Origin of the sequence: Nonomuraea sp. NPDC051191 (genome assembly GCF_044455665.1) — a bacterium.
In the GTDB taxonomy this organism is placed as follows: Bacteria; Actinomycetota; Actinomycetes; order Streptosporangiales; family Streptosporangiaceae; genus Nonomuraea.
This window is the reverse complement of record NZ_JBITEZ010000002.1, coordinates 617,208-670,533: the sequence shown is the minus strand read 5'-3', so window position 1 is coordinate 670,533 and position 53,326 is coordinate 617,208. Positions and strand designations below refer to the sequence as shown.

The window sequence follows — 53,326 nt, the reverse complement described above, 5'->3', positions numbered from 1 at the left end:
CAGCGCGAGGTCGGAGGCGAGCAGGATGACCACGCCGGCCAGCGCCGAGAGCGGCACCAGGGCGCGGTGCCGGCTCAGCTCGGGCAGCCGCCGGGCCAGGAGGCGGACGATGACCGGCGCGCACAGGCCGACGAAGCCGACGGGCCCGGCGACGGTGACCGCGGCGGCCGAGAGCAGGACGGCGAGCACGATGACGGTCAGCCGCAGCCGCCGGACGTTGACGCCCAGCACCGTCGCGGTGTCGTCGCCCAGGCCGAGGATGTCGAGGCGGGAGCCGAGGGCGACGGCCGCCCCGATCGCCGGCACGACGACCAGGGCCATCTGGGTGACGCCGCCGAGGTCGCTCTGGACGAGCGAGCCGCTGCCCCAGGCGAACAGGCCGGTGTTCTCCTCCTGGAAGAGGATCATGAGCAGGGTGGTCACCGACTGCAGGGCCAGCGCGGTCGCGGAGCCGGCGAGGATCAGCCGGGTGGTGCCGGTTCTGCCGCCCGCCGACAGGGCGAGCACCAGGGCGGCGGCGGCCAGGCCGCCGAGGAAGGACAGGCCGCCGGACAGGAAGGCCGGCAGGCTCAGGCCGAAGGTGGCGGCCAGCACGACCGCCAGGTAGGCGCCGTTGCTGACGGCGAGGGTGTCGGGCGAGGCCAGCGGGTTGCGGGCGACCGACTGCAGCAGCGCGCCCGCCGCGCCGAGCGCGACGCCGACGCTGACCGCCGCCAGCAGACGCGGCAGCCGGGAGGCGACCAGCACGTTCATCGCCTGGTCGTCGAGGGCGAACAGGTCGGTGTCGGAGGTGCCCTGCGTCAGGTGCAGCGCGGCGAGGGCGGCGATGACGGCCAGGGTCACGAGGAAGGCCCCCGCGACGCCGAGCCTGCGCAGCGGCGTCGTGGGGGCCTCGACTGCGGTGATCACCCGGTGTAGGCCTTCACCAGGGCGTCGGCGTACTGCCGGCACGACAGGGGGCCGCCGAAGGTCCAGATGCCGTCGGGGAGTTTGGTGACGCGGTTCTGCTTGACGAAGCTCAGCGACTTCCACAGGGCGTTGCCGGCCAGGTCGGCGAAGACGTCGGCGCCGTCGGAGGCGTTGTAGAAGAAGCGCAGGTTCTCGTCCTTGACGGCGGTCATGCCCTCGATGTCGGTGCTGCCGAGGCCCCACTGCTCGTCGACCTCGCCGGTCCAGGCGTTGGCGAGGCCGAGCCGCTCGGCCACGTCGGAGACCAGCGAGCCCTTGCCGAACGGGCGGATGGAGATCTTGCTGCCGTCCTTCCAGCCGTCGGCCATCATGAACTTCTGCCCGGCCGAGCCGGAGGCGGCGATCTTGGCCTTGCCCTCGGCCATCGCGGCGTCGAAGTCGGCCATCACCTTGGTCGCCTGCTCCGTCCGGCCGACGGCGGTGGCGAGCAGGGTGAGGTCGTCGCGCATGCGGGTGAGGTTCGCGGCGGCGTCGCTGCCCTTGGCGACGATGACCGGGGCGATCTTCTCCAACTGGCCGATGAGCCCGGAGTCGTCGGACTCCATGACGACGAGGTCCGGCCGGAGGGCGGCGATGGAGTCGACGCTGGGCTCCTGGCGGGTGCCGACGTCCTTGACGGAGGCGTCGAGCGGGGCCGCGGTGACCCAGGTGCCGTACCCCTTGACGTCGGCCGCGCCGACCGGCTGGACCCCGAGCGCGACCAGCATCTCGACCTCGCCCCATTCCAGGCCGACGACGCGGGTCGCGGGCCGGTCGAGGGTGACCTGCTTGCCGCGGGCGTCGGTCACGGTGACCGGAGCGGCGGCACCGGCCGACGGCTCCTGAGCCGCGGGGGTCGCGGGAGCCACGGGAGCCTCGGTGGTGCCGCAGGCGGTCAGCAGCAGCATGGCGGCCATGACCGCCGGGAGGGAACGCATGGGATCTTTCAGCCTTTCATCGCCAGATGGCGGCCCAGCGGCCTGGTGCGGACCAGTCCGGTGAGGGAGTCGATCGTGGCCTCGACGCGGATGCCGTAGGCCTCGGTGAGCAGGTCCTCGGTGAGCACCTCGTGCGGCGCGCCGTCGGCGCGGACCCGGCCGCCCTGGAGGAGCACGACCCGGTCCGCGATCTCGGCGGCCTGGTTGAGGTCGTGCAGGACGACGCCGACGGCCACGCCGTGCCGGTCGGCGAGGTCGCGCACGAGTTCGAGCAGTTCGACCTGGTAGCGCAGGTCGAGGAAGGTGGTGGGCTCGTCGAGCAGGAGCACGCCGGCGTCCTGGGCGAGGCAGGTGGCCAGCCACACGCGCTGCATCTCGCCGCCGGACAGTTCGTCGACGGGGCGTCCCGCCATGGCGCTGACGCCGGTCAGCTCCATGGCGTGCTCGATCGCCGCCGGTCCGCCGGGGTCGCCCGCGCGCCAGCGGCCGCGGTGGGGGTGGCGGCCGTAGCCGACGACGTCCTTGACGCGTACGCCGGTCGGGGTGGGACGGCTCTGCGCCAGCAGCGTCACCCGGCGGGCGAAGTCGCGGGCGGACAGGGCCAGGGCGTCGGCGCCGCCGGCCAGCCGTACCTCGCCGGAGTCGGGGCGGTGCAGCCGGGCCAGGGCGCGCAGCAGGGTGGACTTGCCGCTGCCGTTCGGGCCGACCAGGGCGGTGACGGCGCCGGTGGCCAGGCTGATGCAGGCGTCGTCGACGACGGGGCGGCCCGCGTAGCCGAGGCACAGGCCGGTGCCGGTGAGCGCGTGGTCGGAGCGGCCCGGGAGCAAGAGGTCGGTCACGGCGGGCTCACGCGTCCTCGGAGCGGCCCTGGCGCCAGTAGCCCATGAAGGCCACGGCCTTGCGGTCCATGCCGCGTTCGGAGACGAGGTGGCGGCGCAGGCGCTTGATCACGGCCGCCTCGCCGGCCAGCCAGGCGTAGCAGGGGCCGTCGCCGTCCTCAGGGATCTCCCAGAGGATCTCGGTGTCGACGTCGACCTCCTCGGGCTCGACGCCTGCCGCGCCCGCGGGCAGGAGCCTGGCGGCGGCCTCCACGACGGCGGGTTCCAGGCGGGCGCCCCAGGGGGCGTCGCCGCGGGCGAGCCAGGTGACCTTCACGCCCGACCCGGTGACGACCGGCAGGACGTCCTCCTCGTGCGGCACCTCCAGCAGGGCCTCGCCGGTGACGTGGGCGGGCAGGCGTTCCAGGATGCCGACGATCGCCGGGACGGCGGTCTCGTCCCCGGCGAGCAGCACGTTGCCGAAACCGGCGGGCGGCCGGAACTCCAGGCCGCCGTGGAAGCCGTCGTGGAGGCCGTTCGGGCCGAAAAGAGCCGCCTGGGAGCCGGGTTCGGCGGCGGCGATCCAGCGGGCGGCCGGTCCGGCGGGTCCGGCGCAGTCGTCGTGCAGGACGACGTCGATGTCGACCTCGGCGGCCTCGGGGCGGACCGCGCGGACGGTGTAGGTGCGCAGCGGGTTGCGCTCGTCGCCCTGGGCGTACCACTGCCTGAACCAGTCGGCGCCGCGTGGGAAGCGTGTCACGCCCGCGCCGGGGATCGGCAGGACCAGCTTGATGCGCTGGTCGTACCCGTTGTCGGCGAACTCGTGCAGATCATCCCCTGTGAAGGTCACGCGGAGAAACGACGGGCTCAGCCGCCGCAGGCCTCGAACCTGGACATCGAAGGCACGAAAAGGGTCAACCACCACAGGCTCCTTACTTAGGTTAGGCTAACCTACATTGAACTCCCCGATCGGGGAACCAGGAGCTCCGGCGGCGGCGTGATCCGGCGGGCCGTCAGGACAGATCGGTCCAAGGAGCGGGTGGAGCCGAGGCGAAGAAGCGGAGCAGGCCGAGGAGCCGGCTGGCCGGAGGGGCGGTCCAGTGGCGTTCGCCCGGACGCGGGACGGGATCCTTCAGGCGTCCCAGCGCCCAGGTGAGGTGGCACCACAACACGCGGGCTTCCCAGGTCGTCGAGCTTTCCTGGCCGGTTTCCCGTCGATAGCCGTCGAGCATGGCCGGGACGTCGGTGAGGGGCATCTTGGCGAAGTCGGCAGCGGGGTCGGCCCATTCGGCGTCGCCCCAATCCACGATCCCGTTGAGCTGGGCCGTCTCCGGGGCGACGAGCAGGTTCTGGGGCGCGATATCGCCGTGGATCAGGACCGTCGGCGCGCTCGTGGGGAGATGTGTTGAAAGCCGGTCGAGCCATCCGCTGAGCCAGCGGGCGGTCTCGGCGTCGATCCAGCCGTCCTTGGCGAGGCCGTCGGTGAGCGCCCAGGGGTCCGCGGCGCCGTCGTCCGCGGGGACGCCGGCAAGGGCCGGTGCGGTGTCCGGCGTGAGCCGATGCAGTCTGCCCAGCTCGCGCCCGACCTGCCGGTGGAGACGTTCGGTGTCCGCGTCGGACAGTTCAAGGCGCGCGAGATCCATTCCCCGCGTCCGGGTGAGCACCATGTACGGGACGTCCACCACCGAGCAGGTGTCGTCGAAGGCGACGATCTCCGGAGTCCGCACACCGGCGCGCAGGGCGTACGGGATGACCGCGGCCTCCTTGACCAGGTCCGGAAGGAACTGCTCGGCCCGTGGGACGCGCAGGACCAGGTCGTCCCCGAGAAGGAAGACCTGGTTGGCCACCCCCTGCGGGAGGGGCCGTACGTGCTCGGCGGTGGTCCCGAGCAGGCCGGCGATGGCGGCCAGGGTCGCGTCACTGGTCTCGTATCCCATGATCGATCATGCTGACACGGACGGTCAGGAGCTGTGAGTCCTGCCCGCCCCAGGGAGAGGTGGATCATCGTGCACGGGATGGCCGAAACGACCACGGCGGAGCGGTACCGGACGTTCGGGGAGATGGAGGCACGGGGTCACTCCCCCAGCTACGAGCGGCTGTGCGCCGGCGTCGCCGCCGACCCCGAACTCCTGGCCCTGGCCGATACGCTGCCCGCGGCCAAGCGGCAACCCAACCTCCTGTTCGGCGCGGTCCGCTTCCTCGGCGGCCCGGTGCATGATTTCGGGGCGTTCCGCGCCTGGGTGCTCGACCATTGGACGGAGGTCAGCACCGAGATGCCGGCCCGCAGCACCCAGACCAACGAGCCGGGCCGGTGTGCGACGCTGCTGCCGCTGCTGGCACGCCTGCCGCAGCCGCTGGCGTTGATCGAGGTCGGCGCCTCGGCCGGGCTGTGCCTGTACCCGGACCGGTACGCCTACCGCTTCGACGACCGGCCCGTCCTGGGTCCGGCCGGCCCGGTCGTCCTGACCTGCCGGACCAGCGGAGCGGTGCCGGTCCCGCAGCAGGTGCCGTCGGTGGTGTGGCGGGCCGGGATCGACCTGAACCCCCCTCGACGTCGCCGATGCCGACCAGTTGCGCTGGCTGGAGGCGCTGGTCTGGCCGGAGCAGCAAGATCGGCTGGTACGGCTGCGCGCCGCGGCGCGGATCGCGCGCGCCGAACCGCCCCACCTCGTCCGGGGTGATCTGAACGCCGGCATCGCCGACCTGGCCGGGCAGGCCCCGCCGGACGCCACGCTGGTCGTGTTCCACAGCGCGGTGCTGGCCTACCTGCCGCAGGACGAACGCGATCGGTTCGTCCGGACGATGCGCGGCCTGCCCGCCCGGTGGATCTCCAACGAGGCGCCCGGCGTACTGCCCGGCGTGGCCGCTCGGCTCCCCCGGAGCCCGTCGTCCGACCGTGGCGCGTTCGTCCTGGCCCTGGACGAGGAGCCGGTCGCCTTCACCGGACCGCACGGCCAGTTCCTGGACTGGTTGCCGGAATGACACCCTTGCGGCGGCGGAGGCGTCACGCCTCGGCCTTCTCCGGGGCGGAGGGAGCCGGCCGAGGCGCCGCGGACGCGCGGCGGCGGGCGGTCGTCAGATGGTGGAGCAGCGCCAGGGTCGTGACACCGGCGGCCGGCAGCCCCAGCGCGGCGGGCACGACGGCGAACCACTCCTGGACCAGCCCACCCAGTCCGCCACCGAGAGCGATCCCGAGGTAGATGGCCGAGGAGTTGAGGCCGAGCAGAACCGGCGCCGCGGCCGGGCTGAGCGCGATGAGCCGGTGCTGTTGCGGAACGACGACAACGCCCAGGGCCGCGCCCCAGACCGCGGCCCACACCAGGGTGGACGCCAGCGTGGCGGTCGCCACCGAAGTGAGCGCGAGGGCGACGGCGGCGACGACGAGGGGACCGGTCAGCACGTGCGCGGGGTCGTGCCGGTCGACCAGCCGTCCGGCGACGATGTTCCCGGCCAGGACGCCGACCCCCCAGGCCAGCAGCACGACGGCGAGCAGCGGTCCGGAGCCGCCGGTCGCCTCCTGAAGCGCCGGGCCGATGTAGGTGTAGAGGGTGTAGGCGCCGAGGAAGACCAGCGTGGTGACGGCCAGCAGCGCGAGGACCCGGCCCTGCCCGAGCGGGCGCAGCCGGTCGCCCAGCGAGGCCGCGGGGAGCGTCACCTTGGGCAGGCCGGCGGCGATCCCGAGGGCCGCGACGAGGCCGATCCCGGCGACCGCCCACAGGGTGAGGTGCCAGTCGGTACGGCCGATCAGCGTGCCGAGCGGAAGACCCAGCGCCGTCGCCGACGTGAGGCCGCCCAGCACGAAGGCCAGGGCCCTGCCTCGGCGTTCCGGGGCCGCGATGGCCCCGGCGGTGCTGGAGGCGGCGGAGTTGATCATGCCGGCCCCGACCGCGGTGACGACACGGGCGATCATCACCACGTCGTAACCGGTGCCCAGGGCGGTGGCGGCGTTGCCGGCCACGAAGACGCCCAACGCGATCAGCAGCGCGGTCCGCCTGTCCAGCCCACTGGTGAGCGCGCCCATGACGGGCGCGGACAGGGCCATCACCAGGGCGAACACCGTCACCAACTGCCCCGCGGCGGGGGTCGAGACCCGCAGGTCGGCGGCTATGGCCGGAAGCAGGCCCGCGATGACGTAGCTGTCGGTGCCGACGGCGAAGGTCGCCAGGGCCAGGGGAAGCAGTCGTTTCAACACCGGGTGGTGCCGCCTTTCCAGAGGAACCTCGGAAGCAACGAGGGGAACCTTAGGCAATATATGGATGCTTGTCCATGTATCCATATGTTGGTAGCGTGGCGGCCATGCGTGAGGTGTCACAACCGGCGACCGAGGCCATCCGACTGGTGGAGGTGCTGCGCGCCCTGGCCGATCCGGTACGGCTCGACCTCGTCATGCGGCTCGACCGGATGGGCGAGGACTTCTGCAACGCGATCGGCGCCGAGATCGACGTGCACCAGACGACGCTGTCGCACCACTACCGGGTGCTGCGCGAGGCCGGCGTCACCTGGACGAAGGTGCAGGGCCGGTCCCGGCTGGTCCGGCTGCGCCGGGAGGACCTCGACGCGCTGTTCCCCGGCCTGCTCGACTCCGTACTGGGCGCACAGCGCCGAACCCGCGACACCACGTCCTGAACCGCTTGAGGTGAGCAAGGAACCCCTTGCGCCTTTGTGCGATCACGGATAGTTATTTGCCAACTACTCAAAGTAACGATGGCAAGTGACCCCCACATCGCGTCCCCGACGCCGCCTCGCCTCCCGCGTCAAGATCATGGCGACGGCGACCATCACCGGAGCCCTCCTGCTCCCCCTGTTCGCCGCGACCTCCCCGGCGCAGGCCGCCGCCGCGCCGCGCCGAGTCGTCCACCAGGCCGCCGGTCCCTGCGTCCGGCACGGCCAGGCCAACTACCCCGTCGAGTACTACTGGAAGAACGCGCTCGGCTGGCGGCTCGGCAGCGGGACCATCTCGGTCACCACCTCGCCCAGTCTGTGGGGCGGCCAGATCGCACCGGGCAGCACCTTCACCCTCACCCTGCGGCACCAGACCGCGCAGTGGCCGGCCCTGGTCCGCACCTACACCACCATGTGGGACGTGTCGTCCCTGCTGGCCAGCGCCACCGTCGTGGGATCGGTCAGCAACGGCACCCTCAGCGGCAACACCCTGAGCGTCCAATCGCCGGGCACCAAGACCGACCCGGGTCCGACCGTGATCACCTTCCGCGTCAACCCCGGCACCGTCGGACGCAGCATGACCATCCGGCCGAGCGGCATCAGCAGCGTCATCGCCTTCCCCGGCCAGCTCGGCAACAACACCGCGGCCCCGCCCATCCAGATCGTCAGCGGGAACTCCATCTCGCCCACCAACGCCGCCGACGACACCGCCTCCACCACCGACAACACGCCCGTCACCGTGCCCGTCCTGGCCAACGACACCGGGACGGCCCCGGCGATCAGCGCCGTCACCCAGCCCGCCTACGGCAAGGTGACCATCTCGGGGGACAAGGTGATCTACACCCCGGACAAGGACCGCGCCGGCACCGACACCTTCACGTACACCATCGAGACCGCCTGCGGCACCAGCACCGCCACGGTCACCGTCACCGTCGACTGCACCCGCGAGCCCATCAACCTGGTCAACGGCAGCTTCGAGACGCCCGCCGTCGCCCGCTACGACTGGGACATCCCCGACGCCTCCACCAACCCCGCCGTCGGCTGGCACACCACCGCCTCCGACCGGAAGCTGGAGTTCTGGAACAGCGCCAGCGGCGTCCCGGCCGCCGACGGCCGGCAGTTCGCCGAACTGAACGCCAACGAGGCCTCCACCCTCTACCAGGACGTCCCCACCGTCCCCGGCACCGTGATGACCTGGTCGCTCTACCACCGCGGCCGCCTGGGCACCGACGTCATGCAGGTGCTCATCGGCGCCCCGACCGCCACCACCCCCCAGAACCCGGACGGGGCCGCCTCCCCCGACATCTCCGACGACAACAACGCCTGGGGCCACCACACCGGCACCTACGTCGTCCCCGCCGGGCAGACCGTCACCCGATTCGCCTTCGAGTCGGTCTCGGCGGCAGGCGGAAGGCCGACATTCGGCAACTTCCTGGACGGCGTCGTCTTCCAGACCCCGTCCTGCCTCCCCATGAACGGCGACGCCGCCTCAAGGAACGCCACCAAGGCACACCGGCGGTAGGGCTCAGGCCCACCCCTCTGTCCCGAGCCGCGACAGAGGGGTGGGCCCGCGTGGGCGCCACCCCCTGCCGGTGGTGGCCGGATGAGGCCACGTGAGGGCGATGTTTACGGCGTAGGGGGCGTCGGTAACGGAAATGCGGTGTCCGGGGCGTTCGCTTTCGGTCCAACCTGACCGTTTGTGATCGTTGCCAGCTGCTCCGTGTTCTCCCAGCGTCCCCGAGGTGGGCCCGCCGGGCCCGGTGCAGTTCGTACGGAAGAAGCCGACAGGATTCACGGCGATCATTCCGGGGCGCGGCTGCTGGACGCCTACCCGAACAGGCTGGCCGGGATACCTGAGCCGTTCGTCACCCAGACCGACGCGGCGTTCGAGGTCCGGGGCGCGGCGGGCGTCCAGCGCACGATCTTCGTCGACGAGGACCAGTGCCTGGACTGGGAGTGGGGCGTCGGGGCCAGGTACAAGGGGCCGATCATCGATGTGCCGGACTTCGGCCGGCACATCCCGGAAGGGTTCCGCAGCGACCTCGATGCCGTCATGGGCCTGCCGGACGGCGGCACCATGCTGTTCAAGGGAAGCCAGTGCGCGATCGTCCAGTGGGGGGCCCAGGGCGGCTGCACCTACAAGGGCACCCTGGCCGACATGCCCAGGTGGAGCTGGGGGAACGCGCCCTCGGACATGCGCGGCGACTTCGACCACGCCGTGCTGATCAACTCACCGGACCAGCTGCAGGACGAGACCTTGTTCATCAAGGGCGACAAGGCGATGATCTTCCACTGGTCCCTCGGTCCCAGGATCGTCGGCACCTGGGCCCAGGTGCCGTCCGGGCTCGACTCCCTGCCTGACGTGTACAAGAAGCCCGTGCGGCCCGGGGAACTGACCGTCCAGCCCACGAAGCCACCGCAGAAGACACCGCCGCCCCCCGCCAAGAGCTCCCTCGCCACCGCCACGCCCACCGTGGCCAAGGGGGCGCCCCTGACGGTGCGCTACTCCACCCCGGCGAACACTGTCAGCGGCAAGAACCGGGTCGGCGTCTACCCCGACAACAACGGCGCGACCATCGCGAAGGAGGAGTCCTTCGTCTGGACGTACACGCCCGACGCCAGCGACAGCGCCGCCCTGGACACCGGCAAGGTGCCCGGACCGGGCTCCTACGCGGCCTGGTACTTCCACGACGACGGCTACACCATCCCGCGTCCGCGAGGCCGACGGCGCCACATCGAGACGGGGCACGCCGGTGCCGACGATCTCGGGGCGACCCGCACGGTAGAGGGGAACATCCCGCGCGGGGATGTCCCTTGGCTCGACCTCGAAGGCATGGACTGGGAAAGGTCAGCCCCGCGGACGCGGGGATGTTCCCTACGCCTACGCCGTGACGGACGTGACCGCAGCGTCGGCCCCGCGGACGCGGGGATATTCCGCGCCTGCCCAAGGCGAAGATCGGCGGCGACTCGTTGGCCCCGCGAATGAGCCTCAAGCAGTGGCGGCCAGTCACCGAGGCAGGGTTCAAGCGCAAGAAGTTCGCCATCTACGTCTGGCGGACCGTCCGGGAAGGAGGAGACACCAAGACCCGCAAGTCACGCCGCACGCTGGAGCTGCCGAAGCTGGCGGCCCAAGCGCTCAGACAGCACCACACCCGCCAAGCCGCCCAGAAGCTCAAGGCCGGCGAGGCATGGGAGGACCACGATCTGGTGTTCTGCACGAACGTCGGCACCCCGCTCGACGTGTCGAACGTGCGGCGCACCTTCCGCAGGATCACCAGGCAGGCCGGGCTCGGAACGACATGGAGCCCACGAGAGTTGCGTCACTCGTTCGTCTCGATCATGAGCGTTCAGGGCGTACCGATCGAGACGATCGCGGATCTCGTCGGACACGCGGGCACCAGCGTCACCGAGGCGGTCCACCGCCACCAGCTCCGACCGCTGATCACCATCTTCGGTGAGAAGCCGACGGGTTGAGCATCCGAGTGGGATGGCTCCCCGATTGGCTCCCGTCGCCCCCCAGACATGAGAGAAGGGGCTTCGGATGATCTCCGAAACCCCTCCACCTGCACCTTACGAGTGGGCGATACTGGGATCGAACCAGTGACCTCTTCGGTGTGAACGAAGCGCTCTCCCGCTGAGCTAATCGCCCGCCCTGTCGGCGCCTTGCGGTGCTGACGGGGAAAACCATACCGCACTCTGGGGGTGCTGGCGAAACGGAGCGTCCGAGGGCGATCTTCGGGAGCTCCGGGTAGGAGGGATTCGAGCGAAAGGCGGCGGTTGCCCACCGGCATGGTGGGTCGGTGTCATACCATCGACGTGTGCCGTAAGGCACCGATCGCGATCTTTTCGGTAGAAACGTTCTTGGTCGGGCCCGTCGGGGCAGGCTCTACAACAGCAAAACCCTCGCAAATACGACCCGATTGATGCCGTTTAGCCAGGTAGATGCCTAAATGTCCAGCTGTGATGTGCGTTACAGAAGGCCCTTGAGGCGGAATCTTTCCTACAGGTTTCTTCGTTCCGCGTCATAGCTCAGGACGAAGTCCGTCAGAGCAGTGAAAGCCCCGAAGAGGGGACCTACGACGAAAAGGTTTGGCTGACGATGAACAGCACCACCGTCTCCGCCGAGCTTGGCCTTCGGCTAGTGGTCCCCGACCGTACTACCGTCCCCCTGCTCGCCGGACTGAGCTACACAGCCGACGATCCGTATGCCATCCGCATGGCCTTCCACGTAGGGAACGACGAACCGGTCGAGTGGATCTTTGCTCGTGAACTGCTGACCGTAGGCATCGTGCGGCGGGTCGGCGACGGCGACGTGCAGGTTTGGCCCGCACGCGCCGATGGCGAGCGCACCCTGCACATCAGCCTCACCTCGCCGTTCGGGCAGGCGCTCTTCGAAGTGCCGCTGGCCCCCCTCACGGAGTTCCTCCACCGGACGTACGAGAAGGTGCCCGCGGGGCGCGAGACCGACTTCATGGACCTGGACGCCGAGCTCACCAACATGCTCTGGCCGTCCTGAACCGTTGCACCCGAGGCCCCGGCGTCCACCCCGACGCCGGGGCCTCGGCATGCGCGGCGTCAGGACGGGAGCGTGGTCCGGGCCTGGCGCATGCGTTCGATCTCTATGCTCTGGCCGGAGTAGACGTCCCTGGCGAGCAGGCGCATGCGGTGGTCGCGTCCGCCGGCCAGCTCCTCCCCCGCCATCTTCACCGCGCCCTGGTGGTGCCTGGTCATCAGGCGCAGGAACAGCTGGTCGAACGCGGCTCCCCTGGCGGCTCTGAGGGCGTTCAGCTCCTGCTCGGTGGCCATCCCGTAGCCGGTCGCCGCGCCGTGGGCGTGGTCGGCGGGGGCCGGGCGGCCGAGTTCGGCGAGCCAGACGGTCATGGCCCTGATCTCGGGGGTCTGGGCGGCGGTGATCGAGCGCGCGAAGGCGCGGATGACCGGGGTGGTCGTACGGGCCTCGACCAGGGCGGTCATCTCCAGCGCCTGCCGGTGGTGCGGGATCATCGCCTCGGCGAAGCGCACGTCGGCGGCCAGGGTCGGGGCGGGGCTGGGGCCGATCCGTTCGCCGGGCTTCGCCGTACGGGCCGGGGCTCCGGGGCTGCCGGGCACCAGGACGGGGGCGTCCGTCCCGACGACCTGGACGTCCGGGGCGGGTGGCTCGGAGCAGGCCGAAAGCGCAAATGTCATCACAACTGTGATGAAGACCGTACGCGGCCACCAACGTGCTGGCATAACTTCCATAGTGAGCCACGAGAGACAAAGGGGACGCGTGTTGATCTTCGCCAAGCTGCGCGGAGCGGTGTTGTGCGCGGTGTTGTTGCTGGCTTCGGCGTGCGCGGGTGAACCGCCGTCGGCCGGTGAGCCAGGGGCCGCCTCCTCACGCGAGAGCGGCACGGCGTCCGGTACGGCATCGGGCTCGGGCGACGTGCTGACCAGCCCCAACGTCAAGCACGTGGCGAACGTCCCGCGCACCGGCCCGTTCGCCGGGGATGACAATTTCAACACCGATCTGGCCTTTCAGGGCGACTACGCATTCGTCGGGAACTTCGCCGGATTCGTGATCTACGACATCAGCGACCCGGCCAAGCCGAAGACGGTGAGCCAGGTGTCCTGCCCGGCGCAGCAGAACGACGTCAGCGTGCACGGCGATCTGCTGATCCTCTCGGTCGACGAGCCGCGCGGCAGCGCAGACTGCGACTCCAACGAGGAGACCCGCGACTGGGAGGGTCTGCGCCTGTTCGACATCAGCGACAAGAAGAGCCCGCGCTACGTCGGCGCGGTGCTGACGGACTGCGGCTCCCACACGCACACCATGGTGCCCGCCGACGACAAGCTCTACGTCTACGTCTCCTCCCCCGGCCCTGAGCCGGACTCGCGGACCTGCTCGCCGCCGCACCAGAACATCCAGATCGTGGAGATCCCGCTCGACGACCCCAAGTCCGCCAAGGTCGTGGCGCAGCCGGACATCTTCCCCCAGCAGCAAGACACCGAGATGTTCGCGGGCTGCCACGACATCACCGCCTACCCGGAGAAGAAGCTCGCCGCGGCGGCCTGCTTCGGCGACGGCGTGCTGCTCGACATCTCCGACCCGGTCAAACCCCGGGTGATCCAGCAGATCCGCGACACCGAGAACTTCCAGATCTGGCACTCGGCGACGTTCAACAACGACGCGACGAAGGTCGTCTTCGGGGACGAGCTGGGCGGCGGCAGCCAGGCCACCTGCGACTCCGGCACCCCGCGCACCAAGGGCGCCGACGCCGTGTACGACCTGGTGAACGGCAAGCTGGAGCGCCGCGGCTACTTCAAGATCCCGCGCGAGCAGGAGCAGGACGAGAACTGCGTGGCCCACAACGGCTCGCTGATCCCGGTGAAGGGCAAGGACGTCATGGTCCAGTCCTGGTACCAGGGCGGGGTGTCGATCTGGGACTTCACCGACTCGGCCGACCCGAAGGAGATCGGCTTCTTCGAGCGGCGTCCGTACCCGGGGGGCGGCATCGCCGGCTCGTGGTCGGCCTACTACTACAACGGCTACATCTACTCCAGCGACATGCGCGAGGGCCTGGACGTGCTGCGCATCGACGACCCGATCACGGACCCGGCCAAGCAGGTGAAGATGGACGAGTTCAACGTCCAGACGCAGAAGTCGTACTGACGAGACCAAGGGACAGGGCCCCGGAGGCGGGGCCCTGTCGCCGGCGGGTCAGGGGTTGAGGTCGGCGGCGGCGCGCTCGGCGAAGATCCGCATGGCCTTGGCGGTGATCGGGCCGGGCGCGGTGGGCAGCTCGGTCCGGTCGACGAGCCTGATCGGCTGGATGTCGCGGGTGGTGGAGGTGAGGAACGCCTCCTCGGCCTCGTACAGGGCCTGCAGCGGGACGTCGGTCTCCTCGCCGCCGCACCATTCGAGGACCAGCGCGCGGGTGACGCCGGCCAGGCAGCCGGAGTCGAGCGTGGGGGTGATCAGGCGGCCGTCGCGCACGATGAAGATGTTGGAGCCGGTGCCCTCGCACAGGTTTCCCGCGAGGTTGCCGAAGATCGCCTCGCCGGCGCCCTGGTTCTTGGCGTGCAGCAGGGCCTTGGCGTTGTCGCCGTAGGAGGTGCTCTTGACGCCGGACAGCGCGCCGCGCTCGTTGCGCGGCCAGGGGACGACGGCCACGTTGGCGGTCTCCGGGAACGGCTTCTGCTCGTCGACGATGACGATCGAGGTGGTGCCCTGGTTGCCGCGGTCGGAGCCGAGCGGGCCCGGGCCGCTGGTGTAGGTGATGCGGATGCGGCCGAGCGACCAGGCGGGGGCGACCGCCAGGAGCTTGCCGACGCCTTCGGCGATGGCCTCGACGTCGGGGTCGGGCAGGTCCATGCGCTGGGCCGAGAGCGTGAGCCGGTCGAGGTGGCGGGTGAGCGCGAACGACTCGCCGTCGACGATCTTGATCGTCTCGAAGACGCCGTCGCCGACCATGAGCCCGTGGTCGAACACGGAGACGGTGGCCTGCGTGGGGTCGATCAGCTCCCCGTTGACCCAGACAGGGATGTTCATCGGTTTCCTCCTGAGGATGCTAGTGCGATGAGCCTGGCTGCCTTCAGCTCCGTCTCGGACCATTCACGCGCGGGGTCGCTGCCCCACGTGATGCCCGCACCGGTGCCGAAGCGGATCTCGCCTGCTGAGATCCAGAATGTTCTGATGCCCACGGCCAATGCCGCCCTGCCCCGGTCGGCGTCGACCCAGCCCACGGCACCACAGTAGGGCCCCCGGGGGACCGGTTCGAGCTCATTGATGATGCGCAGAGCGGACGACTTGGGCGCGCCCGTGACAGATCCGGGCGGGAATGTGGCGGCGAACAGCTCCGGCCAGCCCGCTCCGGGCGCGAGCCTGGCCCGCACGGTGGAGACGAGGTGGACGAGACCGGGATGCTCCTCGACCGCGCACAGAGAGGGCACCTCGACCGAGCCGACCGTCGCGACCCTGCCCAGGTCGTTGCGGACCAGGTCGACGATCATGACGTTCTCGGCGTAGTCCTTCTCCAGCAGGTCGGCGGCGGTGACGCCGGTGCCCTTGATGGGGCCGGACTCCACGACGTCGCCCTCGCGCGACAGGTACAGCTCGGGCGAGGCCGACACCACGCTCAGCCCCGGGACGTCGATGACGGCGGCGTACGGGGCCGGGTTGCCCTCGGCCAGCCGGGCGGCCAGCGCCAGCGGGTCGGCGCCGGGCGGGACGGGGGCCGACAGGACGCGGCAGAGGTTGGCCTGGTAGACCTCACCCCGCTCGATGTGGTCGCGGATCGCGCGTACGCCGCGTTCGTAGGCGGCGCGGTCGAGCGAGGTACGCCACTGACCGACATGTGGACCGTGCCAAGCGGCCTTGGGTTCGGGCAGCGCGGACGGGCGCACGCGGTCGAAGCGGGCGCACGTCACCGTCCCCTCGTAGTCGGCGACGACGGCCCACCAGCCCTCGCTGTCGAGCGCGGCCAGGTCGGTCGTCACGTCGCGGAGTCCGGTGGCGAGATGACCGTTTAAGTGGGCGAAACCGTCGTACACATCTCCCATTGTCCCAGCATTTCGACCAGTTCCAGCGCGGCGGGGAGGGGAATCTCGGGAAGGGCCGCGTACACCGTACGGATGGGGGTGGCGCCGCGCAGCGGTTTGAGCACGAGGTTCGGCGGCACCGCCCGCGCGGCCAGTTCGGGCACCAGCGTCACCCCGAACCCGGCGGCGACGAACCCGAACTTCCCCGACCATTCGGCCACCCGCAGCCCGCCGCGCGGTGTGAACCCGGCGGCGGCGCACGCGGCCACCAGCGGCGTCGGCTGCCCGCGCGGCGCCGCCTCGATCCAGCTCTCCTCGGCCAGGTCGCGCAGGTCCACGTCGGTGTCGGGAGCCAGCCGGTGGCCGGCGGGCAGCGCGACGAACAGCCGGTCCTCGCGCAGCCGCACGAGCCGGGCGCCCTCGGCGGGCAGCCCGGCCGGGTAGTCGCTGATCACGGCCACGTCGAGCGCCCCGGCGTGCAGGCGTTCCACGAGCCGCGCGGTCAGCCCCTCGGTCATCCGCAGCTCGACGCCGGGATGGGCGGCCATGAAACGTCGCAGCGTGTCCGGCATGAGGTCGACGTTGGCGGTGGCGAACGCGCCCACGCGCAGTGTGCCGCCGCGTCCGCCGTGGATCGCGGCCAGTTCCTCGCCCGCGCGGGCCAGCCGGTCGAGCACGGCGACGGCGTGCCGGTGCAGGGCCGTGCCGGCGGGGGTCAGGCGCACGCCGCGCGGCAGGCGTTCGAACAGCGGGCCGCCGCCGGCCCGTTCCAGCGCGGCGATGCGCCGGGAGACCGCCGACTGGGTGTAGCCGAGCAGCTCGGCGGCGGCGGTGAAGGATCCGCTCCTGGCCACCTCGTCGAAGAGGCGGAGGGCTTGGAGGTCGAAGGCATTCGTGTCATGCATGGCTGCCATGCAATCTAGTCGGTGGTGGAATACCTCGCATCCCTGTTGACTGTTCCCGTGATTGCATTTCTCGGACAGGGACGCATGGGCGTCCCCATGGCTCGGCGACTCGTGGGGGCCGGGCACAAGGTGACGACGTGGCGGCGTGGGACCGGCGTGCCGGCCGCCGAGGCGGTGGACGGCGCCGAGCTGGTGATCACCATGCTCAGCGATCCGGCGGCGGTGCGCGAGGTGCTGACGGCCGCGCTGCCCGGCCTGCGGCCCGGCGCGACGGTGGTGGAGATGTCCACGATCGGCCCGGAGGCGGTGCGCGAGCTGCGCGCGCTGCTGCCGGCGTCGGTCGGCCTGGTGGACGCGCCGGTGCTGGGCAGTGTGGGCCCGGCGGCGGACGGCTCGCTGGTGGTGCTGGCCGGTGGCGACGTCTCGGGCTGCCGCGAGGTGCTGTCGGTCTTCGGCAAGGTGCGCGAGACCGGGCCGCTGGGGTCCGGCGCGGCGATGAAGCTCGCCGTCATGAGCGCGATCGTGCCCGCGCAGGTGCTGGTCGCCGAGACGCTGGCGTATGGGGCGGCGCACGGCGTGGACCGGGACGCGCTGCTCGACGTGCTGGCGGGCACCCCACTCGGCCAGGTCGCCGAACGGCTGCGCACACCCGCGACCGAGACCCGGTACGCGCTCGGCCTGGCCGCCAAGGACCTGGAGCTGGCGGCGTGGGAAGGCGCGTCGCTGGCGACGGCCGCCCGGCAGCGCCTTCAGGAGGCGCGAGCGGCCGGGCTGGGCGACCGCGACCTGACGGCGGTCGCCGAGCGCGTCGGCGGCGCCCCGGCCACGCGGGCGGTGCCGCTGAACCTGTCCACGATCCCGGCCACGAACGGCGCGTACTCGCACGCGGTGCGGGTCGGCGACATGCTCTACGTCTCCGGCCAGGCCGCCTTCGACGAGCAGGGGACGGTGGTCGCCCCCGGCTCGCTGAAGGACCAGGCCGAGCACATCTTCGCGGTCACCACGCGCATCCTGGCCGACCAGGGCGCGTCCTGGCAGGACGTCGCCTTCATCCGCACGTACCTGACGGACATGGACGACATCCTCCAGCTCAGGGACGTGCGCAACCGGTACGTCACCGGCACTCCCCCGGCCAGCACGACCGTCGAGGTCTCGAAGCTGTTCCGGCCGGGGCTCGTGATGGAGATGGACCTGATCGTCGCCCTCCCCCGCTGAGCGGGACGGGCTATTCGAGCGGCCCGGTGACCGACTCCGCCGCGGCCACGACGCCGCCCTCGGCCACCAGCCGCACGGCGGACTCGATCTCCGGCGCGAGGAAGCGGTCGGGGCCCGGTGCGGGCACGTTCTCGCGCAGCGCCCTGACCACGGCCGCGGTCGCCGGCGCGGGCTCCAGGGGGGCGCGCAGGTCGAGCGCGCGGGCCGCGGTGAGCACCTCGACGGCCAGCACCCTCGTCAGCCCGTCGACCGACCTGCGCAGCTTGCGCGCCGCCGACCAGCCCATGGAGACGTGGTCCTCCTGCATGGCCGAGCTGGGGATCGAGTCGACGCTGGCGGGCACGGCCAGCCGCTTCAGCTCCGAGACGATCGCGGCCTGGGTGTACTGGGCGATCATGTGGCCGGAGTCCACGCCGGGGTCGTCGGCCAGGAACGCGGGCAGGCCGTGGTTGCGCGCCACGTCGAGGAAGCGGTCGGTGCGGCGTTCGGACATCGAGGCCAGGTCGGCGGCCACGACGGCGAGGAAGTCGAGCACGTAGCCCACGGGCGCGCCGTGGAAGTTGCCGTTGGACTCCACCCGCCCGTCGTCGAGCACGGCCGGGTTGTCCACGGCGCTGGCCAGCTCCCAGCCGGCCACGGTGGCGGCGTGCGCGATCGTGTCCCGGGCGGCGCCGGCGACCTGCGGCGCGCAGCGCAGCGAGTACGCGTCCTGGACGCGGGTGCACGCCTGCGGGTCGCGGTGGCTGGCCATGACGCCGGAGCCGGCCAGGACCTTGGTCATGTTGGCGGCCGACCTGGCCAGGCCCGGATGCGGGCGCAGCGCCTGGAGCTCCGGCATGAAGACGCGGTCGGTGCCGAGCAGCGCCTCCACGCTCATCGCCGCGCTGATGTCGGCGGTCCTGACCAGTTTGGTGAGGTCGGAGATGGCCAGGATGAGCATGCCGAGCATGCCGTCGGTGCCGTTGATGAGGGCCAGGCCCTCCTTGGCGGCCAGCTCGACCGGCTCGATGCCGGCCTGCTTGAGCGCGTCCCCGGCCGGCCGCAGCTCACCGGCGGCGTCGCGGACGACGCCCTCGCCCATCAGCGTCAGCGCCACGTGGGCCAGTGGCGCGAGGTCGCCGGAGCAGCCGAGGCTGCCGTACTCGTGCACGACCGGCGTGATGCCGGTGGTCAGCAGCGCGGCCAGGGTCTTGGCGGTGCCCGGCCGGATGCCGGTGTGGCCGGTGGCCAGGGTGTGCAGGCGCAGCAGCATGAGCGCGCGCACCACCTCGGTCTCCACCTCCGGGCCGCTGCCCGCCGCGTGCGAGCGCACCAGCGAGCGCTGGAGCTGGGCGCGCAGCGCGGGGTCGATGTGCCGGGTGGCCAGCGCGCCGAACCCGGTGGAGACGCCGTAGGCGGGCACCGGGCTTTCGGCGAGTTCGTCCACCCGCTGGCGGGCGGCCGCCATGGCGGCCACCGCGTCGTCGGTGAGCTGCACGGGGGCGCCGTGGCGGGCCACCCTGATGACGTCGTCGAAGCTCAAGGGCTCGGGGCCGACGTTCACGACTCCGTTGTCGCGCATGATCGTCTCTCTCACTTAGGTAACCGGCGTACCCGATGTTAGCTCCTTACTCGGGAAGATCGCCGCCAGCCCTTCCCTCCCCTCGTCGGTGAGGACCACTGCGCGGGGCACCGATCCACGCCGGTACCAGCCGCGTTCCAGCAGGACGTCGGTGATCGCGGCTCCCAGGGCGCCGCCGAGATGCGACCGGCGTTCGGTCCAGTCGAGGCATTCCGGGGCGAAGCGCCGCCTGGCCCTGCGGGCGCCCTCGACGTCCACGCCCAGGCCCATGAGCAGCCGCTCGCCGTCCGGGGTGAGGTCCTGGCGGTCGTAGTGGCCGCCGTCCTTGAGGTGGTCGAGCAGGGCGACGCCGGCGCGTCCGGCCAGGTGGTCGTAGCAGGTGCGGGCCTCCTCCAGCAGCCGCGCCTGCCGGGACTGCCGCAGGGAGCGCACCGGCGGGCGGGCGCTCACCCTGGCCAGCGTCTCCAGCACCTCGGCGATCTCGTGCCCGGCCAGCCGGTAGTAACGGTGGCGGCCCTGCCGGACGACGTCGACCAGGCCGCCGTCGAGCAGCCTGGCCAGATGGGCGCTGGCGGTGGCGGCGCTCACCCCGGCGACCCTGGCCAGCTCGCCGGCGGCCAGCGCCCGGCCGCCGAGCAGCGCCGTCAGGATGGCGGCCCGGGTGGGGTCGGCGATCAGCGCGGCCACGGGCGCGATGTCGGCGTCGCGAGCGATGTACTCCATGCTCACGACGCTAATACACCGACATTTCGCTCAGGAACGAAGTGTCAGCCGCGGTTCCCCAGGGCCTTCCTGATGATGTCGCGAGCCCGGTCCATCAGCGCGAGGGGCGTGCCCACCAGCACGTTCCTGGTCGCCGACTCCACGCCGGGACGCGGGCGCAGCGGCCCGACCGCCTCGGCCGCCCGCACCGCCGCGGCCATGGCCCGGCGTTCCACGACGGAGGTGTGGTGGCGGAGCTGGGCGAACTCGTAGCGCTCCTCGCTGCGGGCGTGCGCGGTGACCGCCGTACGCAGCTCGGCCAGTTTCTCCCAGAACGCCGGATCGTCCACGCCCGCCCGGTCGATCTCGACGAGCAGGTGTTTGGCGCGGTTCTCCTCGGCCAGCCGGTCGGCCACCACGCCGGGACCGCCGTCCACCTTCCTGCGCGCGTACGGGTGGACGATCTCCTCCTCGGCGGTCTCGTGCACGGCCAGCAGGCGGATCAGCCGCTCGAACGCCTCCTCCACCCGTTCCGGCGGCGCCTGCTCCACCTCGTCGAACAGGTCCCTGATCTGGCCGTGCTGGGCCATCAGCACGTCGATGACATCGTGTTCAGCCACGTCCAGCGGCCTACCCGGGCGCTGGTCCGGCACGCTCCTCCTTACCGAACGCGGGTCGTTCGGCGACGCAACGCGGAGGTTGCCCCACTATGGCGCGGGTAGGCGCAGCGACATGGCCTTCGACCCACTCCAGGAGCGGGGCATCCCGCTGGACGAGCAGTTGCGCAACTGGCGGGAGCTCGACGTCCCGCCCATCGATCCCGACCACGTCGATCCCTACACCCGCTGCCGGATCATCACGATGAACGGCATCGAGACCGAGGCGATCCTGTTCAGCCACCAGCTCGCCCGCCACTGCACCGACCTGGAGCTCACGCGGCAGCTCGCCCGGGTGCGTTACATCGAGGCGCAGCAGCAGAAGGTGGTCAACTGGCTGCTGCCCGGCGTCTCGTCGGTGCTGGAGACCACGATCGCGTACGAGCAGGTCGCCGTGGACCTGACGGCGTGGGTGGCCCGGATGGAGCCGGACCCGTACCTGACGCAGGCGTACCAGTTCGGGGTGCTGGAGGACTTCGACCACCTCTACCGGTACGCCAACCTCTACGAGATGATCGAGCACCGCAAGGCCGAGAAGATCGTGGACGGGGTCACCGAGGTCATGCCGGGGCGGCCGACGTACCTGCACCACCGCGACCCGGTCGACAACGTGCGCGAGCCCTACGACCGGCACCGCACCGAGCCGCTGTCCAAGCTGCACGCCCTGACCGTGATGGCCGCCGAGCAGCAGACCATGAACTACTACATGAACGTCGGGCCGCTGGCCATGGAGCCGATCGCGCGCCGCCTCTACCAGGAGATCGGCATGGTGGAGGAGGAGCACGTCACCCACTACGAGTCGCTGGTCGACCCGGGCGAGAGCTGGTGGGAGATGCTGCTCAACCACGAGTACAACGAGTGCTACCTGTACCACTCGTTCATGGAGACCGAGTCCGACCCGAAGGTGAAGGCCGTCTGGGAGCTGCACCTGAACATGGAGATCGAGCACCTGCGGCTGGCCTGCGAGCTGTTCAAGCGGTTCGACGGGCGCGATCCCGACCAGGTGCTCGCTCCTGAGCTGCCGCCGCCGGTGACGTTCGAGCCGAACAAGGCGTACCTGCGGGAGCTGCTGGCCACCCAGATCGACTGCACCACCCTGGGCACCGGCTACGTGCAGGAGGCCCACGAGCGCTTCTCGCGGATGCAGGAGGCGGTCATGGGCGGGGAGAAGCCGGCGTCGGAGCAGGTCATCGATGACAACCGGGCGGTGTCGGGGCGGGAGTACCGGCTGGAGACGGAGGGGCCGCATCCGGCGGGCATGCAACTGGGCCGCTGACCTGAGCGGCACGCGGCACGCCGCGGCACCACCTCACGCGGTCCCATGCCTTCACCTCCACGCTGGACCCGATGCCCTGTGGCCGTGCGCGCCCCCTCGGAACGGCCCGCTTCGGGGCGCGCGGGCGGCGTTGGGCGGGGGTTAGAGTGCGCGGCATGAGTGTCGTCCTCGTCACCGGAGCCTCGCGCGGCCTGGGAGCCGTGATCGCGCGCAGGCTGGCCGCCGACGGTCTGGCCGTCGCCGTCAACTACCGTTCCGACCGCGCGGGCGCGGAGAAGGTGGTGGCCGAGATCCGGGCCGAGGGCGGCGCGGCGGAGGCGTTCGCCGGGGACGTCACCGACGAGGGCCAGACCGCCGACCTGGTCGCCCGCGTCGCGACCCGCCTCGGGCCGGTGGAGGTGCTGGTGGTGAACGCGACCGGGCCGCAGCCGTCGGTGGCGGTCGAGGAGCTGACCTGGCAGGACCACCTCGACCAGCTCCTGTTCTTCGTCAAGAGCCCCACGCTGCTGGTGCAGGCCGTACTGCCAGGCATGCGCGAACGGGGACGCGGCCGGGTGATCCAGATCGGCTCCGACATCGTCGACCGCAAGCTACCCGGCATGTCCGCCTACATCGCCGCGAAGGCCGCCCAGCACGCCATGACCCAGGCCTGGGCGCGCGAGCTGGGTCCGTACGGGATCACGGTGAACGTCGTCGCCCCCGGCTGGATCCCGGTGGAGCGGCACGCGGGCGACGACGAGGCCGACTACCTGGCCGAGGTGCCGCTCGGCCGCATGGGCACGCCGGCCGACGTGGCCGCCACGGTGTCCTTCCTCGCCTCGGACGGCGGCGCGTTCGTCACCGGCCAGCGCGTGACCGTCAACGGCGGCCACACCTAGGACGACCTGCGCGGAAGCGCTCCGGTTTGGGGACTCGGCGAGGATTCGCTAGAGTTCTCTCGTCGCCCGGCACGAGCAGGGCGCACGCGGAAGTGGCTCAGTGGTAGAGCATCACCTTGCCAAGGTGAGGGTCGCGGGTTCGAATCCCGTCTTCCGCTCGGAGCTTCCGGCTCGGTGGCGTGGCCGAGAGGCGAGGCAGCGGCCTGCAAAGCCGTCCACACGGGTTCAAATCCCGTCGCCACCTCTGCAAGGACGATTAGCTCAGCGGGAGAGCGCTTCCCTGACACGGAAGAGGTCACTGGTTCAATCCCAGTATCGTCCACCATCTCTCATCAGCCAGGCCGGCGGATCGCCGGCCTGGCTGATGCGTTTCCGGCTGTTCCCGGACTGCGGGCCTGGTGTTGGTAGCAAGCGTTTGGTTCGATCAGGGGCATGGACGCTCAGGAAATCGCCGACCGCCTGGAGATCGCCGACCTGCTGGCCCGTTACTCGCGGGCCGTCGACTCCGGTGAGTGGGACCTGCTCGACGAGGTGTTCAGCCCCGACGCGCTCATCGACTACCGGTCCGCGGGCGGGATCAGGGGCGGTCTGGCGGAGGTCAAGAGCTGGCTCGCCGAGGTGTTGCCGCACTGGCCGGGACGCCTGCACCTGATCGGGGCCGCGCGGATCGTCCTCACCGGTGACCAGGCGCAGGTGAGCGCGCCGTTCACCGACACCCTCGCCCCGACCCGGGAGATGGCCGCGTCCGATGCCAAGGGGTTCGTGCACGGCGGTGGGTGGTACCACCACCGGATGCGGCGCACGGCCGGTGGGTGGCGGAGTGAGGAACTGGTGGAGGAGCAGAGCTGGCGGACGGCCCAGTGAGCTTGCCGGGGCCCGTACGGAGCCGCCCGGCCCTCGGTCTGTGCCTTGGCCGGTGGCGGAGCGGCTTCGTGGCCGGCTGTGGGTCGGCGTCTTATCGGTGCATGCAGCCGCTTTGCGGCGGGGGCGTTCGGTGTGCCCGCTTCGGTGTGTTCAGTGGGGCTGGTTGGCGTGGGTTGTGGTGAAGGCCAGGAGTGGGACGGCGGTCCGTTCGGGGTCCTCAAGGATGGGGGTGTGGCCGAGGCCGGGCAGCAGTTCGACCTCCGCGCCAGGCACGGTGCGGTAGTCGGCGGCGGACGAGGAACGCCATCGGCGGTCGTCCTCGCCGAAGATCACCAGCAGCGGTTCGCCGAGGGGCGCCAGCCGGTCCGGGAGCGGCCGTTGTTGCAGGTAGTCGCGGGTGCCCTGCATGGTCGCGGCGAGCGTGTGGAGGGTCATGCAGCGCACCTCGTCCAGGAGCTCGTCGGGCAGTTGGTAGCCCGGACGGCTGAAGCCGGTGCTCGCGAACCCGCGGAGCTGTTCGTCGGTCGGCGGCCACTGTGAGGGGGTGAACGCGGCCGAGGCCGGGGCGATGAAGGCGTCCAGGCTGGGGCCGGTGTTGATGAGGACGAGCGCGGACACCAGGTCGGGACGTTCCTCGGCGAGGGCGGTGGCGACCGCGCCGCCGCTGGAGTGGCCTGCGATTACGGCCCGCCGTACGCCGAGCCGGTCCAGTGCCTCGCCGACCCGGCGGGCCTGATCCGGGGTGGTGTAGTCACGGTCGTCCGGTTTGGCGGAGCGGCCGTGGCCGAGCAGGTCGATGCGGATGACGTGGTGGGAGCCCGTGAGCAGGGGGACCAACTGGTCCCAGGAGCGGGCCGAGGACGCGGAACCGTGGATGAGGAGGAGGGCGGGGGCGTCGCGGGGGCCGTCCTGGTAGACGTGGAGGTCGCCGTCGTCCAGGGAGAGGGTCGTGCTCTTGGTGCTGTCGCTGGTGAAACTAGTCATGGGGCCACTGTCTCGGCCGGGGTGCGGCGAAGGATTGGACGAATGTTCCCTCGTACTGGTCGGTGGCGCGGGGTGGCTGTGGGTAACAGGGCCACACACTCTGGAACGCGGAGAGGGGGGCGCGTGGCTGACGTGGAGAAGGGCAAGGGCTATGGGGTCGGGAGGGGGCATTGGGTGGTGTCTGTGGCGTAGGAGAGGAGGAGGTCGCGGGCGGTTTCCGTGTCGAACGGCCGCACCGCGTCCAGCAGGTGCAACCCCAGCCCGTCCTCCAGCGCCACCAGGTTCCGGGCGATCGTCCTGGCGTCCCGCGTCAACGTGAAGACGCCCGTCGCCGAGCCCGCCTCCAGGATCGCGGCGTACAGGCCCACCTGCCGTTCGTACAGCCTGATGTGCTGGGCCGCGTACGCCGGGTCCCGCCGGGCGTGCGCACCCAGCTCGTACAGCAGCACGCACAGTTCGTCGCCCGGACCGGCGGGCAGGCCGCTGCCGATGGTGATGACCAGGCGCCGCCGGGGGTCGGGTTCGCGCGCGGCGGCGGCCTCGCGGGCGGCGCAGAACCGGTCGACCGCCTCGCGCTGCACCTCCTGCAGCAGGTCGGCCATGCTCGGGAAGTAGTACAGCACCGAGCCGGCCGACATGCCGGCGACCTCGGCGACGTCGCGCAGCCGCAGGTCGAGGATGCCGCGTTCGAGCACCGCCCGGCGGGCGGCGGTGACGAGTTCGGCCCGCTTCTCCCGGGCCCGGCTGGGTCGCGCCATGGCCGCGATTCTTCATAGGCCCTTCAAAAAACGCAAGCCCTCCTTGACGCAGGCCCCGGTTAGTTCTTTGATACTCGCTCAAGGAACCCCCCAAGGAGGCGTCGTGGCAACAACGGCCGCCCATCCACACCTGCACCGGGGACTCAAGCTCCTCGGCACCCTCCTCCTCACCCTGTCCGCCATCACCCCCGCGTCCTCGGTCTTCATCATCGCCCCCGGCGTGATCTCCCAGGCCGGCAGCGGCGCGATCCTCAGCTACCTGGCCGGCGCCGTCGTGGGCGTGTTCATGGCCTTCGTCTACGCCGAGCTGGGCTCGGCGTTCCCGCTCACCGGCGGCGAGTACGCCATCACCGCCCGGACGCTCGGCCGGCTGCCCGGGTTCGTGGTGCTCGGGCTGATCCTCATCACGCAGTTGCTCATCATCGCCGTCATCGCGCTGGGCGTGGGCGCGTACCTGTCGGTCGTCCTCCCCGGCCTGGACGGGCCGCTGGTGGCGGCCGTGACGTGCCTGCTCACCACCGTCGTGGCGGTCTTCGACATCAAGCTGAACGCCTGGGTGACCGGCATCTTCCTGGCCATCGAGATGATCGCGCTGGTGGTGGTGTCCGCACTCGGCCTGTTCCGGCCGCAGCGGTCGCCGATCGAGCTGATCGCCCACCCCGTGGTCGCCGGGGACGGCGGCGCGCTGGTGCCCGCCTCGCTCGGGCTGATCGGCGCCGCGACCGCCGTGGCGATCTTCTCCTACAACGGGTACGGCTCGGCGGTCTACTTCGGCGAGGAGGTCCACGACGCGCCGAAGAGCATCGCCAGGACCGTGCTGTGGGCGCTGGGCGTCACCGTGGCGGCCGAGCTGGTGCCGGTGACGGCAGTGCTGGTGGGCGCGCCGACGCTGGAGGGCCTGTTCGGCGCGGAGAACATGATGCAGTACTTCGTCACCGCCCGCGCTGGTTCGGTGGCCAACACGGTGATCTCCCTGGCCGTCGCGCTGGCCATACTCAACGCCGTGCTGGCCATCATCCTCATCACCTCGCGCATGCTGTTCAGCACCGGACGGGACCGCGCCTGGCCCGCGCCGGTCAGCCGCATGCTGTCGTCCATCCACGCCCGGTACGGCTCGCCGTGGGTGGCCACCGCGCTGACCGGCGTGGTCAGCGCGGCCTGCTGCTTCATAGACGAGCGTTTCCTGCTGGTGGTGACCGGCACCTCGATCGTGGCCGTGTACGCCGCGTTGTGCCTGGGCGCGCTCGCGGGGCGGCGCAACGGCACGACCGGCCACGCGGCGTACCGGATGCCGTGGTTCCCGCTCGCGCCGGTGGCGGCGCTGGCCGCGCTGGCGTACGTGATCTACCTCAACGCGCTGGACCCGGTGATCGGCCGGCCCAGCCTGTACGTCACGGCCGGGATCGCGGTGCTGTCGGCGGCGTACTATCTGGGGGTGCTGCGGCGGCGCGGCGGGTGGGATCTGGCTGAACCATGAGAGTGATCATCTTCGGGGCGACCGGCATGGTCGGGCGCGGCGTGCTCAGGGAGTGCCTGCTCGACGAGCGCGTGACGGCCGTGCTGACGGTCGGCCGGTCGCCCACGGGGACGGTCCACGGCAAGCTGCGCGAGATCGTCCACGCCGACCTGTCGGACCTGTCCCCCATCGAGGACGAGCTGTCCGGCTACGACGCGTGCTTCTTCTGCCTGGGTGTGTCCTCGGCGGGCATGAGCGAGCGGGACTACCGGCGCGTCACCTACGACTACACGCTGGCGGCCGGCACCACGCTGGCCCGGTTGAGCCCGTCCTCGACCTTCGTCTACGTCTCGGGCGCCGGCACCGACGCGCACGGCCGCGCGATGTGGGCCAGGGTGAAGGGCGCGACCGAGAACGCGCTGCTCGCGCTGCCGTTCCACGCCTACATGTTCCGTCCGGGATACATCCAGCCGATGCACGGCATCACCTCGCGCACCCGCTGGTACCGGCTGGCCTACGTCGTGGTCGCGCCGCTCTACCCGCTGCTGCGCCGGCTGTTCCCGGCGGAGGTGACGACGACCGAGCGCATCGGCCAGGCGATGATCACCGTGGCCGAGCGCGGCGCTCCCGAGCACATCCTCGGCCCGGCGGCCATCAACGCCCTGTGAAGGCGATCCCCGGCCGTCGACGCCTTGTGACGGCGGTCCCGGGCACCAGCGGCACGGCCAGCAGCGGGGCGAGCGCGGCCAGCCCCCACACCGCCTCCCACGAGGCGAGCGCGAGCACCACGGGGACGAGCAGCGGGGTCAGGAAGCCCGAGGCGAAACAGGCGGTGCCCTCCAGGCCGAGCGCGGTGCCCGCCCTGGCCGCTCCCGCCATGGCGGCGATCTCGGTGTAGGCGATGCCGTGCCAGGAGTTGGCCAGCAGGCCGCCGAGCGCCAGGGCGGCGACGGTGACCGGCGTGGGCGCGGAGGTGAGCACCGCGGCGGCGGCCATCACGACCCCGGAGAGCGTCCCGATGGCGCGGATCCAGGTGCGCCGCCCGCCGCGGCGGTCGGTGCGCCTGCCGGTCCAGATGCGCGCGGCGCCGCCGCCGAGCTGGGCGATCAGCACGGTGAGACTGGCCAGGGCGGCGCCGGCCCCCTTGACGTCGTGCAGGAAGACCGCGGTGAAGGACAGCACGGCGAACTGCGGCACGGTGAGCAGCCCGCTGGCCAGCGCCAGGCGCCACACGTCCCAGCGGCGCAGCGGTGAGGGGCCGGGCTCGGGGGCGGCCGCGGCGGTCGCGTGGACCGGCTCGTGCAGCCAGCGCCAGGTGGCCGCCGCCGCCAGCAGGCAGAACACGGCCGGTACGGCGTAGACGGCGCGGAACCCGTACCGCTCGGCGAGCCAGGGCAGCAGGGCGACCCCGAGCGCGCCGCCGACGGGGATGGCCGTCTGGCGGACGCTCATCGCCAGCCCGCGCTCGCCGTCGGCGAACCAGGTCATGACGGCCCGTCCGGAAGCGCCGTTCACGCTGCCGCCGAGCGCACCGGTGGCCAGCAGGCACGCGGCCAGCAGGGCCACCCCCACGTTCTCGGACGGCGTGACGGCGGCGGCCATCACCACCAGCAGCGCGCCCGTGGCGGTCAGCCCGGCGAGCAGCACGCGGCGGTCGCCCCACCGGTCGGTCAGCATGCCCCACGCGATGTCGGAGGCGGCCACGCCGAGCCCCAGGCAGGACAGCACCAGGCCGAGCGAGCCCAGCGACAGGTGGTAGCCGGAGCGCATGAAGACCGCGGTCACCGGGATGCCGGAGAACATGGCCGAGAAGCCGGCCTGGGCGCCGACGCCCACGGACAGCACGACCCATCGGTGCCGCGCGCCGAAGCGGCGCGTCCCGCCGCGAGTGGTGATGAGTGTCGTCACGCACGCCCCCAAATAACCGCATTCAGTGGTTAGCAACCTTCGCAGCGCCGAAAGTAACTTGTCAATGCGGTTACCATCGGAGTCGTGGACTTCACCTTCGTCAGCGGCAACCTCGGCCTCGACCTCGCCGGCACCATCGGCCACCGCCGGGGCGCGCGCATCGACCTGATGGCCGCCCCCGCCGACCTCGCCCGCTGGACGGTCGCCGCCGGGCTCCTCGACGAGCCGCCCGCGACCGGCGACGACGACCTGGCACGGGCTGCGGCCCTGCGCGAGGCGGTCTACCGGCTGGCCACGGCCGCCCGCGAGGGCCGCCCGTACGACCGGGCCGACCGCGACCTGCTCAACGAGACCGCCCGGCCCGCGCCCGCGGACGTCGTGCTCGGCGAGCGCGGCCTGCGGCGCGGCGGCGGGCTGACCGGCGCGCTGTCCGCGACGGCGCGGGCGGCGATCGAGCTGCTCGGCGGCCCGCAGGCGGCACTGATCCGCGAGTGCGAGGCCGACCCCTGCACGCGCCTGTACGTCGACGCCTCCCACCGCCGCACCCGCCGCTGGTGCGACATGCGCGGCTGCGGCAACCGGGCCAAGGCGGCGGCCTTCCGTGCCCGCGCGGGCGCCTGACGGGGACGCCTCACGAGATGATGGAATAACCGCACGCGGCCGGACGCTACGGTACCTGTCAAAGATTCAACAGTCATGGATGGTGACTAAAGTGCAGTTCGGAATCTTCAGTGTGGGCGACGTGACCATGGACCCCACCACCGGCAGGACCCCGACCGAGCACGAGCGGATCAAGGCGATGGTGGCGATCGCGCTCAAGGCCGAGGAGGTGGGCCTCGACGTGTTCGCGACCGGCGAGCACCACAACCCGCCGTTCGTGCCGTCCTCGCCGACCACCATGCTCGGCTACATCGCGGCCAGGACCGAGCGGCTGATCCTGTCCACCGCCACGACGTTGATCACCACCAACGACCCGGTCAAGATCGCCGAGGACTTCGCCATGCTCCAGCACCTGGCCGACGGCCGGGTGGACGTCATGCTGGGCCGCGGCAACACCGGGCCGGTCTACCCGTGGTTCGGGCAGGACATCCGCCAGGGCATCCCGCTGGCCGTCGAGAACTACGCGCTGCTGCACCAGCTGTGGCGCGAGGACGTCGTGGACTGGGAGGGCCGCTTCCGCACGCCGCTGCAGGGGTTCACCAGCACGCCGCGCCCGCTCGACGGGGTGCCGCCGTTCGTGTGGCACGGCTCGATCCGCAGCCCGGAGATCGCCGAGCAGGCCGCGTACTACGGTGACGGCTTCTTCGCCAACAACATCTTCTGGCCCAAGGAGCACTTCATCCGCCTGATCAACCTCTACCGCCAGCGGTACGCCCACTACGGGCACGGCACGCCCGAGCAGGCGATCGTCGGTCTGGGCGGCCAGGTGTTCATGCGCAAGAACTCCCAGGACGCCGTCCGCGAGTTCCGCCCGTACTTCGACAACGCCCCCGTGTACGGCCACGGGCCGTCGCTGGAGGAGTTCACCGCCGAGACCCCGCTCACCGTGGGCAGCCCGCAGCAGGTCATCGACCGGACGCTGGAGTTCCGCGAGTTCTTCGGCGACTACCAGCGCCAGCTGTTCCTCATGGACCACGCCGGCCTGCCGCTGAAGACCGTGCTGGAGCAGCTCGACCTCCTGGGCGAGGAGGTCGTGCCGGTGCTGCGCAAGGAGCTGGCCAAGGACCGCCCGGCCGGCGTCCCGGACGCGCCGACGCACGGCTCGCTGCTCCAGGCCCGTACGTCCCAGGCCGTCGAGGTCTGACCTCCAGAAAGGGAGATCCCCCCATGAAGCTCGTCGTCGTCACGGCCGGTCTGACCCAGCCGTCCTCCACCCGCCTGCTCGCCGACCGCCTGGCCGAGGCCACCCGGCGGCGGCTGGCCGGCGCGGCCGAGGTGCGCGTGGTCGAGCTGCGCGACCTGGCCGTGGACATCGCCAACAACCTGGTGACCGGCTTCCCCGGCGCCCGGCTGCGCGAGGTGATCGAGGCCGTGACGGAGGCCGACGGGCTCATCGCGGTCACGCCGACGTTCAGCGGCTCCTACAGCGGCCTGTTCAAGTCGTTCTTCGACGTGATCGACAACACGGCCCTGACGGGCACGCCCGTGCTGGTCGCGGCCACGGGCGGCACGCCGCGCCACTCGCTGGTGCTGGAGCACGCGCTGCGCCCGCTGTTCGCGTACCTGCGGGCCATCGTCGTGCCGACCGCCGTCTACGCCGCCTCGGAGGACTGGGGCGGCGGCGGTGACGCCTTCACCGACGGGCTCGGCGAGCGCATCGACCGGGCCGCCGGGGAGCTGGCCGGCCTGCTGACGGGCCGGGCTCCGCGGAAGTCGAGCACCGATGGGGAGGTCGTCCCGTTTGCGGAGCAGCTCGCGGCTTTGCGCCCGCTGCGCTAGTTTGCAGCGGTGCTGACCGCTACGTTCCTCTCGCTGTCCCTCGTCCTGACCGGCGCGTCTACCCCAGACCTTAACGATCCGCACAAGAAGGACATCGCCATGCGGCTGGTGTCCAGTGCGGAGAACTCCTCGCTGGACTGGAAGGCCCAGTACGGCTACATCGAGGACATCAAGGACGAACGGGGCTACACCGCGGGCATCATCGGCTTCTGCTCCGGCACCGGCGACATGCTGAAGCTGGTCGAGCTCTACACCCGGCGCAGGCCCGGGAACGTGCTGGCCAAATACCTGCCGGCGCTGCGCAAGGTCAACGGCACCGACTCCCACAAGGGCCTCGGGAAGCCGTTCGTCAGGGACTGGAAGAAGGCCGCCGCCGACCCCGCCTTCCGGCGGGCCCAGAACCACGAGCGCGACCGGGTCTACTTCGACCCGGCCGTCCGCCGGGCCAAGAAGGACGGCCTGCGGGCGCTGGGCCAGTTCGCCTACTACGACGCCATGGTCATGCACGGCCCCGGCTCCGACAAGCTGAGCTTCGGCGGCATCAGGAAGGCCGCGCTGGCCAAGGCCGTCTCCCCCGCCCGCGGCGGCGACGAGGTCGCCTACCTGAACGCGTTCCTCGACGCCAGGAAGGCGGCGATGAAGGCCGAGGACGCCCACGACGACACCACCCGGGTCGACACCATGCAGCGCGTCTTCCTCAGGAAGGGCAACCTCGACCTGAGGCCGCCGCTGACCTGGAAGGTGTACGGGGACAAGTACACCATCAAGCGCTGATCGGGCGATCACGGTAGGTTGGTGAGCCAGCCGAACAAACGGGGTTAATCATGTCCAACGGTGCCCGTCATGGTCTGGGAGTGGTCGCGGGGCTGCTCCTTCCTCCACTGATCGCCGCCTGCCTCATGTACGGCATCGGCGAGATCGGCCTCACCATGGCCACCAGGTACACCATCTCGTGGCTGGGGCTCGGCGTGGTCGCGGCGGCCGGGGCCGGTCTGGCGTTCCTGGCCGGCTCGCGCCTGTCGCCCATCGCCTCGCTCCTCGGCGGCCTCGCCCTCACCGCACTCGGCCTGGTGCCCGCGGTGGAGCTGAGCGCCGGCGTCCGGGTGATCCCCGACGGGCTGGTCACCGGGACGCTGGCGGCGGGCATGCAGACCGCCCTGTACACCGGGGTCATGCTGTTCCTCGGCGTGGCCCTGCTGGTCGTGTCGCTGTTCCCGTCGCGGTGGCGGTCCCTGGGGCGGCCGTCGGTCCACACCTCCGACTACGGCTCCGACTACGGCTCCGGTTACGGGGCGGCCGGGTCGCCGTACCTGCCGCCGGGCACCGCGGCCCATGACGTCACCAGGCCGATGCACCGCGAGTAGCGGCGTACCGGGCCTGGCAGAATGCGGCCATGCGCGACTCGAAGATCGTCGACTTCCTGGCCGAGCTGGCCGACAAGGTGCCCGCCCCCGGCGGCGGGGCCACCGCCGCGTTGCACGCGGCGCAGTCCGCCGCGCTGCTCGGCATGGTGGCCCGCTACACCACCGGCGAGCGGTACGCCGAGCACGCCGAGACCGTCGCCGCGGTGATCGGCGAGACCGACGCCCTGCGGGCCGGGGCACTGCGGCTGGCCGAGGAGGACGCGGCCGCCTTCACCATGGTCTCCGACGCCTACCGGCTGCCCAAGGGCGAGGAGCGCAGCGTCTCCATCGCCCGCGCCCTGGCCGGCGCGGCCGAGCCCCCAGCCCGGGTGGTGGAGACCGCCACGCGGCTGGTCGAGCTCTGCGAGCTGCTGCTGCCGATCGGCAACCGCAACGTCGTCACCGACGTCGCCGCAGCCGCCGACGCCGCCCGCGCCGCGCTCACCACCGCCCGGATCAACGTCGAGGTCAACCTGCGCGGCATCAAGGACGAGCCGGTCCGCGAGGAGCTGACCGCCCGCCTGGCGGGGGTCGAGGCGGCCGTCGCCGGGGCCGACCGGATCACCGCCGAGGTACGCGAGGAGATCACCCGATGAGGACGCTGACCGGCCGCGACCTGGCCACCGCGATCAAGGCCCAGACGCAGGCCGAGGCGTCCGCCGGACCGCAGCCCAGGCTGGCCGTCGTGGTCGCCACGGCCGACGAGGCCAGCCTGTGGTACGTGCGCTCGATCGCCAAGGCGGCCGCGGGCGTCGGCGTCGCCTGCGACATCGTCGACCTCGGCGCCGACGCGGACCCCGACAGGATTCACGAGACGCTGGCCGGGCTCAGCGCCGACGGCGCCGTCCACGGGGTCATGCTCCAGACGCCGCTGCCCGCAGGGGCCTCGGCGCAGGCGCTGGCCGCCGCCATCGACCCGCGCAAGGACGTCGACGGCGCGAACCCGCTCTCGCTCGGCCGCCTGGCCGCCGGGCTGCCCGCGTTCCCGCCCGCCACCGCGGCGGCCGTCATGGCCCTGCTCGACCACTACGAGGTGCCGCTCGAAGGGCGGCGGGCGGTGGTCGTCGGTCGCTCGACGGTGGTCGGCAAGCCGCTGGCCCACCTGCTGCTCGACCGGCACGCCACGGTCACCGTCTGCCATTCGCGCACCCGTGACCTGGCCTCGGTCACCGCCGGGGCCGAGGTGCTCGTGGCCGCCGTCGGCCGCGCCGGGCTCATCGGCGCCGCGCACGTCGCGCCGGGCGCGGTGGTGATCGACGTGGGCACCAACCCCACCGACGACGGCGGGCTCACCGGCGACGTCGACTTCGCGGCGGTCTCGGAGGTGGCGGGCGCGCTGACCCCGGTGCCCGGCGGCGTCGGCCCGGTGACCACCGCGTTGCTGCTACGGCACACCGCCCGTGCGGCGAACCTGCCCTGAACCCCGGACATCGGAGAGTGGAGACCCGCGATGGGTGACGTCCTGATCGTGCAGAACAGCAGGAGCGGCGGTCCGAGCCGGCTCGGCGGCTGGCTGGAGGAGGCCGGGCTGCGGCTCGACGTGGTGCTCGCGCACGAGGGCGCGCCGCTGCCCGACCGGCTGGACCGGCACGACGCCATGATCATGCTCGGCGGCGGCTACCTGCCCTCCGAGGACGACCGGGCCCCGTGGCTGGCCGGCGCCCGCCGGCTGGTGGGCCAGGCGCTGGAGGAGGGCGTGCCACTGTTCGGCATCTGCCTGGGCGGCCAGATGCTCGCCGAGGTGGCCGGCGGCGAGGTGACCGGCGACACCGGCGCGCCGGAGAACGGCAGCCTGCCGGTCACGCTCCGGCCCGAGGCGGCCGACGACCCGCTGTTCCAGGGGCTGCCGCCGGTGGTGCCCGCGATCGAGCACCACAAGGACGCCGTCACCCGGCTGCCCGCCGGGGCGGTGTGGCTGGCGGAGACGCGTGCCTGCCCGTACCAGGCGTTCCGGGTCGGCGAGCGGGCGTGGGGGGTGCAGTTCCATCCCGAGGTGCTGCCCGCGCGGGTACGCGAGTGGACGCCCGACGGCTTCGACCCCGCGGAGGTCTACGCCGGGGCGGTGGCCGACGAGCCGGTCTCCACGCCGGTCTGGCGCGAGGTGGCGCTGCGCTTCGCCAAGATCGTCAGCGGCCGGACGCCCGCCGACCGGGCCTGAGCGCCACGGCAGGACTGCGGGCCGGTGGCGCCGGCCTGGCGGGGGTCAGTTTCCCGTCTTCTTCAACGTCCCCGTGGTGGTGACCGCGCCTCGTGTGTGGAAGTAGTTGTAGGTCAGGGTGCCGTTCGCGTGGCGTTCGAGGGCGATGTTGCCTTCCGGCGTGCACCCTGTGCCGCTGGTGAGCGTCTCGGCCAGTTCCAGGCCTTCGGGAGAGGCGGTCCGGAGTGTGAGCTCGCCGGCGCAGTGCAAGGGCTCGTACGCGACGGTTCCCACCGGCTCGCCCGCCTCTCCGTTCCGCAGTCGAAGCCGCACTTCGTACGAGCTGCCGCCTTGGGTGAGGGTCCCCGACCACACGCCGAGGAAGGAGCGCGGCAGGGTCTCGTGGACGGGCGGCGTCGGTGCCGGGGTGGGCGCCTGCGACGCGGGGCCGGACGCGGGGCTGACGGTCGGGGCAGGCTCTGGATGCTGAACCGCCGGCGACGTCCTGGCTCGGTCCCGCCGGGCCTCCGCCCGCTCCGCCTCGTCGCCCAGAAAGGACAGAATGCCCACCGCTGCGCTTATCGTCGCCAGGACCAGCCCCAAGCCGGTGACGACAGCCTTCCACGGGCCAGGAGAGCGCCCTGTTCGTGCCTCCTCGTTCATGGCGCGCCTCCTTCTCCTCACCGTGCGAACGGGGAGTCCCCCGAAGGAGTTCCCCGCTGCGCCCGCTCTCATGGGCCGCCGGCGACGCGGGCGCCTACGGAGCCCGGCCGCTGATCATATGACGAGATCCGGACGATCATCCCTGGTCCAGAGAGGCGTCAAGGCCGCTGCCGTGAGTTAGCGTCTGGCCATGAAGATCAAGTTTGCCGCCGCCCTGGTCGCCGCGGCCGCCGCCGTCTCGCTCACCCCCTCCGCCGCCAGTGCCGAGCCCCTCCCGTCCAACTGCCGCGCCGGGATCGGTTACAACGCCGCCTACTCCTGGGCGAACTGCACCGGCGGTGCGGGTTACGTGCGGGCCATCGCGACCTGCTCCAACGGTTCCTACACCGTCAAGTCCTACGGCTCGTGGCAGTGGGTCGGCACGCAGTCGGAAGCGCACTGCGCCTGGGGGTATGCCACGGCCGTGGCGGCTTCCTACGACATCAAGGCCTACTGACCCACCGCCACCGCCCGGCCCCTGCCACGGCGGCCCGGGCCGGGCGGTGGCGGCTCGGCGGTCCCGGCACGGGGACGGCCCGGTCCGGCGCCTTGCGGTCGAGGCCGGGCGCGAAAGGCCCTAACTTGGGCGGGGTGCGGGTAAACAGACTTCATCCCTGGCCGGACGACGTCGCCGAGGCCGAGGCCGTCCAGGACCGGCTGCGCGGACGCGTCGAGCTCTCCGGGCCCACGGAGTTCACCCTGGTGGCCGGCCTCGACGTGCACTACCACGGCGACGACGACGTGACGGCGGCGGCGGTCGTCCTGGACGCGGCGACCCTGGAACCGGTCGAGCGGGCGGTGGCCCACGGCAAGGCGGCCTTCCCGTACGTGCCCGGCCTGTTCGCCTTCCGCGAGCTGCCCACCCTGGTCGAGGCGCTCGAACGCCTGGCCGTCACCCCCGACCTGCTGGTCTGCGACGGCCACGGCCTGGCGCACCCGCGCGGCTTCGGCCTGGCCTGCCACCTGGGCGTGCTGACCGGCCTGCCCGCGATCGGGGTGGCCAAGACGCCGTTCGTGGGCGAGCACGAGCCTCCGGGCCGGGAGCGCGGCGACTGGACGCCGATCGTCCACGAGGGCGTCACGGTGGGCCGGGCGCTGCGCACGCGGCGGGACACGAAACCGGTCTACGTCTCCCAGGGACACCGCATCGGCCTGGACACCGCCACGTCCCAGACCCTGCTGCTCACCCCCCGCTACCGCCTCCCCGAGCCCGTGCGCCAGGCCGACCACCTGGCCCGCCACCCCGGCGGGACCTGACCGCCCCCTCGGCCGGTCCCGCCGGGACGGTCACCGCCGCCAGGCCCAGACGACGAGCCACACGCTGAGCCCGAAGATCGTCATGCCCAGCGGCACGTGCGCGGCCACCGCCCCCGACCCGCCGAGCATCGACTGCAGGAAGCCGAGGAGCAGCACCCCCAGGCTGACCAGCGCGGGCCACCCGGCGCCGCGCCCCGGCCGCCACATCAGCACGGCCGCGACGAGCTGGAGCAGCCCGAGCAGGTGGACCGCGCCCGCCCCCGCCCCGTGCAGGCCCGTGCCGGCCCCGCTCATGAGCTGCCCCGCCGTGACGGCCTGCAGCAGCACCGCCAGCATGCTGAGCGTGGCGAGGGCCTTGAACGCGGTCAGGTACCCGCTCCCCTTGACGACCTGGGTGACCACTGGACTCTCCTTCGACCTCGGGTGGACGCCCCCAGGATCGCGCCGCCGCCGTCGCCGGGCATCCGCCCTCCGTCGTCATCCCGGCTACGCCCTGCGGCGTACGCTCACGACGGGTCGTGCGCCCCCGAGGAGGCCAGCGGGGGCAGGATCGCCTGGGCGTCCGCGCCGCCGAACCAGAGCCCGATCACGAACGCGGCCGTCGCCTCCAGTTGCGCCGCCCGGTCGAGGCCGCCGCCGTCCAGCGGGGTGCAGCCGAGGTCGCGGACCAGGCCCCGGACCAGGTCGAGCGCCCCGGGGTCGTCGCCGCACAGGGGCACCGCCAGCGGGCGTCCGCCGAACACGGGCGGTGTCATCCGCCACACGTCCACGTGGCACAGGTTGAACGCCTTCACCACGTGCCCGCCCGTGAGATCGGCGATCCGGCGGGCGAGCGGACGGGTGGCGTCGTACCTGTCGGGGGCGGCGGCGTTGGTCACGTCGATGAGCGGCTTGCCGCGCAAGGCCGGGCCGGCGGCGGCCAGCACGTCGGCCAGCCCCGCCTCCCGGACGCCCACCATGACCACGTCACCGGACGCGGCCGCCTCCGCCCAGCTCCCCGCCCGTGCCGCCGGGCGTCCGGCCTGGGCGTTCATGCTCTCCGCGCGGGCGCGGGCCCGTTCCGGGTCGCGTCCGCTGACGGTCACCTCGTGCCCGGCCCTGATCCACTGCGTGCCGAGCGCGTCGGCCATGCCGCCGGCGCCCAAGATCCCGATCTTCATGGTCGTCCTCCGTGAGCTGAAAGGGCTTTACTAGGACAAGGACTGTAGAAATGTCGTCACACACCAATCGGTGCCTATCGGAGGGCTCACGTGTTCCTCGCCGACTGCCAGGCCAGACTGGCCTTCGACCTGATCGCCAACACCTGGAACGCGGTCGTCGTCTGGTCGCTGCGCCACGGCCCGCGCCGCCCCGGGGAACTGCGCGCGGAGATCGGCGGGATCAGCCCCAAGGTGCTCACCGAGACGTTGCGCCGCCTGGAGTTCAACGGCCTGGTCGACCGGCGGTCCTACGCCGAGGCCCCGCCCCGCGTCGAGTACGCGCTGACCGACCTGGGCCGCACCCTGCTGGGCCCGATCGAGGCGTTCGGCGTCTGGGCGCACGACCACGCCGACGAGGTCATGGACGCCCAGGACCGGTCGACGGGCTGCCAATCCCCCGCTTCATGAGGAATCTTTAACTCAGCGTTACTGGATGATTACTCTGGGTAGCAAGTCGGTGGTTGATTCCACCGTCCCCAGGAGGTACTCATGCCTGTCGTCCCACGCCGCGCCGCCCTTGCCGCGGCCGTCCTGACCGCCGGTCTGTCCGCCGGTCTGTCCGCCGGTCTGTCCGTGGCGCCCGCTCACGCCGTCGTCGACCCCGCCCACGCGGTGACCTGCGCCGCCGAGTCCGCCACCGGCCTGACCACGCTGGTGGACCCGATGGCCCCCCAGGCCCCGACGGAGATCCCCGCGGCGGGCTGCCTGCATCCCTGACCGGCCATCACGGGCCACCGCGCAAGGCGGTGCGGCGCGCCATGCCGCACCGCCGATCCCGGCCCTTCCCCCGTCCGACAGCGCCATCCCCGTGCCCGACCAGCAGCAGTCGAGGAGTCCCCATTGAAGTTCCGAATCCTGACCAGCGCAGCGGTCCTCGCTCTGGCGGCGGCGGCCGCCGTTCCCCCAATCGTCCTCGGGTCAGGGGGCCGAAACGAACCGGGGAACATCAATGTCCAGGCCATCGTCGACCGGGTCAACATCTTCACGTCGTAGTGAGGCCGCCACAGTTGACCGTGGCCGAGTCCGAGTCCGCTCCCCGGCCGCGGAGCATGCTGCACCACGTGGGCTACGTCATGTTCCTCAGCCGGTGGATACAGGCGCCGCTCTACCTCGGGCTGATCGTCGCCCAGGTCGTGTACGTGTGGCGGTTCATGGTCGAACTCGCCCACCTGGTCGAACTCGGCTTCGGCGGCAATCCTCCGGAGACCACGATCATGCTGATCGTTCTCGGGCTCGTCGACGTCGTGATGGTCTCGAACCTGCTGATCATGGTCATCATCGGCGGCTACGAGACCTTCGTCTCGCGGCTGCGCATCGACGGACACCCCGATCAGCCCGAGTGGTTGTCCCACGTCAACGCAAACGTCCTCAAAGTCAAGCTGGCCATGGCGATCATCGGGATCTCGGGGGTGCACCTCCTGCAGATCTTCATCAACGCCGCCCGGCCGGCCATCACCGACAGGGAACTCGTATGGAAAACACTGATCCATCTCACCTTCGTGGTCTCGGCGCTCGCACTGGCCGTGATGGATCGAATCATGGCAGGCGGGCGGCACGTCCAGCAGGCGCACCGGGAACAGCAGCCCGGCGGTGTCGCGCAGGAGCGGGTCGCCGCAGCCTAGCGGTCGCGCTGCTGACCGGCGCGGGGCTGCTGGCGTCCGTGGCGCCCGCGTACGCCTCGGCCTCGCCGGGCGCGGCGCCCGCCCAGGGGCCGCGGCCGCTCATCGGCGACGTGATCGTCTTCAACGACGAGATCGTCGAGCCGGTGTCGCTTCCGGTGAGCACCTGCGGCGGGCTGCTGCCGGTGCTGAGCGGCGCGCCCACCGGGTGCAAGGACACGTCCCGGGTGTCGGACGACGACGCCTGAGACCTCCGGCGCCCGCCCGCGGGGGCGGGCGGGCGCCGAGCCCGGCCGGGTCAGCCGAAGAGGCGTTCGAGGACCTCGGCCACGCCGTCCTCGTCGTTGGAGGACGTACGGTGCCCGGCCGCGGCCAGCACCAGCGGGTGCGCGTTGGCCATCGCGTAACCGGCCCCGGCGAAGGCCAGCACGGCCAGGTCGTTGGGCATGTCGCCGAACGCCACCACCTGCGCGGGCTCGACCCCGCGCTCCTCGCACAGCTCCGCCAGCATGCCCGCCTTGGTCACGCCCAGGGCGCTGACCTCCAGGAGGCCCGGCACGCCGGAGTGGGTGACCTCGGCCAGCTCCCCGACCGCCGCCGCGGCGACGGCGGACATCTCGTCGGCGGTGTGCGCGGGCGAGAGCACCAGCAGCTTGACGATCGGCTCGCCGGCCTCGCACGCCGAGGCCACCTCCCGGTAGTGCTCGACGTCGTGCGCGACCCGCCTGGTGTAGCCGGACTCGGTGAGCACGCCCGTGCCGGTCTCGATCGCGAAGGCCGCCCCGGGCAGCGCCGCGGCCAGGCTGTCGGCGACCTTCCTGGCGGCCCGCGGCTCGATCGTGCGGCTGGCGACGATCTCGGCGGTGGCCAGGTCGTACAGGAGGGCGCCGTTGCTGCAGATCGCCAGGCCGGTCAGGCCCGCCTGCCCGGCGATGGCGTGGACGGAGCGCGGCGGCCGGGCGGTGACGAAGACGATCTCCGCTCCGGCGTCGCGGGCCAGGCCCAGGGCCTGTTCGGTGCGCGGGGAGATGATCCCGGCGGAGGTCAGCAGGGTGCCGTCCAGGTCGGTGGCCACGATGCGGGGCCGGGTGGCGGGGGTCACGTCACCTACGGTAGGGCCTGGGGTGCGGGGGCCCGCGGAGTAGGGTGCCCTCGTGTCTACTCCTTCGGGGCGTTTCGCCCGATCTGGGCCGCGGCCGGCCGACGGGCTCGCGCCCGTGTTCCGGTTCGCGTCCGAGCTGGTCGCCTGGGTGGCGACGCCGTGGGCGCTGGCCTCCTGGTCGGTGTGGGCGGCCGTGTTGTCGGTGGTGGTGCTGATCGGGCTGCCGACGGTGTTCGCCACGCCCGGCGACAAGCGCGGCGTGGTGGTCGCCGTGCCGGGGTTCGTGACGGTGGCGCTGGTGGCCCTCCAGCTCGTGGCGGCGGTGGCGGCGGCGTGGGTGGCCTGGCACGCGGCGGTGGCCGCGGTGGTCACGGTGCTGGCGGTGGTCACCGTGGTGCTGGAACTGCCCCGCTGGCGCTGGCTGCTGACCGGCTGAGCCCCTTCGGAGCGGCGTCGCGGCCTTCCGGAACGAAGGCCCTTCAGGCGTTGCAGGCACGCCCTTCAGAGGCGCATCTCGGAGGGGAGGCGGGTGGCGGCGTTGAGGAGCTCCAGGCCGAGCAGTTCGCCCGAGGCGCCGTAGTCGAGGACGACGTCCTCCGACACGGTCTGTCGTACCGCCTCACCTGGCACTATTTCATGCTTCATCGCGATATAGGCGATGTCTCGATCTTTGTCCCAGTTGACGTACACGGTCTGGGTGCGTTGCCGGTCCGGCGGGGTGTCGTCCGGGCGCAGCAGGCCCTCCTTGGCCTCGTGCGAGCCGGCCAGCGCCGCCCGTACCATGGCCAGCGCCACCTCGACCGCCTCCAGCGCGTCGCGGCCGGTCGCCCTTCGCTCGTGCTCCCATCCGGCCAGCCCGTCGATCCGGTACGGGCACGACCACTCCCCCGCCTCCTCGTACGGCACGCCGACGGTGACGACCACCTCGCGCGGCGGCACGGTCTCCAGCACCAGTACTCGTTGGGCGATCTCGTACATGTCGCATCATCTACCCCGGCGCCCGCTTCCGGAAGACCCGCGACCCGAGCCATATCATCCGGGGCCGATGCTTACCGGATTCGAGCCGCGGCGGGTTAGTGTGCGTTGGGGTCGCAAGGGGGCCTAGATGAACGAGTCGTTCGGCACACGCCTGCGTGCCAGGCTGGACAAATTCGGCCCGCTCTGTGTGGGCATCGATCCGAGCCCGGCGTTGCTCGACGCCTGGGGCCTCGACGACTCACCGGGCGGCCTTGAGCGCTTCAGCCGCACGGTGGCCGACACGATCAGCGACGTGGCCGCCGTGGTCAAGCCGCAGTCGGCCTTCTACGAGCGCTGGGGCAGCCGCGGCGTGGCCGTCCTGGAACGCACCATCGCCGACCTGCGCGAGGCCGGCACGCTGGTGCTGCTCGACGTCAAGCGCGGCGACGTCGACACCACGATGGCCGCCTACGCCGAGGCCTACCTCGACCGGGGCAGCCCGCTGGCCGCCGACGCGGTGACGCTCAGCCCCTACCTGGGGTTCGGCTCGCTGGAGGTGGCGATCACCTCGGCGGTGGCCAACGACGCCGGGGTCTTCGTGCTGGCCCGCACCTCCAACCCGGCGGCGGCCGGGTTGCAGCAGCGGGTGGCCGACCTGGTGATCGCCGGGGCCGCCGCCGCGAACGCGGGCCACGAGCCGTTCGGGCCGGTGGGAGTGGTGATGGGGGCCACGCTGCCCGCGCTCGACCACTCCCTGGCCGGCCTCGACGGGCCGATCCTGGCTCCGGGGCTCGGCGCGCAGGGCGCCTCCCCCGCCGACGTGGCCCGCCTGTTCGCCCCGGTACGCGGCTCCGTCGTCCCGTCGGTCTCCAGGGCCGTCCTGGCCGACCCGAAGCGGCTACGGTCGAGGACCCTGCACTACCGGGACGAATGCGTCAGATACCTGACGGACTGAGCCGGTCGACGGCGGCCAGCACCGCCCGTACCGAGGCGGTGAGCACCGAGGTGTCCTGACCGGCGCCCCAGCCGATCACGCCGCCGACCCGGGCCTCCACGTACGCGACCGCGCTGCTGCCCGTCCCCGGGTCCACGGCGTGCTCGGCGTAGTGCAGGACGTCGACCTCGACGCCGTCCCCGGCCAGCGCGGCGGTCAGCGCGGACAGCGGCCCGTTGCCGGTGCCGCGCAGCACCCGTCCGGATTCGAGCACGCCCTCGAACTCGTGCGTCCCCGGCGCGGTCTCGGCCGTGCGCCAGGAGGCGAACCCGCCGCGCTCGCCGGGGGCGATGTAGGTGGCGTGGAAGAGCGACCACAGCTCGTCGGCGGTGATCTCCTCGCCGCTGTCGTCCGTGGCCCGCTGCACCGCCGCCGAGAAGTCGATCTGGAGACGGCGCGGCAGGTCGAGCCCGTGGCGGGCGCCCAGCAGGTACGCGATGCCGCCTTTGCCCGACTGGCTGTTGACCCGGATGACGGCCTGGTAGTCGCGCCCCACGTCGGCCGGGTCGATGGGCAGGTACGGCACCTCCCACGGCGCCAGCTCCGGCGGCACGCCCAGCTCGGCGGCCCGCGCGGCGTGGTGGGCCAGGCCCTTGCCGATGGCGTCCTGGTGGGTGCCGGAGAAGGCGGTGTAGACCAGGTCGCCGGCGTAGGGGTGGCGGTCGTGGACGGGCAGGCGGTTGCAGTGCTCGACGACGCGCCGGACCTCGTCGACGGCCGAGAAGTCGATCATCGGGTCGACGCCCTGGGAGTGCAGGTTGAGCGCGAGGGTCACCAGGTCGACGTTGCCGGTGCGCTCCCCGTTGCCGAACAGGCAGCCCTCCACCCGCTGCGCCCCGGCGAGCACGGCCAGCTCGGCGCAGGCCACGCCGGTGCCGCGGTCGTTGTGCGGGTGCACCGACAGGATCACCGAGTCGCGGCGGTCGAGGTGGCGGTGCATGTACTCGATCTGGTCGGCGTACACGTTGGGGGTGGAGATCTCGACGGTCGCGGGCAGGTTGTGGATCACCGGGCGGTCCGGGGAGGCGTCCCAGAGGGCGGTCAGGTCGTTGCAGACCTCCAGCACGAAGTCGGGCTCGGTGAGGTTGAACACCTCGGGCGAGAACTCGAAGCGCACCGGCAGCCCCTCGGCCAGGCGGGCGACCTGCTCCGCCGCGTCCAGGACGAGCTTGCGCAGGTCGTCCCCGTCGCGGCCGAGCACCACGTCCCGCCAGACGGGCGCCGTCGCGGTGTAGAGGTGCACGACCACGTCGGGCAGGCCGCGGATCGACTCGAAGGTGCGCTCGATCAGGTCCTGACGGGCGGCGGTGAAGGCCACCACGGTCACGTCCTCGGGCACCGCGCCGGGCTCGGCCAGTTCCCTGAGGAAGTCGAAGTCGAGCCTGCTGGCCGACGGGTAGCCGACCTCGATCTCCTTGAAGCCCATCCGCGCCTGGAGGTCGAACAGGCGGCGCTTGCGTGCCGGGTCCATCGGCTCGGCCAGCGCCTGGTTGCCGTCACGCAGGTCGACGGGGACCCAGAGGGGGGCGCTGGTGATGCGGCGCGAGGGCCAGGCGCGCTCGCCGGCCACGGGCACCTCGACCCGCTCGTGGGCGGGCCGGTAGCGGTGGGAGGGCATCGCGCTGGGGCGCTGCCGGTTCCATTCGTACACGTCTTCGTTCCTTCTCGGCGATCGGACGACCGGCAGCACCTCGCACGCCGCGGCGGGGTGCCGGTCCGGTCAGGCCCCGCCGCGGCGGCCGAGAAGAAGGAGACCGTACGACGACATGGCGGCTACACTAACCACAACACAGGTCCTCAGACAACCTGAGAGGTACACATGCCGCTCGGCGCCCTCCGCCGCAGCCCCTTGGTCGACCAGGCCGTCGAGCATCTGCGCGAGCAGATCACCGGAGGCCACTGGCCGGTCGGCACCCGCCTGCCCGGCGAGAACGCGCTGGCCCAGACGCTCGGGGTGGGCCGGTCCACGGTCCGCGAGGCGCTGCGGGCGCTGGCCGGCGCCGGGCTGGTGCGGGCGCGTCAGGGCTCGGGCGTGTTCGTCATCGCCTCGGAGCCGGTCCAGGACTGGCCCGCCCGGCTGCGGCGGGCCGCGATCACCGACGTGTACGAGGTCCGCATGATGGTCGAGACGCAGGCGGCCAGGCTGGCGGCGGCGCGGCGTACCGACGAGGACGTGGCGGCGATGGAGGCGGCGCTCCAGGCCCGCGAGCAGGCGGCCGGCGGGGACGACGCGGCCTTCGTGGACGCCGACATCGCGCTGCACGCGGCGGTCGTGGCGGCGGCGGGCAACCCGGTGCTCACGGACCTGTTCGCCGAGTTCGCCCCGGCGTTGCGGGAGGGCCTGATCGACATGGTGGAGCTGCTGGGGCTGCGCGAGCACGACCGCAACCCGGGGCACGGCACGCACGCCGCGCTCGTGGCGGCGGTCCGCGACGGGGACGCGACGGCGGCGAGCGACCTGCTGGCGGCCGAGCTGGAACAGACCCTCGCCCGCCTGCACACGACCCCGGGCGGCCGGTGACCGCCGACCGGCGGGCCGGGCCCGTCGCGGCGACGGACCGGGGGGCAGACCGTGCGGCGGGTGCGGCGGGTGCGGTCAGGAGGTGGGGCCGGCGTCGGTGCGGATGACGTCCTCGCCTTCGTCGTCCTCCTCGGGCGGCTCTTCCGGGGTGGGCTCCTCCTGCTCGTCCGGCGGGTCGGCGGACACGGGGCGGCGGGTCCTGGGCGACCCCGAGAAGGATCGTTCGGCGACCACGTCGGTCTCCCCTTCCACGCCTCCCACCGCCTCGGGCAGGTCGTCGGGCTTCCGCCTCGCGTGGCCCACCGCCTCGGGCAGGTCGTCGGGCTGCTCGCTCATGGCCCCCACCTGCCCGTGACGGCGTCCCTTGACGCCCGGCCGGACGTCAAGGGACGGGCTAGGACAGCTTCCGCAGGGCGTCCTCGATCTCGGCCCTGACCGGCATCGACGTGCTGGCGCCCGCCCGCTGCACCGACAGCGCCGCCGCCACCGAGGCGAACCGCAGCGCCTCGGCCGGCGCCAGCCCCTCGGCCCGCGCCACCGACAGCGCGCCCACGAACGTGTCACCGGCGGCCGTCGTGTCGACAGCCTTCACCCTGATCGCGGGCACCCGCAGCCGCTCGCCCGAGCGGGAGCCGTAGAGCGCGCCCTGCGAGCCCAGCGTGATGACGGCCTCCTCGACGCGTTCGAGGAGCGCGTCGAGGGCGGCCTCGGGGTCGGCCTGCCCGGTGATGTCGGCGGCCTCGTGCTCGTTCGGGACGATCATGGTGACCGCGTCGAGCAGCTCGTCGGGCAGCGGCTGGGCGGGCGCCGGGGTCAGGACGGCGGGCACGCCGGACACGCGGGCCGCCTCCGCGGCGGCCACGACGGCCTCCATGGGCAGTTCGAGCTGGAGCAGCAGGGCCCGCGACCCGGCGATCGTGGCCAGGTCGCCGCCGGACGGCCCGGTCACGGTGCCGTTCGCGCCCGGCACGACGATGATCGAGTTGCCGCCGGCGTCGTCGACCACGATGTGCGCGATGCCGCTGGGGCCGTGCACCTCGCGCAGGCCGTGGACGTCCACGCCGGCCTCGGCCAGGGTGGAGCGCATCTCGGCGCCGAAGCCGTCGTCGCCGACCGCGCCGAGGAAGGACACCTGCGCACCGGCGCGGGCCGCGGCGATGGCCTGGTTGGCGCCCTTGCCGCCGGGCACGGTCCGGAACGAGTGACCGGTGACCGTCTCACCCCGCTTGGGGGCTTCAGATACGTACGCGACGAGGTCCATGTTCGCGCTGCCGAAAACCGAGATCATGACGCCATCATCTCCTGAGTACGTCGCGCCAGTTCGCCGAGCCCCACCCCGTCGAAGCCGGTCAGGCTGCTGGACAGGCTGTCGCGCATGAGCCAGCGGTCCGGCACGCCGCCGTTCAGCGCGCCCGCGACGGACCCCGCCGTGGCCCCGGCCGAGTCGGTGTCCCAGCCACCGGCGACCGCGCCCGCGATCGTGGCGGTGAAGTCGCCCCGCCCGTGGATCAGGGTGGCGGCGACCAGGGCGGCGTTGTTGATCGTGTGCACCCAGTGCAGCGTGCCATGCCGCTGGTGCAGCAGGTCGATGACACGCTCGAAGTCCGGCTCGCGGGCGGCGTCGGCGGCGGCCAGGCTGACCGCCTCGTGCAGGCGGGAGTTCCGCGGCACCACCGACAGGCCCGCCTCGACGACCTCCCGGGCCGAGCCGGCGACCAGCGAGGCGGCGCACATGGCCGCGACGAACATCGCGCCGTAGATCCCGTTGGCCGTGTGGGTGAGCCGGGCGTCGCGCCAGGCCAGCTCGGCGGCCGCGGCGGGGTCGCCGGGGTTGGCCCAGCCGTAGACGTCGGTCCTGATGAAGGCGCCGATCCACTCGCGGAACGGGTTGCGCCGGGTGGCCGTCTCCGGGGGCTCGAAGCCGTCGAGCAGGTTGCGGTAGGCGACCCGCTCGGCGGTGAACGTCCGGCCGGCCGGAAGCTCGTCCAGCCACAGCTTGGCGACGTCCTCGGTGGTGAAGCCGCGGCCGTGGCGCTCCAGGACGGACAGCGCCAGCAGCGGGTAGTTGAGGTCGTCGTCCTCGGGGATGCCGTCGATGTTCTCGGCCAGGGAGTTGACCGCGCTGCGCCGGTTCCACGGCCACCTGCGCGCGATCTCCTCCGGCAGGCCCTCGGCGGTGAACCAGCCGGTCACGGGCCAGTTGCCGGTGGCCTCGGCGATCTGCCTGATGCCCTCGCGCGGGATCTTCTCCACCGGCTTGCCCAGCACGCATCCGGCCGCCCGTCCCTGCCAGGCGCCCAGCAGCCGCGCCGGGTCGGCCTTCGCGGCCGTCCCGGACGAGGGCCAGCCGGGGCAGGCGGCGACGATGGCGTCCAGCTCGGACGGCTCGGCCAGCGGCGACGGGATCGCGGCCAGCTCGTCCAGCAGGCTCTCGGCCAGGGGACGCAGCCGGGCGGCGGCGGCCTCGGAGGCGCCGGCGCGCGGCGGGGCGTCGTGGCCGCCCGCCGCGTGCCAGCGTCCGGCCAGCTCGCGCACCTGCGGCAGGTCGCCCCTGCCGTCCTCGGCGGCCTGGCGCAGCTCGTGGCCCACCAGGTCCTCCGGCTGCACCCAGGTGAGCCTGATCATCGCGCGTCCAGCTCGGCGAAGGCGGTCTCGTGGGCGCGCCGCCGCGCCAGGTCGTCGGCGTGCACCCGGCGCGCCACCTCGGCGATGGCCAGGCCGGGCGCCACCAGGTCGGTACGGCTGGCCGCCCCGATCTGCTCCACCCACTGCGCGGGCACCGCGGACAGCCCCCCGAGGGCGCCCGCGATCGCTCCGCCCATGGAGGCGATCGAGTCGGCGTCGCGGCCGTAGTTCACGCCGCCGAGCACGGTGTCGCGGAAGTCGCCCTTGGCCGCGACCAGGAAGCCCAGCGCCAGCGGCAGCTCCTCGATGCTGTGCACCCGGCTCGGCCGGCGCGCGCCGAGGCCCTGGTCGCGGTAGGTGTCGGCGACCGTGTCGAAGGGCCGTACGGCCGCGCGCAGCGTATCGAACGAGCCCTCCCAGTGGCCGACCCCGGCGGCGGCCTCGCAGACCGCCTCGATGGCGGCGCGGGTGCCGTCCTTGGCCAGGCGCAGGCAGGCGGCGACCACGGAGTCGACCGTGGCGCCCGGCCGCATGGCCTCGGCGACGGCGGCGGCCATCACGCCGGCGGCCTCGCGTCCGTAGCTGGACTGGTGGGCCCCGGCCAGGTCGACGGCCTCGGCGTAGGCGGCGTCGGGGTCGGCGGCGTTGACGATGCCGACGGGCGCGACGTACATGGCCGCGCCGCAGTTGACGATGTTGCCGACGCCGGCCTCGCGCGGGTCGACGTGCCCGTAGTGCAGGCGGGCCACGATCCACTTCTCGGCCAGGAAGATCCGGTGCAGCGGCAGCGCCTCGGCCTCCAGCTCGGGGATCCACCGCCGCTCGCCCATCAGCTCCGGCACGAGGTGGTCGGCCATGGCGTACGCCCCCAGGTGCCCGCCGACCTTCTCGTACACGCGGATCAGGGCGTGCGTCATCAGGGTGTCGTCGGTGATGTGCCCGTCGCCCTTGTGGTACGGCGCGATCGGCCGGGCGTTGCGCCAGTCCTCGTTGTACGGCGGCACGATGCCCTCGACCCGGCCGCCGTACCTGTTCACGATCTGTTCGGGAGTCCAGCCCTCGGTGGCGCCGCCCAGCGCGTCTCCGACCGCCGCCCCCGCCACGCAGCCAGTGGCCCTGTCCTCAAGCGGCGTCATGCGATTCCCTTCGTCAGTTCGATCAGATCCTTGCCCGCCAGCGACGGCAGGCAGCAGCCCGCCAGCGCGCGGGCCGGCGCGAGCCACCCCTCCGGGATCGCGCCGTACCCACTGGCGGCCCCCGCCAGTGCGCCGGTCAGCGCGGGCGCCGAGTCGGCGAGCGCGGACAGGCAGGCGGCGGCCGGGACGGCGCGGGCGAGGTCGCCCCCCGCCGCCTCGGCCAGCGCCAGGGCGACGGGCACCGTCTGGGCGGCGCCCACGCCGTAGCTGTAGACGTGGTCGAGCAGCGCGGCGTCCAGCGCGGGCACCGCGCCGAACGGGTCGCCGGCCTTCCTGGCCGCGGCCAGCGCCACCCGGGCGTTGTGCCCGATGGCGGTGTCCTCGGGCAGGACGGCGAGCGCCGCCTCCACGGCCTCCCCCACCGAGCCCGACGCGACCGCCGCGGCGACGGCGGCGGCCATGGCCTGGGCGCCGAGCAGCCCGTCGCCCGCGTTGGTCACCTGGGCGTCCTCGGTCGGGTCCTTGCCCAGGGCTCCGAACGCGACCGCCCGTACGGCGGCGGCGTCGTCGAAGTGGTGCGGGTTGTCGTGCCCGGAGGCCGGCGGCTCCAGGCCCCTGGCCAGGTTGTCCAGCGCGGTGGCCACCGAGATGCGCGCCCGGACGTCGGTCAGCTCCCGGAACGCCGCGGCCCGCGGCCGGTCGATCGTCAGCAGCGTCCAGGCCAGCCATTCGGCGTCGTCGGACGGGCCGACGGCCAGCGGCGCGATCGGCTGGTTGAGCGCGAACGGCACCGGCAGCGTGGTGACCCGGTGCTCCTCGGCGAAGGCGTCCAGCTCGCGGTGCAGGCGCCGGCTCCAGGGCGCGTGCAGGGCGGCGCGGTGCCTGGCCGCGGGCCAGCCGACGGCGTCGCCCACGGCGAGCCCGATGAAGGCCCCCCTGATTCTGTCCCCCGACATGATGATCTACAGTCCTTCCGCCAGCTCGTCGGCGACGTCCAGCACGTGTCTTCCGGCCACGACGGGCAGGCATTTCCCGCTCACCGGGCCGATCTGGGCGGCCCATCGGGCGGGCACGCCCTGCTCTCCCTGGATGGCGCCGGCGATCGCGCCGGCGATGGCGCCGATCGTGTCGGCGTCCCTGCCCAGGCTCACCCCGAACGTCACCGTCGCCTCCACCTCGCCGCCGCCCGCCAGGACGGCGCCCAGCGCCAGCGCGACGGCCTCGGGCGCGAGGTCGGTCCAGGGGTAGTGCCTGACCACGACGGCCTCGTGCAGGGCCTCGATCAGGGCGAGGTCGTCGCCCGCGCCGGACGCGAGCACGTCGCGCGCCCTGACGATCGCGCGGGCCGTCCAGGAGTCGGCGGGGATCACCGACAGCGCGGCCGCCACCGCCTCCGCGGGCGTGCCGCCCGCCATCGCGGCGGCCACGGCCCCGGCGACCGCGCGGCCGCCGAGTATGCCCTCGCCCGACCCGCTGACCAGCCCGTCCTGCTCGATCAGGCGGGCGGCCTCGGCCGGGTCGCCGGGGCAGAAGATCCCGTACGGGGCCGCCCGCATGGCCAGGCCGTCGGACCAGCCGTGCTGGTGGACGCGTCCGGTCAGCGGGGGTTCCAGCCCCCGGCGAAGCGCTTCGATGGTGCCCAGCTCGGAGAAGCCGGCGCCGCGCATCGGCCCGGTCACCGACGGGATGATCTCCCGCCGGTACGCCCGCGCGACGTCGGCCGCGGTCAGGGCGTGCCCGTGCCGGACGAGCAGCGAGGCGGCGAAGATGGCGTACTCGGTGTCGTCGGTGCCGCCCCCTTCGATCTCGGTGAGCCGGCCCCACCGCCGCCGGATCTCCGACGGCGACAGGTTCTCGGCGGGGGCCCCGAGGGCGTCGCCGGCCGCGAGGCCGAGCAGACACCCCCGGGCCCTCAGGCGATGAGTCACTGCTGGTACCGCTCCAAGACCTGGTTGCCGTCCTCGACGAGCCGCTTGGCCGCGTCGTCGATGGTGATCTTATTGGCGAAGTACTCCTGGAGGACCGGCGTGGCGACCTTGCTCTTCCACTCGTCGAAGCCGTTCACCTTCAGGAACGGGGCCACGACCAGGTTCTTGGCGGAGGCGGTGGCGACGTCCCAGCCGTTCTCCTGGGTGGTCATCGCCGGGTCGGCGGCGGCCGTCTGCGAGGTCGGCAGCAGCCAGTCGCCCTTGGCGAGCTTGGCCTGGTTGACGCCGTTGAGGAAGAACGAGATGAACTTCATGGCCTCGTCCGGGTGCTTGCTGTCCTGGGCGATCGACAGCGTCTGCGAGACCGCGCCCTGCTGGGCGCTGGTGCCCTTCGGCGCGGGCAGCGTCACCCAGTCGAAGTCGTCCGGGGCCTGCTCGGCGACCTGCTGGCGCAGGTAGACGCCGGCCGGCAGCAGCGCGAACTTGCCCTTGTAGAAGGCGGGCAGCGGGTCGGCGGTGCCCTGGCCGAGCGCGGCCGGGTCGGCCGACTTGTCCTTGTAGAGCTGGTCGTGGATGCGCTGCAGCACCTCGCGCTCCTCCGGCCCGACCTTGACGGTGGTCTTGCCGTCGGTGGTCTGGAAGAACGTGCCGCCGAAGTTGAGCGCCAGGTTGAGCGTCTTGTTGACCGGCGACTTCATCGGCCAGGCCACGCCGAACGTGCCGCCCTTGGTCATCTTCTTGGCGGCCTCGGAGAACTCGTCCCAGGTCCACGGGTTGTCCGCGGTCGGGACGCGCACCTTGGAGGCGTCCAGGAGCTTCTTGTTGGCGATGATGACCTGCGACTCCTGCAGGAACGGCACGCCGTAGACGCCCTGCTCGCCCTTGCCGCCGTTGAAGGTGACGGTGTCCCAGGCCGACTGCGGGATGTCGCCCTTGAGGTCGGCGGGCAGCTTGCTCGTCAGGTCGAGCAGGTAGCCGTCGGAGGCGAACCCGGCCAGCGCCGGCGAGTCGTTGTGGATCACGTCGGGCGCGGTGCCGCCGGCGAACTGGGTGACGAGCTGGTCGTTGACGTTGTCCCAGCTGCCCTGCACGTACGTGACCTGGGTCTTCGGGTTGGCCTTGTTCCACTCGTCGACGAGCTGCTTGTTGGCCGCGACGGACTCCTTCTGCCAGGCCAGGCTGAGGAAGTTGAGCTTCACCGGCTCGCCGGAGGAGGCGGCCTCTCCACCGCCTCCTCCTCCGCTGCTGCCACACGCGGCGGCGAGAGCGACGACGGCCGCCGCCGCCAATGCGGACTTGATTCGCATATGAGCCTCCTACTAGCCCTTCACGGCGCCGGCCATCAGGCCGGACTTCAGTCGCCGCTGAATGATTGCGAAGAAGATCAGGCTCGGGATCGTCGCCATGAGCGACGCCGCGGCCAGCGGGCCGAGCCTGGCCACCCCCTCGGGGCCGGTGAACCGCACCAGCGTGAGCGGGAGTGTCATCACGTCGGGGTCCTGGAGGATCACGAGCGCGAACAGGAACTCGTTCCACGACGAGATGAAAGAGAACAGCAGCGTGGCCACCACGCCGGGCGCGAGCAGCGGCGCCACCACGCTGGCGATCGAGCGCAGCCGGGTCGCGCCGTCGACGGCCGCGGCCTCCTCCAGCTCGCGCGGCACGGCCCGCACGTAGCCCTGGAGCATCCACAGCGCGAACGGCAGCGTGAACGTCACGTGCACGACGACGAGCCCCGGCAGGGTGTTCACCAGCTCCAGATCCCGAAGGATCATGAAGAGCGGGATGATGATCAGGATGAACGGGAAGACCTGGCTGACCAGCACCCACCCGATCGCGACCTTGTTGAGCAGGCTGCGGTAGCGGGCCATGGCGTACGAGGCCGGCAGCGAGATCAGCACCGTGATCACGCTGCTGAACAGCGCCACGACCAGGCTGCGGCCGGCCGCGCCGATCAGGTCCTGCTCGCCGAAGGCGTCGGAGAAGTTGGACAGGGTCGGCTCGCGCGGGATCCACGTCGGGTCGGCGAGGGCCATCTCCTGGGGCGTCTTCAGCGCCGTGGACAGCAGCCAGAACAGCGGGAAGGCCAGGAAGACGATGTACGCGACCAGCGCGACGTACTGCGGGGCGCGTCTCATCGGGTCTCCCTCATCTGGCGCCACAGGTACAGGCCGAGCACCGCGAGCACGACGATCGCCATGGCCAGGCCGAGCATCGAGGCGTAGCCGGCCATCCGGTAGCGGAAGGCCTCCTCGTAG

The 53,326-nt window shown here is 72.2% G+C and carries 62 protein-coding genes and 4 tRNA genes (2 of these 66 only partly in view); 34 read left to right on the top strand and 32 right to left on the bottom strand.

The genetic code is table 11. The features are described 5' to 3' along the window. From ACIA8R_RS07775 to ACIA8R_RS07755, 5 genes are all read right to left on the bottom strand, one after another. On the bottom strand, positions 1-909 hold the 5' portion of the coding sequence (locus tag ACIA8R_RS07775; protein WP_397037192.1) for an iron ABC transporter permease. The gene continues 1,143 nt to the left of window position 1, outside the view; the window shows 909 of its 2,052 coding nt (coding positions 1-909); its start codon is at positions 907-909; its stop codon lies beyond the left edge, outside the window. After that, positions 906-1,886: an iron-siderophore ABC transporter substrate-binding protein gene (locus ACIA8R_RS07770; protein WP_364096561.1), complete on the bottom strand. Its 981-nt coding sequence runs from the start codon at positions 1,884-1,886 to the stop codon at positions 906-908. Before ACIA8R_RS07770 ends, ACIA8R_RS07775 begins: the two co-directional genes overlap by 4 nt. An 8-nt stretch (positions 1,887-1,894) precedes the next feature. Beyond that, positions 1,895-2,725: an ABC transporter ATP-binding protein gene (locus tag ACIA8R_RS07765; RefSeq protein ID WP_357703164.1), complete on the bottom strand. Its 831-nt coding sequence runs from the start codon at positions 2,723-2,725 to the stop codon at positions 1,895-1,897. 7 nt (positions 2,726-2,732) lie between these two features. Continuing rightward, positions 2,733-3,626, bottom strand: a complete 894-nt coding sequence (locus ACIA8R_RS07760; RefSeq protein ID WP_397037189.1) for a siderophore-interacting protein — start codon at positions 3,624-3,626, stop codon at positions 2,733-2,735. Between the two features lie 91 nt (positions 3,627-3,717). After that, positions 3,718-4,641 (bottom strand): aminoglycoside phosphotransferase family protein, encoded by a 924-nt coding sequence (locus tag ACIA8R_RS07755; protein WP_364096555.1) that lies wholly within the window; start codon positions 4,639-4,641, stop codon positions 3,718-3,720. A gap of 78 nt (positions 4,642-4,719) precedes the next feature. Here ACIA8R_RS07755 and ACIA8R_RS07750 point away from each other — a divergent pair, with 78 nt between their 5' ends. Together ACIA8R_RS07750 and ACIA8R_RS07745 are read left to right on the top strand one after the other, a co-directional pair. Then, positions 4,720-5,385 (top strand): DUF2332 family protein, encoded by a 666-nt coding sequence (locus tag ACIA8R_RS07750; RefSeq protein WP_397037187.1) that lies wholly within the window; start codon positions 4,720-4,722, stop codon positions 5,383-5,385. Further along, positions 5,276-5,686, top strand: coding sequence for a DUF2332 family protein (locus ACIA8R_RS07745; protein WP_397037185.1), 411 nt, complete (start codon positions 5,276-5,278; stop codon positions 5,684-5,686). Before ACIA8R_RS07750 ends, ACIA8R_RS07745 begins: the two co-directional genes overlap by 110 nt. 22 nt (positions 5,687-5,708) lie before the next feature. Here ACIA8R_RS07745 and ACIA8R_RS07740 read toward each other — a convergent pair whose 3' ends face one another. Beyond that, a complete protein-coding gene (locus ACIA8R_RS07740; protein ID WP_397037183.1) occupies positions 5,709-6,896 on the bottom strand; it encodes an MFS transporter in 1,188 nt (395 codons plus the stop codon). 104 nt (positions 6,897-7,000) lie between these two features. On the opposite strand from ACIA8R_RS07740, the gene ACIA8R_RS07735 reads away from it, so the two are divergent. The 4 genes from ACIA8R_RS07735 (at position 7,001) to xerC (ending at position 10,840) form a co-directional block, all read left to right on the top strand. Beyond that, positions 7,001-7,330: a helix-turn-helix domain-containing protein gene (locus ACIA8R_RS07735; protein ID WP_357703154.1), complete on the top strand. Its 330-nt coding sequence runs from the start codon at positions 7,001-7,003 to the stop codon at positions 7,328-7,330. A gap of 85 nt (positions 7,331-7,415) precedes the next feature. After that, positions 7,416-8,888, top strand: coding sequence for an Ig-like domain-containing protein (locus tag ACIA8R_RS07730; RefSeq protein WP_397037181.1), 1,473 nt, complete (start codon positions 7,416-7,418; stop codon positions 8,886-8,888). A gap of 177 nt (positions 8,889-9,065) precedes the next feature. Next, complete coding sequence (locus ACIA8R_RS07725) at positions 9,066-10,352, top strand: hypothetical protein (protein WP_397037179.1); 1,287 nt, start codon at positions 9,066-9,068, stop codon at positions 10,350-10,352. Continuing rightward, positions 10,349-10,840 (top strand): tyrosine recombinase XerC, encoded by a 492-nt coding sequence (xerC, locus tag ACIA8R_RS07720; RefSeq protein ID WP_397037177.1) that lies wholly within the window; start codon positions 10,349-10,351, stop codon positions 10,838-10,840. Before ACIA8R_RS07725 ends, xerC begins: the two co-directional genes overlap by 4 nt. Positions 10,841-10,943: 103 nt before the next feature. Here xerC and ACIA8R_RS07715 read toward each other — a convergent pair. After that, positions 10,944-11,015 (bottom strand) — tRNA-Val (locus ACIA8R_RS07715). A gap of 450 nt (positions 11,016-11,465) precedes the next feature. Between ACIA8R_RS07715 and ACIA8R_RS07710 the strand changes: the two genes are divergently transcribed. After that, entirely contained in the window at positions 11,466-11,882 is a 417-nt protein-coding gene (locus tag ACIA8R_RS07710; RefSeq protein ID WP_020547189.1) for an SsgA family sporulation/cell division regulator, read from the top strand. Positions 11,883-11,941: 59 nt separating this feature from the next. On the opposite strand, the gene ACIA8R_RS07705 is transcribed toward ACIA8R_RS07710, so the two are convergent. Beyond that, entirely contained in the window at positions 11,942-12,553 is a 612-nt protein-coding gene (locus tag ACIA8R_RS07705) for a DUF305 domain-containing protein (protein WP_397037175.1), read from the bottom strand. Positions 12,554-12,638: 85 nt separating this feature from the next. On the opposite strand from ACIA8R_RS07705, the gene ACIA8R_RS07700 reads away from it, so the two are divergent. Then, positions 12,639-14,018 (top strand): LVIVD repeat-containing protein, encoded by a 1,380-nt coding sequence (locus ACIA8R_RS07700; protein WP_397037345.1) that lies wholly within the window; start codon positions 12,639-12,641, stop codon positions 14,016-14,018. Positions 14,019-14,066: 48 nt separating this feature from the next. Here ACIA8R_RS07700 and ACIA8R_RS07695 read toward each other — a convergent pair whose 3' ends face one another. Genes ACIA8R_RS07695 through ACIA8R_RS07685 form a run of 3 tightly spaced genes read right to left on the bottom strand, consistent with a single transcriptional unit; the run spans position 14,067 to position 16,791 of the window. Then, a complete protein-coding gene (locus tag ACIA8R_RS07695; protein ID WP_357703136.1) occupies positions 14,067-14,897 on the bottom strand; it encodes an aminotransferase class IV in 831 nt (276 codons plus the stop codon). Then, on the bottom strand, positions 14,894-15,844 hold the full coding sequence (locus ACIA8R_RS07690; protein WP_397037173.1) for a chorismate-binding protein: 951 nt from the start codon (positions 15,842-15,844) through the stop codon (positions 14,894-14,896). The genes ACIA8R_RS07695 and ACIA8R_RS07690 overlap by 4 nt, the downstream gene beginning before the upstream one ends. A gap of 29 nt (positions 15,845-15,873) precedes the next feature. After that, positions 15,874-16,791: a LysR family transcriptional regulator gene (locus ACIA8R_RS07685; protein ID WP_397037171.1), complete on the bottom strand. Its 918-nt coding sequence runs from the start codon at positions 16,789-16,791 to the stop codon at positions 15,874-15,876. A gap of 21 nt (positions 16,792-16,812) precedes the next feature. Here ACIA8R_RS07685 and ACIA8R_RS07680 point away from each other — a divergent pair, with 21 nt between their 5' ends. Continuing rightward, complete coding sequence (locus tag ACIA8R_RS07680) at positions 16,813-18,006, top strand: Rid family hydrolase (protein WP_397037169.1); 1,194 nt, start codon at positions 16,813-16,815, stop codon at positions 18,004-18,006. A gap of 10 nt (positions 18,007-18,016) precedes the next feature. Here ACIA8R_RS07680 and hutH read toward each other — a convergent pair whose 3' ends face one another. The 3 genes from hutH to ACIA8R_RS07665 are packed head-to-tail and all read right to left on the bottom strand — an operon-like array spanning position 18,017 to position 20,889. Then, entirely contained in the window at positions 18,017-19,567 is a 1,551-nt protein-coding gene (gene hutH / locus ACIA8R_RS07675; RefSeq protein WP_357703128.1) for a histidine ammonia-lyase, read from the bottom strand. A 15-nt stretch (positions 19,568-19,582) separates the two neighbouring features. Beyond that, complete coding sequence (locus ACIA8R_RS07670; RefSeq protein ID WP_357703126.1) at positions 19,583-20,290, bottom strand: helix-turn-helix transcriptional regulator; 708 nt, start codon at positions 20,288-20,290, stop codon at positions 19,583-19,585. A gap of 44 nt (positions 20,291-20,334) precedes the next feature. Further along, positions 20,335-20,889 carry a hemerythrin domain-containing protein gene (locus tag ACIA8R_RS07665; protein WP_357703124.1) on the bottom strand — a complete coding sequence of 185 codons (555 nt, stop codon included), beginning with the start codon at positions 20,887-20,889 and terminating at the stop codon, positions 20,335-20,337. Between the two features lie 112 nt (positions 20,890-21,001). On the opposite strand from ACIA8R_RS07665, the gene ACIA8R_RS07660 reads away from it, so the two are divergent. The 6 genes from ACIA8R_RS07660 (at position 21,002) to ACIA8R_RS07635 (ending at position 23,943) form a co-directional block, all read left to right on the top strand. Next, positions 21,002-22,201: a hypothetical protein gene (locus ACIA8R_RS07660; protein ID WP_397037166.1), complete on the top strand. Its 1,200-nt coding sequence runs from the start codon at positions 21,002-21,004 to the stop codon at positions 22,199-22,201. Positions 22,202-22,356: 155 nt separating this feature from the next. After that, positions 22,357-23,079 (top strand): SDR family oxidoreductase, encoded by a 723-nt coding sequence (locus tag ACIA8R_RS07655; protein ID WP_364096507.1) that lies wholly within the window; start codon positions 22,357-22,359, stop codon positions 23,077-23,079. Between the two features lie 86 nt (positions 23,080-23,165). Continuing rightward, positions 23,166-23,237: transfer RNA gene (locus tag ACIA8R_RS07650), tRNA-Gly, on the top strand. A gap of 15 nt (positions 23,238-23,252) precedes the next feature. Further along, positions 23,253-23,323, top strand: a tRNA-Cys gene (locus ACIA8R_RS07645). A 6-nt stretch (positions 23,324-23,329) separates the two neighbouring features. Continuing rightward, positions 23,330-23,404 (top strand) — tRNA-Val (locus tag ACIA8R_RS07640). A 107-nt stretch (positions 23,405-23,511) separates the two neighbouring features. After that, positions 23,512-23,943: a nuclear transport factor 2 family protein gene (locus tag ACIA8R_RS07635; protein WP_364096504.1), complete on the top strand. Its 432-nt coding sequence runs from the start codon at positions 23,512-23,514 to the stop codon at positions 23,941-23,943. A 150-nt stretch (positions 23,944-24,093) separates the two neighbouring features. On the opposite strand, the gene ACIA8R_RS07630 is transcribed toward ACIA8R_RS07635, so the two are convergent. Both ACIA8R_RS07630 and ACIA8R_RS07625 read right to left on the bottom strand, forming a co-directional pair. Next, the gene (locus ACIA8R_RS07630) at positions 24,094-24,927 is read right to left on the bottom strand and encodes an alpha/beta fold hydrolase (RefSeq protein ID WP_397037164.1); all 834 of its coding nucleotides are present in this window, start codon (positions 24,925-24,927) and stop codon (positions 24,094-24,096) included. Positions 24,928-25,076: 149 nt separating this feature from the next. After that, entirely contained in the window at positions 25,077-25,685 is a 609-nt protein-coding gene (locus ACIA8R_RS07625) for a TetR/AcrR family transcriptional regulator (RefSeq protein WP_397037162.1), read from the bottom strand. Between the two features lie 103 nt (positions 25,686-25,788). Between ACIA8R_RS07625 and ACIA8R_RS07620 the strand changes: the two genes are divergently transcribed. Both ACIA8R_RS07620 and ACIA8R_RS07615 read left to right on the top strand, forming a co-directional pair. Next, positions 25,789-27,162, top strand: a complete 1,374-nt coding sequence (locus ACIA8R_RS07620) for an APC family permease (RefSeq protein ID WP_397037160.1) — start codon at positions 25,789-25,791, stop codon at positions 27,160-27,162. After that, positions 27,159-27,809, top strand: a complete 651-nt coding sequence (locus ACIA8R_RS07615; protein WP_357703110.1) for an NAD-dependent epimerase/dehydratase family protein — start codon at positions 27,159-27,161, stop codon at positions 27,807-27,809. The genes ACIA8R_RS07620 and ACIA8R_RS07615 overlap by 4 nt, the downstream gene beginning before the upstream one ends. On the opposite strand, the gene ACIA8R_RS07610 is transcribed toward ACIA8R_RS07615, so the two are convergent. Continuing rightward, positions 27,796-29,049 (bottom strand): MFS transporter, encoded by a 1,254-nt coding sequence (locus tag ACIA8R_RS07610; RefSeq protein ID WP_397037158.1) that lies wholly within the window; start codon positions 29,047-29,049, stop codon positions 27,796-27,798. The two genes, ACIA8R_RS07615 and ACIA8R_RS07610, sit on opposite strands and share 14 nt — an antisense overlap. Positions 29,050-29,133: 84 nt before the next feature. Between ACIA8R_RS07610 and ACIA8R_RS07605 the strand changes: the two genes are divergently transcribed. From ACIA8R_RS07605 to ACIA8R_RS07570, 8 genes are all read left to right on the top strand, one after another. Continuing rightward, positions 29,134-29,670 (top strand): ABATE domain-containing protein, encoded by a 537-nt coding sequence (locus tag ACIA8R_RS07605; RefSeq protein WP_364096486.1) that lies wholly within the window; start codon positions 29,134-29,136, stop codon positions 29,668-29,670. Between the two features lie 91 nt (positions 29,671-29,761). Then, on the top strand, positions 29,762-30,853 hold the full coding sequence (locus ACIA8R_RS07600; protein WP_364096483.1) for an LLM class flavin-dependent oxidoreductase: 1,092 nt from the start codon (positions 29,762-29,764) through the stop codon (positions 30,851-30,853). Positions 30,854-30,876: 23 nt separating this feature from the next. Further along, a complete protein-coding gene (locus ACIA8R_RS07595) occupies positions 30,877-31,488 on the top strand; it encodes an FMN reductase (RefSeq protein WP_397037155.1) in 612 nt (203 codons plus the stop codon). 9 nt (positions 31,489-31,497) lie between these two features. Beyond that, a complete protein-coding gene (locus ACIA8R_RS07590; RefSeq protein ID WP_364096477.1) occupies positions 31,498-32,262 on the top strand; it encodes a chitosanase in 765 nt (254 codons plus the stop codon). A gap of 50 nt (positions 32,263-32,312) precedes the next feature. Next, complete coding sequence (locus ACIA8R_RS07585) at positions 32,313-32,852, top strand: hypothetical protein (protein WP_357703098.1); 540 nt, start codon at positions 32,313-32,315, stop codon at positions 32,850-32,852. Positions 32,853-32,881: 29 nt separating this feature from the next. Next, entirely contained in the window at positions 32,882-33,487 is a 606-nt protein-coding gene (locus tag ACIA8R_RS07580; RefSeq protein WP_357703096.1) for a cyclodeaminase/cyclohydrolase family protein, read from the top strand. Then, positions 33,484-34,311, top strand: a complete 828-nt coding sequence (locus ACIA8R_RS07575; RefSeq protein ID WP_397037152.1) for a bifunctional 5,10-methylenetetrahydrofolate dehydrogenase/5,10-methenyltetrahydrofolate cyclohydrolase — start codon at positions 33,484-33,486, stop codon at positions 34,309-34,311. Before ACIA8R_RS07580 ends, ACIA8R_RS07575 begins: the two co-directional genes overlap by 4 nt. Positions 34,312-34,341: 30 nt before the next feature. Further along, complete coding sequence (locus ACIA8R_RS07570; protein WP_357703092.1) at positions 34,342-35,049, top strand: type 1 glutamine amidotransferase; 708 nt, start codon at positions 34,342-34,344, stop codon at positions 35,047-35,049. 45 nt (positions 35,050-35,094) lie between these two features. Here the strand turns inward: ACIA8R_RS07570 and ACIA8R_RS07565 are convergent, their stop codons facing one another. Further along, entirely contained in the window at positions 35,095-35,691 is a 597-nt protein-coding gene (locus tag ACIA8R_RS07565) for a hypothetical protein (protein WP_397037150.1), read from the bottom strand. Positions 35,692-35,881: 190 nt separating this feature from the next. Here ACIA8R_RS07565 and ACIA8R_RS07560 point away from each other — a divergent pair, with 190 nt between their 5' ends. Then, positions 35,882-36,187 (top strand): hypothetical protein, encoded by a 306-nt coding sequence (locus ACIA8R_RS07560; protein ID WP_357703088.1) that lies wholly within the window; start codon positions 35,882-35,884, stop codon positions 36,185-36,187. Between the two features lie 134 nt (positions 36,188-36,321). After that, positions 36,322-36,987: an endonuclease V gene (locus ACIA8R_RS07555; protein ID WP_364096464.1), complete on the top strand. Its 666-nt coding sequence runs from the start codon at positions 36,322-36,324 to the stop codon at positions 36,985-36,987. A gap of 30 nt (positions 36,988-37,017) precedes the next feature. Here ACIA8R_RS07555 and ACIA8R_RS07550 read toward each other — a convergent pair whose 3' ends face one another. After that, on the bottom strand, positions 37,018-37,389 hold the full coding sequence (locus ACIA8R_RS07550; protein WP_364096461.1) for a hypothetical protein: 372 nt from the start codon (positions 37,387-37,389) through the stop codon (positions 37,018-37,020). Between the two features lie 104 nt (positions 37,390-37,493). Continuing rightward, positions 37,494-38,147 carry an NAD(P)-binding domain-containing protein gene (locus tag ACIA8R_RS07545; RefSeq protein ID WP_357703082.1) on the bottom strand — a complete coding sequence of 218 codons (654 nt, stop codon included), beginning with the start codon at positions 38,145-38,147 and terminating at the stop codon, positions 37,494-37,496. 90 nt (positions 38,148-38,237) lie between these two features. Between ACIA8R_RS07545 and ACIA8R_RS07540 the strand changes: the two genes are divergently transcribed. From ACIA8R_RS07540 to ACIA8R_RS07525, 4 genes are all read left to right on the top strand, one after another. Continuing rightward, positions 38,238-38,594, top strand: a complete 357-nt coding sequence (locus tag ACIA8R_RS07540; RefSeq protein WP_397037147.1) for a winged helix-turn-helix transcriptional regulator — start codon at positions 38,238-38,240, stop codon at positions 38,592-38,594. Positions 38,595-38,675: 81 nt separating this feature from the next. Then, the gene (locus tag ACIA8R_RS07535) at positions 38,676-38,903 is read left to right on the top strand and encodes a hypothetical protein (protein WP_397037145.1); all 228 of its coding nucleotides are present in this window, start codon (positions 38,676-38,678) and stop codon (positions 38,901-38,903) included. Positions 38,904-39,247: 344 nt separating this feature from the next. Then, positions 39,248-39,808 (top strand): TIGR00645 family protein, encoded by a 561-nt coding sequence (locus ACIA8R_RS07530; RefSeq protein WP_397037143.1) that lies wholly within the window; start codon positions 39,248-39,250, stop codon positions 39,806-39,808. Between the two features lie 38 nt (positions 39,809-39,846). Then, positions 39,847-40,053: a hypothetical protein gene (locus tag ACIA8R_RS07525; protein ID WP_357703072.1), complete on the top strand. Its 207-nt coding sequence runs from the start codon at positions 39,847-39,849 to the stop codon at positions 40,051-40,053. Between the two features lie 50 nt (positions 40,054-40,103). Here the strand turns inward: ACIA8R_RS07525 and ACIA8R_RS07520 are convergent, their stop codons facing one another. Next, positions 40,104-40,907 (bottom strand): Cof-type HAD-IIB family hydrolase, encoded by an 804-nt coding sequence (locus ACIA8R_RS07520; protein ID WP_364096445.1) that lies wholly within the window; start codon positions 40,905-40,907, stop codon positions 40,104-40,106. Positions 40,908-40,959: 52 nt separating this feature from the next. On the opposite strand from ACIA8R_RS07520, the gene ACIA8R_RS07515 reads away from it, so the two are divergent. Then, positions 40,960-41,343, top strand: a complete 384-nt coding sequence (locus ACIA8R_RS07515; RefSeq protein ID WP_397037140.1) for a hypothetical protein — start codon at positions 40,960-40,962, stop codon at positions 41,341-41,343. A 65-nt stretch (positions 41,344-41,408) separates the two neighbouring features. Here the strand turns inward: ACIA8R_RS07515 and ACIA8R_RS07510 are convergent, their stop codons facing one another. Beyond that, positions 41,409-41,885 (bottom strand): DUF6968 family protein, encoded by a 477-nt coding sequence (locus ACIA8R_RS07510; protein ID WP_364096439.1) that lies wholly within the window; start codon positions 41,883-41,885, stop codon positions 41,409-41,411. A gap of 127 nt (positions 41,886-42,012) precedes the next feature. Here ACIA8R_RS07510 and pyrF point away from each other — a divergent pair, with 127 nt between their 5' ends. Continuing rightward, the gene (pyrF, locus tag ACIA8R_RS07505; protein ID WP_364096436.1) at positions 42,013-42,819 is read left to right on the top strand and encodes an orotidine-5'-phosphate decarboxylase; all 807 of its coding nucleotides are present in this window, start codon (positions 42,013-42,015) and stop codon (positions 42,817-42,819) included. On the opposite strand, the gene ACIA8R_RS07500 is transcribed toward pyrF, so the two are convergent. Beyond that, positions 42,800-44,476, bottom strand: a complete 1,677-nt coding sequence (locus ACIA8R_RS07500) for a 2-isopropylmalate synthase (protein WP_397037343.1) — start codon at positions 44,474-44,476, stop codon at positions 42,800-42,802. The genes pyrF and ACIA8R_RS07500 overlap by 20 nt on opposite strands. A 201-nt stretch (positions 44,477-44,677) precedes the next feature. Here ACIA8R_RS07500 and ACIA8R_RS07495 point away from each other — a divergent pair, with 201 nt between their 5' ends. Beyond that, positions 44,678-45,379 carry an FCD domain-containing protein gene (locus ACIA8R_RS07495; RefSeq protein WP_357706624.1) on the top strand — a complete coding sequence of 234 codons (702 nt, stop codon included), beginning with the start codon at positions 44,678-44,680 and terminating at the stop codon, positions 45,377-45,379. Between the two features lie 75 nt (positions 45,380-45,454). On the opposite strand, the gene ACIA8R_RS07490 is transcribed toward ACIA8R_RS07495, so the two are convergent. The 9 genes in view from ACIA8R_RS07490 to ACIA8R_RS07450 are tightly spaced (at most 58 nt apart) and all read right to left on the bottom strand, a layout consistent with a single transcriptional unit that may run on beyond the window. Then, positions 45,455-45,715, bottom strand: coding sequence for a hypothetical protein (locus tag ACIA8R_RS07490; RefSeq protein ID WP_364096432.1), 261 nt, complete (start codon positions 45,713-45,715; stop codon positions 45,455-45,457). A gap of 58 nt (positions 45,716-45,773) precedes the next feature. Further along, positions 45,774-46,667, bottom strand: coding sequence for a ribokinase (rbsK, locus tag ACIA8R_RS07485; RefSeq protein ID WP_397037137.1), 894 nt, complete (start codon positions 46,665-46,667; stop codon positions 45,774-45,776). Then, positions 46,664-48,004 (bottom strand): ADP-ribosylglycohydrolase family protein, encoded by a 1,341-nt coding sequence (locus ACIA8R_RS07480; protein WP_397037135.1) that lies wholly within the window; start codon positions 48,002-48,004, stop codon positions 46,664-46,666. The genes rbsK and ACIA8R_RS07480 overlap by 4 nt, the downstream gene beginning before the upstream one ends. Continuing rightward, complete coding sequence (locus ACIA8R_RS07475; RefSeq protein WP_397037133.1) at positions 48,001-49,140, bottom strand: ADP-ribosylglycohydrolase family protein; 1,140 nt, start codon at positions 49,138-49,140, stop codon at positions 48,001-48,003. Before ACIA8R_RS07475 ends, ACIA8R_RS07480 begins: the two co-directional genes overlap by 4 nt. After that, positions 49,137-50,096, bottom strand: coding sequence for an ADP-ribosylglycohydrolase family protein (locus ACIA8R_RS07470; protein ID WP_357706632.1), 960 nt, complete (start codon positions 50,094-50,096; stop codon positions 49,137-49,139). Before ACIA8R_RS07470 ends, ACIA8R_RS07475 begins: the two co-directional genes overlap by 4 nt. Positions 50,097-50,102: 6 nt before the next feature. Beyond that, a complete protein-coding gene (locus ACIA8R_RS07465) occupies positions 50,103-51,068 on the bottom strand; it encodes an ADP-ribosylglycohydrolase family protein (protein WP_397037131.1) in 966 nt (321 codons plus the stop codon). Continuing rightward, a complete protein-coding gene (locus tag ACIA8R_RS07460; RefSeq protein WP_397037129.1) occupies positions 51,065-52,375 on the bottom strand; it encodes an ABC transporter substrate-binding protein in 1,311 nt (436 codons plus the stop codon). Before ACIA8R_RS07460 ends, ACIA8R_RS07465 begins: the two co-directional genes overlap by 4 nt. A 12-nt stretch (positions 52,376-52,387) precedes the next feature. Then, positions 52,388-53,206, bottom strand: coding sequence for a carbohydrate ABC transporter permease (locus ACIA8R_RS07455; protein ID WP_357706637.1), 819 nt, complete (start codon positions 53,204-53,206; stop codon positions 52,388-52,390). Beyond that, positions 53,203-53,326: the end of a sugar ABC transporter permease gene (locus tag ACIA8R_RS07450; protein ID WP_357706638.1), read on the bottom strand. Its footprint extends 791 nt past the window's final position; 124 of the gene's 915 nt are visible here — the last part of the coding sequence; its start codon lies beyond the right edge, outside the window — the gene reads right to left on this strand; it ends in the stop codon at positions 53,203-53,205. The genes ACIA8R_RS07455 and ACIA8R_RS07450 overlap by 4 nt, the downstream gene beginning before the upstream one ends.

Excerpts from the sequence above, each read along its gene's own strand:
- ACIA8R_RS07535 (WP_397037145.1), top strand. The coding sequence starts at position 38,676 with ATGCCTGTCGTCCCACGCCGCGCCGCCCTTGCCGCGGCCGTCCTGACC.
- ACIA8R_RS07630 (WP_397037164.1), bottom strand. The coding sequence starts at position 24,927 with ATGACTAGTTTCACCAGCGACAGCACCAAGAGCACGACCCTCTCCCTG.
- rbsK (WP_397037137.1), bottom strand. The coding sequence starts at position 46,667 with ATGATCTCGGTTTTCGGCAGCGCGAACATGGACCTCGTCGCGTACGTA.
- ACIA8R_RS07770 (WP_364096561.1), bottom strand. The coding sequence starts at position 1,886 with ATGCGTTCCCTCCCGGCGGTCATGGCCGCCATGCTGCTGCTGACCGCC.
- ACIA8R_RS07615 (WP_357703110.1), top strand. The coding sequence starts at position 27,159 with ATGAGAGTGATCATCTTCGGGGCGACCGGCATGGTCGGGCGCGGCGTG.
- ACIA8R_RS07670 (WP_357703126.1), bottom strand. The coding sequence starts at position 20,290 with ATGGAGTACATCGCTCGCGACGCCGACATCGCGCCCGTGGCCGCGCTG.
- ACIA8R_RS07565 (WP_397037150.1), bottom strand. The coding sequence starts at position 35,691 with ATGAACGAGGAGGCACGAACAGGGCGCTCTCCTGGCCCGTGGAAGGCT.
- ACIA8R_RS07575 (WP_397037152.1), top strand. The coding sequence starts at position 33,484 with ATGAGGACGCTGACCGGCCGCGACCTGGCCACCGCGATCAAGGCCCAG.
- ACIA8R_RS07705 (WP_397037175.1), bottom strand. The coding sequence starts at position 12,553 with ATGACATTTGCGCTTTCGGCCTGCTCCGAGCCACCCGCCCCGGACGTC.
- ACIA8R_RS07570 (WP_357703092.1), top strand. The coding sequence starts at position 34,342 with ATGGGTGACGTCCTGATCGTGCAGAACAGCAGGAGCGGCGGTCCGAGC.
- ACIA8R_RS07500 (WP_397037343.1), bottom strand. The coding sequence starts at position 44,476 with ATGCCCTCCCACCGCTACCGGCCCGCCCACGAGCGGGTCGAGGTGCCC.
- ACIA8R_RS07460 (WP_397037129.1), bottom strand. The coding sequence starts at position 52,375 with ATGCGAATCAAGTCCGCATTGGCGGCGGCGGCCGTCGTCGCTCTCGCC.
- ACIA8R_RS07695 (WP_357703136.1), bottom strand. The coding sequence starts at position 14,897 with ATGAACATCCCTGTCTGGGTCAACGGGGAGCTGATCGACCCCACGCAG.
- ACIA8R_RS07710 (WP_020547189.1), top strand. The coding sequence starts at position 11,466 with ATGAACAGCACCACCGTCTCCGCCGAGCTTGGCCTTCGGCTAGTGGTC.
- ACIA8R_RS07580 (WP_357703096.1), top strand. The coding sequence starts at position 32,882 with ATGCGCGACTCGAAGATCGTCGACTTCCTGGCCGAGCTGGCCGACAAG.
- ACIA8R_RS07595 (WP_397037155.1), top strand. The coding sequence starts at position 30,877 with ATGAAGCTCGTCGTCGTCACGGCCGGTCTGACCCAGCCGTCCTCCACC.
- xerC (WP_397037177.1), top strand. The coding sequence starts at position 10,349 with ATGAGCCTCAAGCAGTGGCGGCCAGTCACCGAGGCAGGGTTCAAGCGC.
- ACIA8R_RS07475 (WP_397037133.1), bottom strand. The coding sequence starts at position 49,140 with ATGACGCCGCTTGAGGACAGGGCCACTGGCTGCGTGGCGGGGGCGGCG.
- ACIA8R_RS07510 (WP_364096439.1), bottom strand. The coding sequence starts at position 41,885 with ATGTACGAGATCGCCCAACGAGTACTGGTGCTGGAGACCGTGCCGCCG.
- ACIA8R_RS07625 (WP_397037162.1), bottom strand. The coding sequence starts at position 25,685 with ATGGCGCGACCCAGCCGGGCCCGGGAGAAGCGGGCCGAACTCGTCACC.
- ACIA8R_RS07685 (WP_397037171.1), bottom strand. The coding sequence starts at position 16,791 with ATGCATGACACGAATGCCTTCGACCTCCAAGCCCTCCGCCTCTTCGAC.
- ACIA8R_RS07560 (WP_357703088.1), top strand. The coding sequence starts at position 35,882 with ATGAAGATCAAGTTTGCCGCCGCCCTGGTCGCCGCGGCCGCCGCCGTC.
- ACIA8R_RS07750 (WP_397037187.1), top strand. The coding sequence starts at position 4,720 with ATGGCCGAAACGACCACGGCGGAGCGGTACCGGACGTTCGGGGAGATG.
- ACIA8R_RS07755 (WP_364096555.1), bottom strand. The coding sequence starts at position 4,641 with ATGGGATACGAGACCAGTGACGCGACCCTGGCCGCCATCGCCGGCCTG.
- ACIA8R_RS07470 (WP_357706632.1), bottom strand. The coding sequence starts at position 50,096 with ATGTCGGGGGACAGAATCAGGGGGGCCTTCATCGGGCTCGCCGTGGGC.
- ACIA8R_RS07735 (WP_357703154.1), top strand. The coding sequence starts at position 7,001 with ATGCGTGAGGTGTCACAACCGGCGACCGAGGCCATCCGACTGGTGGAG.
- hutH (WP_357703128.1), bottom strand. The coding sequence starts at position 19,567 with ATGCGCGACAACGGAGTCGTGAACGTCGGCCCCGAGCCCTTGAGCTTC.
- ACIA8R_RS07655 (WP_364096507.1), top strand. The coding sequence starts at position 22,357 with ATGAGTGTCGTCCTCGTCACCGGAGCCTCGCGCGGCCTGGGAGCCGTG.
- ACIA8R_RS07455 (WP_357706637.1), bottom strand. The coding sequence starts at position 53,206 with ATGAGACGCGCCCCGCAGTACGTCGCGCTGGTCGCGTACATCGTCTTC.
- ACIA8R_RS07635 (WP_364096504.1), top strand. The coding sequence starts at position 23,512 with ATGGACGCTCAGGAAATCGCCGACCGCCTGGAGATCGCCGACCTGCTG.
- ACIA8R_RS07585 (WP_357703098.1), top strand. The coding sequence starts at position 32,313 with ATGTCCAACGGTGCCCGTCATGGTCTGGGAGTGGTCGCGGGGCTGCTC.
- ACIA8R_RS07490 (WP_364096432.1), bottom strand. The coding sequence starts at position 45,715 with ATGAGCGAGCAGCCCGACGACCTGCCCGAGGCGGTGGGCCACGCGAGG.
- ACIA8R_RS07545 (WP_357703082.1), bottom strand. The coding sequence starts at position 38,147 with ATGAAGATCGGGATCTTGGGCGCCGGCGGCATGGCCGACGCGCTCGGC.
- pyrF (WP_364096436.1), top strand. The coding sequence starts at position 42,013 with ATGAACGAGTCGTTCGGCACACGCCTGCGTGCCAGGCTGGACAAATTC.
- ACIA8R_RS07660 (WP_397037166.1), top strand. The coding sequence starts at position 21,002 with ATGGCCTTCGACCCACTCCAGGAGCGGGGCATCCCGCTGGACGAGCAG.
- ACIA8R_RS07480 (WP_397037135.1), bottom strand. The coding sequence starts at position 48,004 with ATGATCAGGCTCACCTGGGTGCAGCCGGAGGACCTGGTGGGCCACGAG.
- ACIA8R_RS07495 (WP_357706624.1), top strand. The coding sequence starts at position 44,678 with ATGCCGCTCGGCGCCCTCCGCCGCAGCCCCTTGGTCGACCAGGCCGTC.